This window comes from Oceaniglobus sp. K40-3, assembly GCF_055808395.1.
The window spans coordinates 2,546,468-2,602,488 of record NZ_CM147868.1 but is presented as its reverse complement, the minus strand read 5'-3'; the positions used below and the strand labels follow the sequence as shown (position 1 = coordinate 2,602,488).

53 protein-coding genes and 8 pseudogenes (2 of these 61 running past the window's edge) are annotated in these 56,021 nt (G+C 61.9%); 34 read left to right on the top strand and 27 right to left on the bottom strand.

From position 1 onward, the window contains the following. From AC0L7P_RS13475 to AC0L7P_RS13465, 3 genes and pseudogenes are all read right to left on the bottom strand, one after another. On the bottom strand, positions 1 to 859 hold the 5' portion of the coding sequence (locus tag AC0L7P_RS13475; protein ID WP_473433207.1) for an iron chelate uptake ABC transporter family permease subunit. It extends 83 nt beyond the left edge of the window; the window shows 859 of its 942 coding nt (coding positions 1-859); the start codon lies at positions 857 to 859; its stop codon lies off the left edge, out of view. Further along, on the bottom strand, positions 852 to 1,694 hold the full coding sequence (locus AC0L7P_RS13470) for an iron chelate uptake ABC transporter family permease subunit (RefSeq protein ID WP_473433206.1): 843 nt from the start codon (positions 1,692 to 1,694) through the stop codon (positions 852 to 854). Before AC0L7P_RS13470 ends, AC0L7P_RS13475 begins: the two co-directional genes overlap by 8 nt. Positions 1,695 to 1,806: 112 nt before the next feature. Further along, a pseudogene (locus AC0L7P_RS13465) lies at positions 1,807 to 2,710 on the bottom strand (siderophore ABC transporter substrate-binding protein). Positions 2,711 to 2,808: 98 nt separating this feature from the next. Between AC0L7P_RS13465 and AC0L7P_RS13460 the strand changes: the two are divergent. Further along, positions 2,809 to 3,111: a DUF2218 domain-containing protein gene (locus AC0L7P_RS13460; RefSeq protein WP_473433205.1), complete on the top strand. Its 303-nt coding sequence runs from the start codon at positions 2,809 to 2,811 to the stop codon at positions 3,109 to 3,111. A 27-nt stretch (positions 3,112 to 3,138) separates the two neighbouring features. On the opposite strand, the gene AC0L7P_RS13455 is transcribed toward AC0L7P_RS13460, so the two are convergent. Genes AC0L7P_RS13455 through AC0L7P_RS13435 form a run of 5 tightly spaced genes read right to left on the bottom strand, consistent with a single transcriptional unit; the run spans position 3,139 to position 6,135 of the window. Continuing rightward, positions 3,139 to 4,056, bottom strand: a complete 918-nt coding sequence (locus tag AC0L7P_RS13455; protein WP_473433204.1) for an endonuclease/exonuclease/phosphatase family protein — start codon at positions 4,054 to 4,056, stop codon at positions 3,139 to 3,141. 3 nt (positions 4,057 to 4,059) lie between these two features. After that, positions 4,060 to 4,395 carry a sensor histidine kinase gene (locus tag AC0L7P_RS13450; RefSeq protein ID WP_473433203.1) on the bottom strand — a complete coding sequence of 112 codons (336 nt, stop codon included), beginning with the start codon at positions 4,393 to 4,395 and terminating at the stop codon, positions 4,060 to 4,062. A gap of 5 nt (positions 4,396 to 4,400) precedes the next feature. Next, positions 4,401 to 4,946, bottom strand: a complete 546-nt coding sequence (locus tag AC0L7P_RS13445) for a HAMP domain-containing protein (RefSeq protein WP_473433202.1) — start codon at positions 4,944 to 4,946, stop codon at positions 4,401 to 4,403. Continuing rightward, positions 4,880 to 5,413, bottom strand: a complete 534-nt coding sequence (locus AC0L7P_RS13440) for a hypothetical protein (protein ID WP_473433201.1) — start codon at positions 5,411 to 5,413, stop codon at positions 4,880 to 4,882. Before AC0L7P_RS13440 ends, AC0L7P_RS13445 begins: the two co-directional genes overlap by 67 nt. Beyond that, entirely contained in the window at positions 5,410 to 6,135 is a 726-nt protein-coding gene (locus AC0L7P_RS13435; RefSeq protein WP_473433200.1) for a response regulator, read from the bottom strand. Before AC0L7P_RS13435 ends, AC0L7P_RS13440 begins: the two co-directional genes overlap by 4 nt. A gap of 241 nt (positions 6,136 to 6,376) precedes the next feature. On the opposite strand from AC0L7P_RS13435, the gene AC0L7P_RS13430 reads away from it, so the two are divergent. The 3 genes and pseudogenes from AC0L7P_RS13430 to AC0L7P_RS13420 all read left to right on the top strand — a co-directional run bounded on the left by AC0L7P_RS13430 (position 6,377) and on the right by AC0L7P_RS13420 (position 8,216). Continuing rightward, positions 6,377 to 7,006: an EF-hand domain-containing protein gene (locus tag AC0L7P_RS13430; RefSeq protein ID WP_473433199.1), complete on the top strand. Its 630-nt coding sequence runs from the start codon at positions 6,377 to 6,379 to the stop codon at positions 7,004 to 7,006. Between the two features lie 308 nt (positions 7,007 to 7,314). After that, positions 7,315 to 7,808, top strand: a pseudogene (locus tag AC0L7P_RS13425) (dihydrofolate reductase). A gap of 54 nt (positions 7,809 to 7,862) precedes the next feature. Then, positions 7,863 to 8,216: an arsenate reductase family protein gene (locus AC0L7P_RS13420; RefSeq protein ID WP_473433198.1), complete on the top strand. Its 354-nt coding sequence runs from the start codon at positions 7,863 to 7,865 to the stop codon at positions 8,214 to 8,216. On the opposite strand, the gene AC0L7P_RS13415 is transcribed toward AC0L7P_RS13420, so the two are convergent. Then, positions 8,213 to 9,250 carry a hypothetical protein gene (locus tag AC0L7P_RS13415; RefSeq protein WP_473433197.1) on the bottom strand — a complete coding sequence of 346 codons (1,038 nt, stop codon included), beginning with the start codon at positions 9,248 to 9,250 and terminating at the stop codon, positions 8,213 to 8,215. The genes AC0L7P_RS13420 and AC0L7P_RS13415 overlap by 4 nt on opposite strands. A 116-nt stretch (positions 9,251 to 9,366) precedes the next feature. Between AC0L7P_RS13415 and AC0L7P_RS13410 the strand changes: the two genes are divergently transcribed. The 13 genes and pseudogenes from AC0L7P_RS13410 (at position 9,367) to AC0L7P_RS13350 (ending at position 25,072) form a co-directional block, all read left to right on the top strand. Continuing rightward, a complete protein-coding gene (locus AC0L7P_RS13410; RefSeq protein WP_473433196.1) occupies positions 9,367 to 10,020 on the top strand; it encodes a hypothetical protein in 654 nt (217 codons plus the stop codon). A gap of 67 nt (positions 10,021 to 10,087) precedes the next feature. Beyond that, on the top strand, positions 10,088 to 12,058 hold the full coding sequence (gghA, locus tag AC0L7P_RS13405) for a glucosylglycerol hydrolase (protein WP_473433195.1): 1,971 nt from the start codon (positions 10,088 to 10,090) through the stop codon (positions 12,056 to 12,058). After that, complete coding sequence (gene gghA / locus AC0L7P_RS13400; protein ID WP_473433194.1) at positions 12,051 to 12,458, top strand: glucosylglycerol hydrolase; 408 nt, start codon at positions 12,051 to 12,053, stop codon at positions 12,456 to 12,458. The genes gghA (AC0L7P_RS13405) and gghA (AC0L7P_RS13400) overlap by 8 nt, the downstream gene beginning before the upstream one ends. A 77-nt stretch (positions 12,459 to 12,535) precedes the next feature. Next, a complete protein-coding gene (locus AC0L7P_RS13395; RefSeq protein WP_473433193.1) occupies positions 12,536 to 13,786 on the top strand; it encodes an NAD(P)/FAD-dependent oxidoreductase in 1,251 nt (416 codons plus the stop codon). After that, positions 13,761 to 14,717, top strand: a complete 957-nt coding sequence (locus tag AC0L7P_RS13390) for a hypothetical protein (RefSeq protein ID WP_473433192.1) — start codon at positions 13,761 to 13,763, stop codon at positions 14,715 to 14,717. The genes AC0L7P_RS13395 and AC0L7P_RS13390 overlap by 26 nt, the downstream gene beginning before the upstream one ends. Before the next feature lie 72 nt (positions 14,718 to 14,789). After that, a complete protein-coding gene (locus tag AC0L7P_RS13385) occupies positions 14,790 to 15,851 on the top strand; it encodes a dipeptidase (protein ID WP_473433191.1) in 1,062 nt (353 codons plus the stop codon). A gap of 40 nt (positions 15,852 to 15,891) precedes the next feature. Beyond that, on the top strand, positions 15,892 to 17,490 hold the full coding sequence (locus AC0L7P_RS13380) for an ABC transporter substrate-binding protein (RefSeq protein ID WP_473433190.1): 1,599 nt from the start codon (positions 15,892 to 15,894) through the stop codon (positions 17,488 to 17,490). Continuing rightward, on the top strand, positions 17,491 to 18,549 hold the full coding sequence (locus AC0L7P_RS13375; protein WP_473433189.1) for an ABC transporter permease: 1,059 nt from the start codon (positions 17,491 to 17,493) through the stop codon (positions 18,547 to 18,549). Positions 18,550 to 18,558: 9 nt separating this feature from the next. Then, the gene (locus AC0L7P_RS13370) at positions 18,559 to 19,470 is read left to right on the top strand and encodes an ABC transporter permease (protein WP_473433188.1); all 912 of its coding nucleotides are present in this window, start codon (positions 18,559 to 18,561) and stop codon (positions 19,468 to 19,470) included. Next, positions 19,467 to 20,321 carry an ABC transporter ATP-binding protein gene (locus AC0L7P_RS13365; protein WP_473433187.1) on the top strand — a complete coding sequence of 285 codons (855 nt, stop codon included), beginning with the start codon at positions 19,467 to 19,469 and terminating at the stop codon, positions 20,319 to 20,321. The genes AC0L7P_RS13370 and AC0L7P_RS13365 overlap by 4 nt, the downstream gene beginning before the upstream one ends. Continuing rightward, a pseudogene (locus AC0L7P_RS13360) lies at positions 20,318 to 21,063 on the top strand (ABC transporter ATP-binding protein). Before AC0L7P_RS13365 ends, AC0L7P_RS13360 begins: the two are co-directional and overlap by 4 nt. Before the next feature lie 21 nt (positions 21,064 to 21,084). Beyond that, positions 21,085 to 21,447 carry a VOC family protein gene (locus tag AC0L7P_RS13355; protein WP_473433186.1) on the top strand — a complete coding sequence of 121 codons (363 nt, stop codon included), beginning with the start codon at positions 21,085 to 21,087 and terminating at the stop codon, positions 21,445 to 21,447. A 58-nt stretch (positions 21,448 to 21,505) separates the two neighbouring features. Further along, positions 21,506 to 25,072: pseudogene (locus AC0L7P_RS13350) on the top strand (hydantoinase B/oxoprolinase family protein). 26 nt (positions 25,073 to 25,098) lie between these two features. Here the strand turns inward: AC0L7P_RS13350 and AC0L7P_RS13345 are convergent. From AC0L7P_RS13345 to AC0L7P_RS13315, 7 genes are all read right to left on the bottom strand, one after another. Further along, positions 25,099 to 25,356: a glycine zipper 2TM domain-containing protein gene (locus AC0L7P_RS13345; protein ID WP_473433185.1), complete on the bottom strand. Its 258-nt coding sequence runs from the start codon at positions 25,354 to 25,356 to the stop codon at positions 25,099 to 25,101. A 117-nt stretch (positions 25,357 to 25,473) separates the two neighbouring features. Further along, a complete protein-coding gene (gene fdh3B / locus AC0L7P_RS13340) occupies positions 25,474 to 26,067 on the bottom strand; it encodes a formate dehydrogenase FDH3 subunit beta (protein WP_473433184.1) in 594 nt (197 codons plus the stop codon). Between the two features lie 13 nt (positions 26,068 to 26,080). Then, positions 26,081 to 29,086: a formate dehydrogenase subunit alpha gene (locus AC0L7P_RS13335; protein WP_473433183.1), complete on the bottom strand. Its 3,006-nt coding sequence runs from the start codon at positions 29,084 to 29,086 to the stop codon at positions 26,081 to 26,083. A gap of 64 nt (positions 29,087 to 29,150) precedes the next feature. Beyond that, positions 29,151 to 29,342: a twin-arginine translocation signal domain-containing protein gene (locus AC0L7P_RS13330; protein ID WP_473433182.1), complete on the bottom strand. Its 192-nt coding sequence runs from the start codon at positions 29,340 to 29,342 to the stop codon at positions 29,151 to 29,153. Positions 29,343 to 29,410: 68 nt separating this feature from the next. Continuing rightward, entirely contained in the window at positions 29,411 to 30,013 is a 603-nt protein-coding gene (locus AC0L7P_RS13325) for a TorD/DmsD family molecular chaperone (RefSeq protein WP_473433181.1), read from the bottom strand. Then, on the bottom strand, positions 30,010 to 30,603 hold the full coding sequence (locus tag AC0L7P_RS13320; RefSeq protein WP_473433180.1) for a DUF3306 domain-containing protein: 594 nt from the start codon (positions 30,601 to 30,603) through the stop codon (positions 30,010 to 30,012). Before AC0L7P_RS13320 ends, AC0L7P_RS13325 begins: the two co-directional genes overlap by 4 nt. Further along, on the bottom strand, positions 30,600 to 31,157 hold the full coding sequence (locus AC0L7P_RS13315; RefSeq protein ID WP_473433179.1) for a DUF3305 domain-containing protein: 558 nt from the start codon (positions 31,155 to 31,157) through the stop codon (positions 30,600 to 30,602). Before AC0L7P_RS13315 ends, AC0L7P_RS13320 begins: the two co-directional genes overlap by 4 nt. 219 nt (positions 31,158 to 31,376) lie before the next feature. Between AC0L7P_RS13315 and AC0L7P_RS13310 the strand changes: the two are divergent. Further along, a pseudogene (locus AC0L7P_RS13310) lies at positions 31,377 to 33,327 on the top strand (4Fe-4S binding protein). Between the two features lie 8 nt (positions 33,328 to 33,335). On the opposite strand, the gene AC0L7P_RS13305 reads toward AC0L7P_RS13310, so the two are convergent. Then, entirely contained in the window at positions 33,336 to 34,067 is a 732-nt protein-coding gene (locus tag AC0L7P_RS13305; RefSeq protein WP_473433178.1) for a c-type cytochrome, read from the bottom strand. Positions 34,068 to 34,138: 71 nt separating this feature from the next. Here AC0L7P_RS13305 and AC0L7P_RS13300 point away from each other — a divergent pair, with 71 nt between their 5' ends. From AC0L7P_RS13300 to AC0L7P_RS13285, 4 genes and pseudogenes are all read left to right on the top strand, one after another. Next, positions 34,139 to 34,333 (top strand): DUF6494 family protein, encoded by a 195-nt coding sequence (locus AC0L7P_RS13300; protein ID WP_473433177.1) that lies wholly within the window; start codon positions 34,139 to 34,141, stop codon positions 34,331 to 34,333. Positions 34,334 to 34,335: 2 nt separating this feature from the next. Then, positions 34,336 to 35,397 carry an iron-sulfur cluster carrier protein ApbC gene (gene apbC, locus AC0L7P_RS13295; protein ID WP_473435460.1) on the top strand — a complete coding sequence of 354 codons (1,062 nt, stop codon included), beginning with the start codon at positions 34,336 to 34,338 and terminating at the stop codon, positions 35,395 to 35,397. After that, on the top strand, positions 35,398 to 36,087 hold the full coding sequence (locus AC0L7P_RS13290) for a biotin/lipoate--protein ligase family protein (RefSeq protein ID WP_473433176.1): 690 nt from the start codon (positions 35,398 to 35,400) through the stop codon (positions 36,085 to 36,087). Continuing rightward, positions 36,084 to 36,583, top strand: a pseudogene (locus AC0L7P_RS13285) (DUF6505 family protein). The gene AC0L7P_RS13290 and the pseudogene AC0L7P_RS13285 overlap by 4 nt, the downstream one beginning before the upstream one ends. Positions 36,584 to 36,682: 99 nt before the next feature. Here the strand turns inward: AC0L7P_RS13285 and AC0L7P_RS13280 are convergent. The 3 genes from AC0L7P_RS13280 to AC0L7P_RS13270 are packed head-to-tail and all read right to left on the bottom strand — an operon-like array spanning position 36,683 to position 38,897. Then, on the bottom strand, positions 36,683 to 37,489 hold the full coding sequence (locus AC0L7P_RS13280) for an ABC transporter substrate-binding protein (protein WP_473433175.1): 807 nt from the start codon (positions 37,487 to 37,489) through the stop codon (positions 36,683 to 36,685). Continuing rightward, positions 37,486 to 38,199, bottom strand: coding sequence for an ABC transporter ATP-binding protein (locus tag AC0L7P_RS13275; RefSeq protein WP_473433174.1), 714 nt, complete (start codon positions 38,197 to 38,199; stop codon positions 37,486 to 37,488). Before AC0L7P_RS13275 ends, AC0L7P_RS13280 begins: the two co-directional genes overlap by 4 nt. After that, positions 38,193 to 38,897: an ABC transporter permease gene (locus AC0L7P_RS13270; RefSeq protein ID WP_473433173.1), complete on the bottom strand. Its 705-nt coding sequence runs from the start codon at positions 38,895 to 38,897 to the stop codon at positions 38,193 to 38,195. The genes AC0L7P_RS13275 and AC0L7P_RS13270 overlap by 7 nt, the downstream gene beginning before the upstream one ends. A gap of 158 nt (positions 38,898 to 39,055) precedes the next feature. Here AC0L7P_RS13270 and AC0L7P_RS13265 point away from each other — a divergent pair, with 158 nt between their 5' ends. Then, positions 39,056 to 39,979, top strand: coding sequence for a sugar kinase (locus tag AC0L7P_RS13265; RefSeq protein WP_473433172.1), 924 nt, complete (start codon positions 39,056 to 39,058; stop codon positions 39,977 to 39,979). 18 nt (positions 39,980 to 39,997) lie between these two features. Here AC0L7P_RS13265 and AC0L7P_RS13260 read toward each other — a convergent pair whose 3' ends face one another. Further along, positions 39,998 to 40,852, bottom strand: coding sequence for an EamA family transporter (locus tag AC0L7P_RS13260; RefSeq protein WP_473433171.1), 855 nt, complete (start codon positions 40,850 to 40,852; stop codon positions 39,998 to 40,000). A 280-nt stretch (positions 40,853 to 41,132) separates the two neighbouring features. Between AC0L7P_RS13260 and AC0L7P_RS13255 the strand changes: the two genes are divergently transcribed. Further along, a complete protein-coding gene (locus tag AC0L7P_RS13255; RefSeq protein ID WP_473433170.1) occupies positions 41,133 to 41,429 on the top strand; it encodes a hypothetical protein in 297 nt (98 codons plus the stop codon). A 36-nt stretch (positions 41,430 to 41,465) separates the two neighbouring features. On the opposite strand, the gene thrS is transcribed toward AC0L7P_RS13255, so the two are convergent. After that, complete coding sequence (thrS, locus tag AC0L7P_RS13250) at positions 41,466 to 43,412, bottom strand: threonine--tRNA ligase (protein ID WP_473433169.1); 1,947 nt, start codon at positions 43,410 to 43,412, stop codon at positions 41,466 to 41,468. Between the two features lie 173 nt (positions 43,413 to 43,585). On the opposite strand from thrS, the gene AC0L7P_RS13245 reads away from it, so the two are divergent. The 4 genes from AC0L7P_RS13245 to AC0L7P_RS13230 all read left to right on the top strand — a co-directional run bounded on the left by AC0L7P_RS13245 (position 43,586) and on the right by AC0L7P_RS13230 (position 45,601). Beyond that, positions 43,586 to 44,314 carry an alpha/beta hydrolase gene (locus AC0L7P_RS13245; protein ID WP_473433168.1) on the top strand — a complete coding sequence of 243 codons (729 nt, stop codon included), beginning with the start codon at positions 43,586 to 43,588 and terminating at the stop codon, positions 44,312 to 44,314. A gap of 11 nt (positions 44,315 to 44,325) precedes the next feature. Beyond that, complete coding sequence (locus AC0L7P_RS13240) at positions 44,326 to 44,757, top strand: VOC family protein (protein WP_473435459.1); 432 nt, start codon at positions 44,326 to 44,328, stop codon at positions 44,755 to 44,757. Between the two features lie 125 nt (positions 44,758 to 44,882). After that, entirely contained in the window at positions 44,883 to 45,221 is a 339-nt protein-coding gene (locus AC0L7P_RS13235) for an alpha/beta fold hydrolase (RefSeq protein WP_473433167.1), read from the top strand. Continuing rightward, positions 45,140 to 45,601, top strand: coding sequence for an alpha/beta fold hydrolase (locus AC0L7P_RS13230; RefSeq protein WP_473433166.1), 462 nt, complete (start codon positions 45,140 to 45,142; stop codon positions 45,599 to 45,601). The genes AC0L7P_RS13235 and AC0L7P_RS13230 overlap by 82 nt, the downstream gene beginning before the upstream one ends. Before the next feature lie 100 nt (positions 45,602 to 45,701). Here AC0L7P_RS13230 and phaZ read toward each other — a convergent pair whose 3' ends face one another. Then, positions 45,702 to 46,964 (bottom strand): polyhydroxyalkanoate depolymerase, encoded by a 1,263-nt coding sequence (phaZ, locus tag AC0L7P_RS13225; RefSeq protein ID WP_473433165.1) that lies wholly within the window; start codon positions 46,962 to 46,964, stop codon positions 45,702 to 45,704. A 123-nt stretch (positions 46,965 to 47,087) separates the two neighbouring features. Here phaZ and phaC point away from each other — a divergent pair, with 123 nt between their 5' ends. From phaC to phaR, 3 genes are all read left to right on the top strand, one after another. Continuing rightward, positions 47,088 to 48,893 carry a class I poly(R)-hydroxyalkanoic acid synthase gene (gene phaC / locus AC0L7P_RS13220; RefSeq protein ID WP_473433164.1) on the top strand — a complete coding sequence of 602 codons (1,806 nt, stop codon included), beginning with the start codon at positions 47,088 to 47,090 and terminating at the stop codon, positions 48,891 to 48,893. A 118-nt stretch (positions 48,894 to 49,011) separates the two neighbouring features. Further along, entirely contained in the window at positions 49,012 to 49,458 is a 447-nt protein-coding gene (locus AC0L7P_RS13215) for a Phasin (RefSeq protein WP_473435458.1), read from the top strand. Between the two features lie 124 nt (positions 49,459 to 49,582). Further along, a complete protein-coding gene (gene phaR, locus AC0L7P_RS13210) occupies positions 49,583 to 50,128 on the top strand; it encodes a polyhydroxyalkanoate synthesis repressor PhaR (protein ID WP_473433163.1) in 546 nt (181 codons plus the stop codon). Between the two features lie 6 nt (positions 50,129 to 50,134). Here the strand turns inward: phaR and AC0L7P_RS13205 are convergent, their stop codons facing one another. The 3 genes and pseudogenes from AC0L7P_RS13205 to AC0L7P_RS13195 form a co-directional block, all read right to left on the bottom strand. Continuing rightward, positions 50,135 to 50,371 (bottom strand): hypothetical protein, encoded by a 237-nt coding sequence (locus AC0L7P_RS13205; protein ID WP_473433162.1) that lies wholly within the window; start codon positions 50,369 to 50,371, stop codon positions 50,135 to 50,137. Between the two features lie 18 nt (positions 50,372 to 50,389). Continuing rightward, complete coding sequence (locus tag AC0L7P_RS13200; protein ID WP_473433161.1) at positions 50,390 to 51,754, bottom strand: aminotransferase; 1,365 nt, start codon at positions 51,752 to 51,754, stop codon at positions 50,390 to 50,392. Positions 51,755 to 51,831: 77 nt separating this feature from the next. After that, positions 51,832 to 53,013: pseudogene (locus AC0L7P_RS13195) on the bottom strand (DegT/DnrJ/EryC1/StrS family aminotransferase); the annotation flags it as partial. 184 nt (positions 53,014 to 53,197) lie between these two features. Between AC0L7P_RS13195 and AC0L7P_RS13190 the strand changes: the two are divergent. Beyond that, a pseudogene (locus tag AC0L7P_RS13190) lies at positions 53,198 to 53,889 on the top strand (type 1 glutamine amidotransferase). Next, positions 53,876 to 55,246 carry a glutamine synthetase family protein gene (locus AC0L7P_RS13185; protein WP_473433160.1) on the top strand — a complete coding sequence of 457 codons (1,371 nt, stop codon included), beginning with the start codon at positions 53,876 to 53,878 and terminating at the stop codon, positions 55,244 to 55,246. The pseudogene AC0L7P_RS13190 and the gene AC0L7P_RS13185 overlap by 14 nt, the downstream one beginning before the upstream one ends. 37 nt (positions 55,247 to 55,283) lie before the next feature. On the opposite strand, the gene AC0L7P_RS13180 is transcribed toward AC0L7P_RS13185, so the two are convergent. Further along, positions 55,284 to 55,886: a glutathione S-transferase family protein gene (locus tag AC0L7P_RS13180; RefSeq protein WP_473433159.1), complete on the bottom strand. Its 603-nt coding sequence runs from the start codon at positions 55,884 to 55,886 to the stop codon at positions 55,284 to 55,286. A gap of 80 nt (positions 55,887 to 55,966) precedes the next feature. Here AC0L7P_RS13180 and AC0L7P_RS13175 point away from each other — a divergent pair, with 80 nt between their 5' ends. Next, positions 55,967 to 56,021, top strand: the start of a protein-coding gene (locus AC0L7P_RS13175; protein WP_473433158.1) for a helix-turn-helix transcriptional regulator. Its footprint extends 650 nt past the window's final position; 55 of the gene's 705 nt are visible here — the first part of the coding sequence; it begins with the start codon at positions 55,967 to 55,969; its stop codon lies off the right edge, out of view.

Genomic DNA, 56,021 nt, shown 5'->3' with positions numbered 1-56,021 from the left:
CCAGCAGCCGTTCAAACACGAATTGCCCCGCGACAAGGATTGTCGCCCCGATCAGCGCCGCCGCCGGAATCAGCCGCGAATGGCGCCAGGTCGGCAGGATCGCATGGGCCAGACTGGCCGCAAGCAGCCCAAGAAACGTGATCGGCCCGACCAGCGCGGTCGAAACGGCAACAAGCACCGCCACAAGCCCCAGCGCCGCAAAGATCACCCGGTCATAATCAAGCCCCAGCGGCAGCGCCGTGGCCCGCCCCAAAGCCGCCAGATCGAACAGCCGGGCAAGGCGCAGGGCCACCCCGAGGCACAGGACCAGAACAACAGCGGCGATGGCCAGTTGGGTTTTGTCGACTGCGCCGAAGGTGGCAAAGCTGGCCTGTTGCACGATGGCGAATTCGGATGGGTCCAGCAACCGCTGCACCAACCCCGCAAGGCCGCGCAACAGCACCCCAAGGATCACGCCGGTCAGCACAAGGCGCAGGATGTCATCGGCGCCCCGGCGCAGCAGCGCCCCGAAAAGCGCAAGCGCCGCGCCGACAAGGACAAGGGTTTCAACCCCGAACTGGGCCAGTGCCGGCAAGGTGGCAAACCCGGCGCCGCCCAATGTCAGGACAAGCCCGGTCTGGATAAACACGAACAAGGCGTCAAAACCGACGATGCCGGGGGTCAGCAACCGGTTTGCGGCGACGGTCTGAAACAGCACGGTCGCGCTGCCCACGGCGGCCCCCACCACGCAGAGCGCCGCCAGCTTGGTCAACCGCAGTGACAGGATGAAGCCCACAGGCGCACGCAGATTCCACAACAGGAACAGCGCGGAGACGGCCAGCAACACAATACCAATAAGAATAAGGCGACGGTCAGCCATGGGATTGCCTTGGTGCGGCATGCAACAGCCACAGAAAAAGGGCCGCACCCAGAACGGCAAAAACGGTGCCCGCCGGTATTTCATAGGGGTATCGGATCAGGCGCCCGATGATATCACAGCCCAGAACCATGCAACCGCCCAGCCATGCCACCAAAGGCAGGTTGCGGCGCAGGTTGTCGCTGCGCCAGCGCGACACGACGTTGGGCACGACCAGCCCCACGAACGGGATCGACCCGACGCTGACCACCACAACCGACACGATCACAGCCACAAGGATCAACCCCGTCAACAGGGTTTGCCGGTAATCAAGGCCGAGACTGCGCGCCGCATCCTCGCCCAGCCCCAGCAATGTGATCCGGTCTGCGGCCAGCCACAGCAGCCCGGCAATCCCGGCCACCACCCACAACAATTCGTACCGGCCCCGCAGGACACCGGAAAATTCACCGCTTTGCCAGACGCCGATATATTGCACCAGATCCGTGGTCCAGGCGATCCACAGCACCGCCGCGCCGATGATCCCGCCATAGATCAGCCCGACCAGGGGCAACAGAATGGGGTCGCGGCGCGGAACATGGCGCGCCAGCCAAAGAAACCCCAGCGTGCCGATCAGGGCAGTGCCCGCCGCCACCGACATCTTGACGATCAAGGCCGCGCCCGGCGCGATCAGGGTTACGGCCAGCAGGCCCAGCATCGCCGATTCCGGCGTGCCAACCAGCCCCGGTTCCACCAGCCGGTTCTGCACGCTCATCTGCACAACGACCCCCGCCAGCGCGAGGCCCGCCCCCGCCAGCAGCGCCGCAAAGGTGCGCGGCAGCCTGCTGACGGCCAGCACCATCTGCGCATCAAGATCCCCCGTAAAAAGATCAGCGACACCTATGAGGCAGGCTCGCCGTCACAAGGACGGCGAGCGTCAGGCCCGCAAGAACCGGTAAACGCATGGCGATTGATCAACTGCCGTTTGCGGTCATGGCATCGCTCACTTCGGCGATCGTTCCCATCATCGACTGGATACCGCCGCCGGCAAGATAAAGCCGCGCAGGATCGAGATAGACGATATGCCCGGCCTTGGCCGCTGTCGTGCCGGCCACCAGCGGATTGTCCAGCGTGGCGGCGGCGGCTTCGCCTTCCTGGCCGATGGCGGCGCCGCGATCGATGACGAAAATCCAGTCAGGGTTGACCTTGGCGATGAATTCAAAGGAAACCGCCTCGCCGTGGGTTTCCGGCGTCAGATCGGGATAGGCCTCGGGCAGGCCAAGGGAACTGTGCAGCCAACCAAACCGCGAGATCGTCGCCGTAAGCCGAAACCTTACCGCCGTTGGTCATCAGGATCAGAACGTCGCCCTTGCCCTGTGCGGTGGTTTTGGCGTCGGCGATGGCTGTATCGAGGGTCGACAAAAGCGCCGCCGCGTCATCCTGTCGGCCAAAGATTTCACCATAGGCCGTCACGCGCGCCTCGGCGTTCGCCATGAGGTTATCGCCCGCGATCGTCATGTCGATGGTGGGCGCGATCTGTGACAGCGGCTTGACCTGCGATTGCGACCGTCCGCCCGCGATGATCAGATCGGGGGCCATGACGGCCAGCGCTTCGAAGTCCGGTTCAAACAATGTTCCCACGGTTTTGACCCCGGCCAGTGCTTTAGCCAGATAGGTGGGCGGGGTGATATCGGGGGCACCCGCGACCGTCACGCCAAGGGCGTTCAGATCGTCGATGGCCGCAAGATCGAACGCGACAACGTTTTGCGGCGCGGCAGGGACAGTTGCCACGCCGATGGCGGTTTGAATATCGACCGTCTGGGCGAACGCGATGCCCGGCAGGGCACAGATTGCAACGGTGGCAAGGACGGATTTCATGAATTTCCCTTTCATTTTCCGGTGAGCAATAAAGTCTCGACAAGGCCGACTCATTTTGTCAGGTAAATAGCTGACAAAAATACTCAGGACAATTCGATATGCCGGATAAATTTCACGACGAAGGCCGCTTCACCACATCCCACGCCAGCCGCTACCTGCAACAATTGTGCAAACACTTTGCGCATAAGGTCGAGGTTCGCTTTGACGAACATTCTGGCGCGGTGGTATTACCTGCCGGCCCCGCGACTCTGACCGCGACAGAAACGGATCTGATCGTGGTGCTGCACGCCGACAGCGCAGAGGGTCTGGCGCAGGCGCGCAGCGTTATCGACAAGCATCTGGAACGCTTTGCCTTTCGCGAAAAATTCGAAAGCATGGAGTGGTCGCGACAGACCGCCTGACGCCTCGGGGGCGGTCGATCGCGCCGGTCACTCTGTCGCGAGATCGACAACGACCGGGTAATGATCGCTTGGCCATTCGCCGTCAAACCGGTGCCGGACAACCATGGGTGACCCAAGCAGGCGGGCGTTGCCAGCCCATGCAATATGGTCAATGGCCGCAAAGAGATTCAGCCCGCGGTTAAAGTGATATGTGGCGCCTTCGACCGGTGCAAAGGTGAACCCCGCCTTTTGCAGGATGTCGACGCCGCGATCCCCAAGGCGGGCGTTCAGGTCTCCGGTCAACAGCACTGTTCCGCCCGCCTTGATCCACGGCGCCGATTGTTCGGCAACCAACGTGATAGACCGCAAGCGGTTGGACCGGCTGGCATAATCCGTATGGACATTCACGATCCGAAAGGTCGCCTCCGTGCGCCGGTCGCGGAATTGTGCCCATGAGGCAAAGGCCGGATAAGATCCGTTGAAGGTGCGCGAATAGATCACATCGGGCGTTTCAGAGAAAAAGAACCACCCCTGATCCAGCATCTCAAGCCGGGCCACGCGATACAGAATCGGCTGCGTCGAGGGAAACACAGCCGGATCCCCCACGGCAGCGGCCGCGTAATCGGGGTTGCGCGCCAACAGCCAGTCAAGCGCAAGGTTTACGCGGCTTTCGTCGCCCCGGGTGAAACTTTCCATTTCCTGAAAGGCAATGACATCGGCATCCATCGCCTTGACCGCGAGGTCGAGCGGCCCGCGCCGCCGGTTCCAATCGCCGCGTGACCACGGGCCGCTGGCTTGCCCCATGATGATATAGTGAACATTATAGCTTGCCACCCGCAGGCCCGATTGCGGGGCAGGGCGCAGGGGCGTGTCGGCGGAATTGCGGATGATCTGACAGGCGACGGCAAACAACCCGACGATCAGCACCAGCGCCAGCAGCTTCAGGAGGCGGCGAACAAACGTCATGGTCTATGGCCCTTTCGGCAGGGTCACGCAGGCCCGCAACCCGCCATCCCGCCGGTTTTGCAACGTGATTGTTCCACCATGGCTCTGGGCGATCGTGCGGGCAATGGAAAGCCCAAGACCGGCCCCGCCGGTGGCGGTGTTGCGGCTGTCTTCGCCACGCGAAAACGGCTGGAACATCTCTTCCAGCCGCTCTGCCGGAATGCCGGGGCCGCAATCATCAACGGTGATCACCGCCTTTGTGGGGGTGGCCGTCAGCGTGACATTTGCGGTTGTCCCATAGCGCAGGGCATTGTCCACGAGATTGCCGAACAACCGGCCCAGCCCGACAGGCCGCCCCATGATTGTTACCGGCGCCCCCCGGCAAATGCGGCGCCCCGTTCGCCGCACAGGTGCGTCAGCAGCGCGGCCAGATCGACCGGCGCGGGCTGTTCGACATCACGCCCTTCGCGCGCATAGGTGACAAGACCATCGGCCATGACCGTCATTTCATCAAGGGTGCGGATCATCGGATCGCGCAGATCACTGTCCTCGACCATCTCTGTGCGGATGCGCAGACTGGTCATTGGCGTGCGCAGATCATGCCCGACGGCCGCAAGGGTGCGCAGCCGTTCGGCATCAAAGCGCGCGATTTCGCCCTGCATCGCGTTGAACGCCGCCGCTGCCGTGCGCATCTCGCGCGCACCGGTTTCGGGCACCCGTGCCGTCCGGTCGCCGCGCCCCGCCGCCCCGGCGGCGGTGGCAAGATCGGCCAGGGGTTTCGTCAGACGTCGGGCAAAAAGCAGCGCCACGGCCAGAACGCAGACAAGAGACAGCCCCAGTATCGTCAGGATAACCCCTTCGGGAATTCCACCGTTACGGGGGGCGCGCCGCTGGTCATGACGTTGAGCCATTGGTCGGGCTGCGCTTGTGCCGTGGTCAACGGAATGGTGATGATGATGGCGTCGCGTTTGCGCCAATCGCCCGGAGCAGCCGGTTCTGCCCCCTGGGGAACGATCGCCACTGCCACCACCCGCCCCGCCAGGGCCTGTGAAACCCGCTGGCCCAGATCCTGTGAACGGGCGTCGGCGGCGGTCGCGGTCAGGCGCGGCTGTACGTCAACCTGCACCCGTGCAAAGCGGGTCGAGGCGGCGTTGGCGATCCGTTCCCGTGCCTTGGGGGAAACCGCCTCCATCGCGGGAACAAGCGCGACGATCCTTTCGATTTCGCGGCTTTCGCTGACGCTGCGGTCAAAGTTCCGCTGATCCGCCGCAAGCACGACCAAGGCAATGACATTGGCCGCAATCAGGGCAACCGAAAGCAAAAGCGCAAACCGACCGGCAAGCCCGTCAGGGGTCAGTCGCGCAAGGCCGCGCCTCACGAGGCAGTGCCGTCGGTTACATCCGCCACAAGCCGGTAACCGCCGCCCCATTCGGTTACCAGAAGGCGCGGCGCCTTCGGGTCACGTTCGATCTTGCGGCGCAGGCGGCTGATCTGGTTGTCGATGGCGCGGTCATAAACCTTGGCCTCGCGCCCCGCCGTCATATCGAGCAGGGTCGCGCGGCTTAGCACCACGCGGGGCTGATCCAGAAAGATGCCCAGCAGGCGGTTCTCGGCTGAGGTCAGGTCGACAGTGGTGCCGTTCATATCGCTTAGTCGCAACTGATCTGGGTCATGGGTCCAGCGCCCGAAGGTGCGTTTTCCGTCGGGCGGTGCCACGGGGGCCGGGGGCGCCCGGCGCAGGATCGCGCGAACACGGGCCAACAGTTCGCGGGGGTTGAACGGTTTCACCAGATAATCGTCAGCGCCAAGTTCAAGCCCGACGATCCGGTCGGTTTCATCCGCCATCGCCGTCAGCAACAGGACCGGCGGGCCGCCCTGCGCCACGAACCAGCGGCACAGCGAAAGCCCGTCTTCGCCCGGCATCATGATATCAAGCACCACCAGATGAATTGCGGCCTCGGCCACGATCCCGCGCGCCTCGGCGGCATGGGCGGCAAGCCGGGTGCGATAGCCCTGCTTGCGCAGGTATTGGCCCAGCGGTTCGCGGATGTCGCGCGCATCGTCGACGATCAGGATCTGTGGGGTCACGGGGTCGGTCAACAGGCGGCTCCTTTTGGTATGCAAGTCGCGGTTTCAGTCGTTTTAGGCTGTCGCGTGCCTGCAAAACCAGATGCGCAGCAGCCCATGATCCCTTTCGATTGTCGCAAGTTGTATCAGATCGCGACGTTGCGACAAACGGCGACAATGCAGAGGTGGCGCTGACAAACCTTTCGACCGACGAACCGCTAGATGGAGGTCATCGGGGCCGCAAGCCCCCAACTGACCCATGAAAGGAAATACCATGAAACCGACCAAAACCCTCCCTGTTCTGTTCCTCGCCCTGTTCGGCAGCCTGAGCGCGGCCGCCATCGCGTCCGGGCAAACCGGGCCGGTGACCGGCGTGGATGACGCGGCCACGGTTGTTCAGACGGCCGATCACGGCGATCATGGGCCACGTGGCGAACGCGGCCCCCGTGGTGGTGGCATGATGTTTGGTGCGGCAATGGACCGGGTTGATGCTGACGGAAACGGCAGTGTCAGCCAGGACGAAATTGACCTGTTCCGTGCCTCGCTTGTGGCCGGGGCCGATTCCTCGGGCGATGGCGCCATCACGCTGGACGAATTCCAGTCGATCTTTGTTGAATTGGCAAAAGACCGGATGGTCGACGATTTTCAGGATCTTGATGCCGATGGGGACGGATCGCTGACCCAGGCGGAAATGGACCGGCGGTTCGGCGGTATCGTCGCACAGATGGACCGCAACGGTGACGGCGTTCTGAATGCCGATGATCGAGGCGCACCGGATCACGGCGCGCGGGGCCATGACGGCGGTCACGGCGCGCGGGACCATGACGGTGGACACGGCGCGCGGGACCATGACGGTGGACACGGCGCGCGGGACCATAACGGTGGACACGGCGAGCGGGGCTAACGCCCGGCGTTTTAAGGGGCCATCTGGTCGCCTGTCGGGGCCGGTCGGTGCAAATCCGACCGGCCCCATCGCGTTTGGCGTTCAGACCCTGCGCAAGTCTCGCCGCCCGCGCCATTGCGTCCCCCGAACCTTTGATGCAGTTTCGGATGAAATGTGCCGCTGGCGGGGGATCGGTGTCAAAGATTGGCGCGCCGTTCCATGATGCGGCCTGATCAGGGACCTGAGATCATGAACCGTGCGGCGAACATCGTTGGAATGGCACTATCGGCGGATAAAAGACCGCCCCACACTGCGGCGGAGGTGGGCCGATGATTGCACTGGTTGTGGCCCGGGCGCGCGATGGCGCCATCGGCAAGGATGGCACAATCCCCTGGCGCGCCCCCGAGGATTTGGCGTTTTTTCAACGCGAAACCATGGGCGGCGCGATCATCATGGGCCGCACCACATGGGAAAGCCTGCCGGTGCGCCCGTTGAAAAACCGTCTGAACATTGTGGTGTCTTCGGGGGATGTGGATGCGCCGGTTGTCTGCCGCGATGTGGCGGCGGCGGTGGCCCATGCCTTTGATGCCGGATACCGGCGGGTCTATGGCATTGGCGGGGCAGGGATTTACCGTGAAATGCTGCCCATGGCCGACCGTTTGCTGGTGACCGAGGTGGCGCTGGATGTGCCGGGAGCCGATACGTTCTTTCCGGCGTTCGACACTGCCGATTGGCGAGATGTGGGCGCCACCCCCTGCGCGCCACGGCGCCGGTCTGTGTGGTGCATGAATATCGGCGCGCCGTCCCTGCACAGGATGGGTGACAGCCCCGGATTTATCCGCCATTATCCGCGCGAACCCACCAATTCAGGTCTGACATGACGACACTTACCCTTTACGGAATTCCCACCTGCGACACCTGCAAAAAGGCGATCAAGGCGCTTGAGGGGGCAGGCCACGACGTGGCATTTCATGATGTGCGGGCCGATCCGCTGAGCCCCTCCAAATGGGATGCGCTGTTGCTGGAATTCGGAGACAAGCTGATCAACCGCAGTTCAACCACCTATCGGGGGTTGTCCGACTGGATGAAAGCGTCAGAGCCGGAAGACCAACTGGCCCACCACCCGACCCTGATGAAACGTCCGGTGATCGAAACCGAAGACCGGATGTATCTGGGCTGGGATACTGGCGTGCAGGCCGCCCTGCTGAAACCGGACGACGAGTCGGCCTAACGCAACCAAAGGTTCGCGCGGCGCAGTTGATTGCGGATCGCGCGTTCCTTGCGGGGCAGGTTGGCGCGGTCGAACATCGCGCGGGCCTTGTCCCCACGATTTTGGTACACCATGCGCAGGATCGGCGGATGGCCCTTGAGCAGCTTTTTCACCTTGTTGGGCGCGGCGATGGTTTCCAGCAGGTCAACCACATGATCGGCCTCGCGGGCATAAAGCATCGGCAGCATCCGGTAATGGCACGAATGGGTGCCATCCAGCATCCCACCCGGCAACGTATCGCGCCCGCCGCCCATTGAATGAATCACCAGCGGCAAGACCGCCTGATCCAGCCACGGATCAAGGGATTGGCAGGCCAGCATATCGGGCGGGTCATGGCTCACCGACAGGGCATAGTGCAAGAACCGTTCACCAAACCGGTGGGGGCAGGCCCCAAAGAACCACCCGGCGTTGAAATACAGATACCGCCGCCAGTATTCATCGGGTTGGGACAGGTCCAGCGAGGATGCAAAATCCAGCCCGAACCGATCATACAGCGATTTCCAGATTTCGGTGTATCCGGCGCCGTATAATTGCGGCTCTGGCCATGTGCCTTCGCGGCGCAAGGATGCCGTGGGGCGGGTGAAATCAAACGGGATGTCCGACAGGGGGCCGGTGATCAGCGTGTCGGTGTCGAAAAACACGAAAGGTTCGCCTTCGGGCAGGCAGAACAGGCCCTCGATCTTGTTGCCATAGGGATAGGCCTCGCCAAAGTGGCGTGAGTCAAACGGGACGATCTCGGCGCCGTATTCCTGGGTCAGCAGGGCGCGCAGATCATGGTCCAACAGGCGCGGATCGCGCTTCCACAATGGCCCCGGTTGCGGTTCGCCCAAAATCAGCCGCCCGGCAAAATCGGGGTTGGTGTGGCGCAGGGAGGCGGCGAACAGCACCGCCTCATAGGCCAGCCGCCCGGACTGCACGACGATGAATATGTTGAAACGCGGCGCCGACCCGGGCTTAGTGGGGGCGGGCGCGGCGGTGATCGGGTTTTCTGCCATTGCGGTGGCCTCGCTCGCTGTCTCGGGGTGCGGCCATGGTATCGTGGGCGGTCCCGGGCGGGAAGGCCGGATTGCGCCAGAACGGATTGGCGGCACAGCTATTTGCGGAGAGTGAAATGGATTTGATCCTTGTTTTGATTGCCCTGAGCGCGGGGGTGTTTGCCGCTTTGCCCGAAGGGCGGGCGGGGTATGACCGGCCCGAGGTGGCAGAGGTGCCGGTCGAAGAACCGGAACCGGCACCAGCCCCAGCACCCACGCCCAAGTTTGCACCCTTGCCCGAGGCGGAAACCGCCGAGGCGCCCCCGGCACCCAAGTTCGCGCCTTTGCCTGACGCGGACCCCACACCCAAGTTTGCGCCACTTCCCGAGGCGGAAACACCCACGACCGGATTCATTGCCGAGGATCAAACCCCAAGCGGCAAATTCACCACGGCGGGCGAGGTGCGGATGATCCTTGATGCCACCAAAGGCAGTTGGGTCGCCCTGCGCGATTTCAACGGGCAGGATTTGTTGTATTTCACCCAGATCCTGTCATGGCGCTGTGGGCTGGTTCAGATCGAATATGCGGTGAACGACGGCCCCGCACAGGTGTTTCCCGCCGAGCCGTGTTACATGGACACCGCCCAACCCAACGCGATCAAGGCCGAGGGCCAGCAGCCCTATCTGGCCTTTCCGCCGGGATCGGTGCAATCGGTGACGGTGACGCTGACCTATGATGATCTGGCCACCGCACAGGCGCGGTTTGAACGCTCGGCCATCATGATGCCCTGATCCGCATCGATGGCTGGACACTGACGAGTCCGGCCTTACCTTGGGCATAACGCTCAGGAGGATGACCATGCGCCTTGCCCAACGGATCGCCGCCGATCTGGAAACTGCCCACGCCCTCGCGGCGGACTGCGGCGATCTTTACACCCACAGTGATACGATTTTCGCCGCAGAACAGGCGATTTCGCGCAATATGGGCGCCACGCTGGCGGGGGATGTGGTGCGGTTCAGTTTCTGGACCCCCGAATTGCTGGATAACCGGGTGCCCGAAGGCGACGTGTTTCTGGAGCTGATGGCCCCCGAGGCGCCACTTGATCTGACCCTGGGCCATCGCACGGTACGGTTTGACCGGGTGCTTGTTCCTACGGTGCGCCATGAAACCCGCACCTTTGCCGCCGTGCGCGGCGCGCTGGCCGGGCGGCGCGACCGGGTGGGCGATTTTTACGCCCTCGTGTGGCGCGATGGCGAGGATCGCTGGCACCGCATTCTTGATCCGCTGGCCATGTCCCTGCCGTTCGGGGCCTTTGCCCCGGCCGAGATTTACGATGTGGCGGCGATGCAGGCGGGGCGGGGCGATGCGGGATATTTTGCCGCGCTGAAATGCGACCGGCCCCATAAATTCACCCCGCCGGTGAATATTCTGCAAATCCATGTGCCCACCGCCACCGCCGGTGGCACGCTGGCCAGCCTTACCCGGTACTATCAACGCCTGTCCGATCGCGTGGCCGAGGGGCTGCCGCTGGAGCCGTCGGACGAATTGTTCGTCGGCTATGACGCGGTGCAATTGCTGCCGGTGGAACCGACCACAGTTTATGAAACCGGCCAGGCCTTTTGGCAGGATACCCTGGGCGAGGGCGGCAGTGACGTGACGCTGACCCGGCCTGACACCACCAACTGGGGCTATGATACGGTGATTTCGGGCATGGGAACGGTAAATCCGGTGCTGCTCGAATCCGGGCGGCCCGATGAATTGGTTGATTTTGCCAGTGTTCTGCACAATTTCGCCAGCAAGCCGAAAAAGCTGATCCTGGATGTGGTGTTTGGTCATTCCGACAATCAGGGCCTTGCCGCGCTGAACGCACATTTTTTTGCGGGGCCAAACATGTATGGTCAGAACCTTGCCTATCAAAGCCCCGCCGTGCGCGCGATCCTGCTGGAATTGCAGCGGCGCAAGGTGGATTTCGGCGCCGATGGCGTGCGGGTGGACGGGGCGCAGGATTTCAAGAACTGGAACACAGCGACCCAGTGCATGGAGCATGACGACGATTACCTGCAACAGATGGCCGATGTGGAACAGAACGTGGCAGGCACCTGTTACCGCCCCTGGTTCATTTTCGAGGATGGCCGCCCCTGGCCCGACGAGGATTGGGAGCTGTCCAGCACCTATCGCAGCGTGATCGAGGCGCAGAACGATGACGATGTGTTTCAATGGGGGCCGCTGACCTTTGCCCATAACACGCCGTTTCTTTACACTTTCTGGCTGGGCAAATACTGGCGCATCCGCGAAATGCTTGAGGTGGGCGAAAACTGGATTTCCGGCACCTCGAACCACGACACGCTGCGCCGTGGCACGCAGGTTTCGCTGGATATGAACATCAACACCCGCCTTGGCACCACCCACATGGATATTCTGGACAAGGCCTATGACAACCCGGCGGTGCATGCCCTGACCTATGGCGTGCTGCCCGGGGTGCCGATGGATTTTCTGAATGCCACGGCCCGGGCCAGTTGGGGGTTCATCCGCAATCAGGACGATAAATACGGGGTAAAGGTGGTGGCCGAAGAGGTGATCAGCCTGAAATGGCAGGTCGATGAATATGCCTATTCCATCGGCAGCAACTTTCGCAGGCTCAAGGATCTGGGCTTTGCCACCCGCGATCAACTGGCGCGGTTCTTTGAATTTCTGCCCGCATTGGTTGAGGTGACGGATTACGATCTGGATGAAATCACCAGCCTGCTGAGCAAGGCCGAACCCCCCTTGCCGGGCCACACCCCTGAGCGTGGCAGCCCTGAAACAGATCGCACGGGCGTGGATGGATGACATGCACGAATATTGCAACGTTGCCCATCATTTTGCCACGCTGGTGCCGGAACAGACAGGTTTCACCCTTGCCCTGCGCAATTTCCGCCGCGCCCGGCCATGGCTGCGCAGTGCATTTGGCGCGCAGGATCACTTTGATTACCGCACCCCGATCAACGGGCGCACCCTGTTTCGCGCCCTGCGCCACGGGCCGGACGGGGAACAGGTGTTTGCACTGCTGCATATGGAGGGCAAACCGACCGAACCCTTTGATCCGCTGGACAGCGACATACCGGGGTTGGCGGAGGGCGGATGGGAATTGGCCCTGCGCACCCCCGGTGTCGATCCGGGGTATTGCGGCGGGCCGATTGAATTGCACGATTCCATGGCGCTGATCTTTATCCGCACCCTTGGGGGCTGAACGCGCCCCGGGGGAACGACAGATTACCCTTGGAAATGCCCCATGGCTTCGCCAGTGTGGCGGAAAAGGGGGCTGATATGGATCAGGCAAAACACGTTGCAATCATCGGCGCCGGTATCGTGGGGGTGTCTGCCGCGATCTGGCTGTTGCGCGATGGCCACCGTGTGACCCTGATCGACCGGGCCGGACCGGGCGAGGGGACAAGCCACGGCAACGGCGGGGTTCTGGCCTCTTGCGCGATGGTGCCGGTCACGGGGCCGGGGTTGGTGAAAAAGGCGCCGGGGATGCTGTTTGATTCCGAACAGCCGCTGTTCCTGCGCTGGCCCTATCTGCCGAAACTGTTGCCGTGGCTGGTGAAATACCTGCGCCATGCCAATGCCGATGACACCCGCCGCATTGCGAGCGCCATGGCGCCCATCGTCGGCGATTCACTGGCCGATCACCTTGCGCTGGCCACGGGGACGGGGGCGGAAAAATGGATTGTGCCGTCGGATTATCTTTATATCTATCGCGACCGGGCGCAGTTTCAGGATGATGCGTTCGGGTGGGACATTCGCCGCGCCCACGGGTTTGTCTGGGATGAATTGGAAGGCGCGGCGATGGTCGCCTATGATCCGATGTTCGCGCGGGATCTGGGATTTGCCGCAAAGATGGGCAACCACGGGCGGATTGGCGATCCGGGGCAATATGTAAAGGATCTGGCGGCCCATGCGGTGGCGCAGGGGGGCACGCTGATAAAGGCCGACGTGACGGATGTGGTGCGCGAAAATGGCCGGGTGACGGGGCTGCGCGCGGGGGGCGATACCATCGCCTGTGATGCGGCGCTGATCGCCACGGGCGTCTGGAGCAAGGCCCTGTCCGGCAAACTGGGCATCAACGTGCCGCTGGAATCCGAGCGCGGCTATCATATTGAGCTGTGGGAGCCGAGCGTGATGCCCCGCGCCCCGGTGATGATTGCCTCGGGTAAATTTGTTGTCACCCCGATGGCGGGGCGAATTCGCCTTGCCGGTGTCGTTGAATTTGGCGGGCTAAAGGCGGGGCCGTCACGCCCGCCGTTTGATTTGTTGATGCGCCACGCGAAAAAGGCGATGCCGGGGCTGACGTGGACGCGCGAGGTGGAATGGATGGGCCACCGCCCAGCGCCCAGCGATTCAATTCCGTTGATCGGTGCGGTGCCGGGGGTTTTGGGCGCTTACCTTGGGTTTGGCCACCACCATGTGGGCCTGACCGGCGGGCCGAAAACCGGGCGGCTTTTGGCGCAGATGATCGGCGGACGCAGCCCCAACATCGACATGGCGCCCTATGCCCCGGCCCGGTTTGCCCGCTGATCCGTTGATTTTTGCGGCCCGTCAGGGGCGCTGGGTGTTGGTGGTCGGGGTGATTGCCGGGGTGCTGTTGCCCGGATTGGCGGCGGTGCTGCGGCCATGGGTGCCGCAGATGGTGGCGCTTTTGTTGTTTCTGGCCGCGCTCAGGGTCGGCCCCGGCGTGTTTTCCGGGGCGCTGCGCGGGCTGCCCCTGACGCTGGGGTGCGTCGGGGTGCTGCAATTTCTGGTGCCTCTGGCGGTGATCGGCCTTGCCCGGGCGCTGGGCGTGGCGGACACGCCCACGGCGATCGCGCTGTCGATCATGTGCGCGGCGCCTTCGATCGTCGGATCGCCCAATATGTGCCTGATGCTGGGCGCGCCGCCCGAACTGGCCATGCGGCTGTTGGTGGCGGGAACGGCGCTGTTGCCGGTAACGGTGATCCCGGTGTTCTGGTTCCTGCCGCAACTGGGGGCTGTCACGGATGTTCTGGCCGCGGCCCTGCGCCTGCTGGCGGTTATCGCGCTGGCCTCGGGGGCGGGGTTTGCGGCGCGGCGCCTTGTTTGGCGCACCCCGGGCGCGGCGGCAGTGGCGCGGCTGGATGGTATATCGGCGCTGGTGCTGGCGGTGTTCGTGATCGGGCTGATGCCGGCGGTGGGGGGCGCGCTGCGGGGTGATCCATGGGTGGCTGGTTACTGGCTGGTCATGGTTCTGGCCGTCAACTTTGGGGTGCAAAGCCTGATTCACCGGGCGTTGCGCCGCCGGGGGAGGGCGGTATCGGTGCCGGTGGCGCTGATCGCGGGAAACCGCAACATCGCGCTGTTTCTGGTGGCCCTCCCACCCGAGGTGACGGCGCCGATCATGGTGTTCATCGGCTGTTACCAGATTCCGATGTTTCTGACGCCGCTGGTGATGGCGCCACTTTATCGCGGGGCGGTGAGTGTGGAAAAACCCTGACCGGACCGGGATTTAGGGCTGTTCAAAGCGCCCGGATGTAGTAGCGTCGCCCCACAGCACAGTGAGGATACCATGGGAACACCGCTCGTTCCGGCCATCTTTGATGGTCACAATGATGCATTGTTGAAACTTTATAGCAATGGTGGTCTGGCCAACGCATCACAATTTTCAAACGGTTACGCGGCAGCGCTGGATTTGCCCAAAGCGCGGGCAGGTGGGTTTGGCGGCGGGTTCTTTGCGGTTTATGTGCCGTCCGAAATAGATGGCGACGTCAAGTTCAACGAGATGACCAAGGCGCAGTATGATCTGCCGCTGCCCGATCCCATTCCTGTCGGTCAGGCGCTTGGCGTGGTGATGCATCAGGCCGCGATCCTGTTCGCACTTGAGGCGCAGGGCGCACTGCGGATCTGCCGCAGTGCCGCCGATATTCGCGCAGCACTGGCCGCCGGACAGTTGGCCGCGATTTTCCATATCGAGGGCGCCGAGGCGATCGACGGCGATCTGCACAGCCTTGACGTGCTGTATCAGGCCGGGCTGCGTTCGCTTGGGCCGGTCTGGAGCCGCAGCACTATATTCGGCCACGGGGTGCCGTTCCGTTTTCCCAGCACGGGCGACATTGGCCCCGGCCTGACCGATGCGGGCAAACGGCTGGTGCGGCGGTGCAACGAATTGCGCGTGATGATCGACCTCAGCCATCTGAACGAGGCGGGATTTTGGGATGTCGCGGGCCTGTCGGATGCGCCGCTGGTGGCCACCCATTCCAACGCCCACGCCATTTCCCCCCACGCCCGCAACCTGACCGACCGCCAACTTGACGCGATCCGCGACAGCGACGGCATGGTCGGGCTGAATTTTGCCGTGGCCTTTCTGCGCGCGGATGGCCGGATGCTGAATGATGTGCCACTGGCGCAGATGATGCGCCAGCTTGACCATCTGATGGAGCGGCTGGGCGAAGACCGGGTTGGCCTTGGATCAGATTATGACGGGGCCGTGGTGCCAAAGGGGCTGGACACCGTAGCCGATTTGCCCAACCTTCGGGAAGCGATGGCAGCGCACGGATACGACGCGCCGCTGATCGCCAAGCTTTGCCATGAAAACTGGCTGCGCGTTCTGGAAAAAACCTGGGGCGAATAAACGCCCGACGCGCCACGAACAACAACAGAGAGGACGAACCATGACCGCTTTCAGCAGACTTCTTTCCGGGGCCGCCATCGGGCTGGCCGTTGCCGTTACCGGCGGCACGGCCTTTGCCGAGACCCCGGCAAACATGCTGGTTATCGCCGACCGGATTGATGACATCACGACGCTGGACCCGGCCCAGAGCTTTGAATTTTCCGGCTCGGATGTGCTGCGCAATATCTATGGAAAATTGGTGAATTTTGATCCGCTGCACATGGACGCGGGGTATCAGCCCGACCTTGCCGTAAGCTGGGATGTGAGCGAGGACGGAAAATCCATCACCTTTACCATGCGTGACGGGGTAAAGTTTCAGTCGGGCAACCCGGTTACGGCGAAGGACGCCGAATTTTCCCTGCGCCGTGCGGTTCTTTTGAACAAGACGCCATCGTTTATCCTGACCCAGTTCGGGTTTTCCCCCGACAATGTTGAAGAAACGATTGTCGCTGATGGCAACAAACTGACCATCACCACCGACAAACGCTATGCCACATCCTTTGTTCTGAACTGTCTCACGGCGGTTATCGGGTCCATCGTCGATATGAAAACGGTGATGGAGCACGAGACCGATGGCGATATGGGCAACGCTTGGCTGGCCACCAACAGTGCCGGGTCGGGCGCCTACACGCTGCAAAGCTGGAAGCCGAACGAATCGGTCTCGCTGGTCAGTAATCCTGATTTCTATCTCGGCGCACCGGCGATGGAACGGGTGATCGTGCGTCACGTGCTGGAATCCGCATCCCAGCGCCTGCTGCTTGAGCGTGGCGATATCGACATCGCGCGCCGTCTCAACCCCGAGGATGTTGCCGGTGTCACCGGCGAGGATGGCATCAAGATCGAGGAAGAGCTGAAGGGCAACCTGATGTATGCCTCGCTGAACGGCAAGAACGAAATCCTGTCCAAGCCGAAGGTCAAACAGGCGTTTAAATATCTGGTTGATTACGAAGGGATGCGCGACAGTTTCCTGAAAGGCCAGTGGACAATCCAGCAGAATTTCCTGCCTCAGACCTATCTTGGGGCGGTTGATGAAAACCCCTTTTCGCTGAATATCGAAAAGGCCAAGGCGCTGTTGGAAGAGGCGGGCGTTCCCGAAGGGTTTGAATTCGAGGCCGGCATCCGCGAAGCGCAAGAGCGCATCGAGATCGCCCAGTCGATGCAGAACCAGCTTGCCAAGGTCGGGATCAAGATGAACATCACCGTTGGCACCGCAAAACAGGTTCTGGCACGTTATCGCGCCCGCGAACTTGATTTGTATCTCGGCGAATGGGGGCCGGATTATGCCGATCCGCAGACCAACGCCGGCACCTTCGCCTATAACCCCGACAATTCGGATGCGGCGGGTGCAACCGGGCTGTTGTCGTGGCGCAACGCCTGGGATACCGGCGATCTGACGCCAAAGGTGGAAGCGGCAGTTGTTGAAGGTGACACGGAAAAGCGGGCGCAGATGTATCGCGACATTCAGGCCGAATTCCGCGAAATATCGCCGTTCATCATCATGTTCCAGAAAATCACCCAATCGGCGATGCGCGACAATGTCGAACATTTCTCGACCGGGCAGGCGATCAGCTCGGCTGCGTACTGGCAGGTCACCAAGTAAGTGGCGTTGAGTGATAACACAGGCGAAAGGCGCATCGGTGCGCCCTTCGCCGCCTTTGCCGTAGGTACGCTGCGCACGCTGGGGTCGATCGCGGTCACCATGCTGGGGCTGTTGTTCGTGACCTTCGTGATCGGGCGGGTGATGCCGATCGATCCGGTGCTGGCCATTGTCGGTGAACGGGCGTCGCAATCCATGTATGATGCCGTTTACCAACAGCTTGGCCTGGACAAGCCGCTGATTGTGCAGTTTATTTACTATCTGAACGACGTAATTCACGGCAACTTCGGTGTCTCGACCCTGAACGCGCGGCCCGTTTCCGAAGACATCCTGCGGGTCTTTCCCGCGACCCTGGAACTGGCCACTCTCGGGGTGATCATGGGGGTCGTTCTGGGGGTGCCTTTGGGGGTGATCGCGGCGGTCAAGCGCGGCTCGTGGATTGATCAGGTGGCGCGTGTTGTCGCGCTGGTTGGATATTCCATGCCGATTTTCTGGCTTGGTCTGATCGGGTTGCTGGTGTTTTACGGCATTCTCGGCTGGGTCGGGGGGCCGGGGCGGCTTGATATCTTCTACGAGGATATCGTGCCGCAGGTGACCGGCATGATCCTGATCGATTCCGCCCTCGCCGGGGATTGGACCGTCTTTCGCAACGGGTTTTCCCACCTGATCCTGCCTGCGTCGCTTTTGGGGTATTATTCGCTGGCCTATATCAGCCGGATGACGCGGTCTTTCATGCTGGAACAGCTTAGCGCCGAATATGTCACAACGGCCCGGGTCAAAGGGATGAGCGAATGGGCGGTGGTCTGGCACCACGCCTTCCGCAACATCCGGGTACAGTTGATTACCGTGATCGCGCTGTCATACGCCGGGCTTTTGGAAGGGTCGGTTCTGACCGAGATCGTGTTCTCGTGGCCCGGAATCGGCAGCTATATCACCACGGCCCTTTTGTCGGCGGATATGAATGCGGTTCTGGGCGGCACCGTGGTTGTCGGCCTTGTGTTCATCCTGCTGAACATTTTTTCCGATCTTCTGTACAAGGTGTTCGATCCCCGTGCAAAATAAGGTGTTTTCATGAGCGATCAAACCCTGCGTCACTGGCTGCTGAGCGATACGCCCACCTCGCGTCGTCAGGCCCGGCTGGCCGCGCTTTATAAAGGCTGGCTGTCGTTTCGGGGGAATTCCATGGCCATGGTCGGCCTTGTCATTCTGGTGTTGCTGGTGCTGATGGCGATTTTCGCGCCGCTTCTGGCGCCGCACAACCCGTTTGATCAGGATCTCGCCAACCGGTTGCAACCCCTTGGCGCACCCGGCCATATTCTGGGCACTGACAGTCTGGGGCGCGATATTCTCAGCCGGCTGATCTATGGCTCGCGGATCACTCTTTATATCGTGGCTCTGGTGGCGCTGATTGCGCCCATCGCCGGGCTGCTGATCGGGACGGTTGCGGGGTATGGCGGTGGCTGGGTTGATGCCATCCTGATGCGGATCACCGATATTTTCCTTGCCTTTCCGCGGCTTGTTCTGGCACTGGCCTTTGTCGCGGCGCTGGGGGCGGGGATTGAAAACGCAGTGCTGGCCATCTCCCTGACAGCATGGCCGCCTTATGCACGGATTGCGCGGGCGGAAACCCTGACCATCCGCAGTTCGGATTTCATCAGCGCGATTCAGTTGCAGGGCGCCGGGCCGCTGCGCATCATCACCAAACACATCTGGCCGCTTTGCGTGTCGTCGCTGATTGTACGGGTGACGCTGGATATGGCGGGCATCATTCTGGCCGCGGCGGGCCTTGGGTTTCTTGGCCTTGGCGCGCAACCGCCCAGCCCGGAATGGGGCGCGATGATTTCGGAAGGGCGTCGGTTTATCCTTGATTACTGGTGGGTGGCCACCATGCCAGGGCTGGCGATTTTCACCGTTTCATTGGCGTTCAACCTGTTGGGTGACGGGCTGCGCGATGTGCTTGATCCAAAGGACGGTGGCCAATGACCCTGCTTGATGTTGAAAACCTCTGGGTGAAATTTCCCACGCGGCAGGGTATTTTCGACGCGGTGCGCGGTGTGTCTTTCACCCTTGGCAAGGAACGGTTGGGCATTGTCGGTGAATCGGGCAGTGGCAAATCCATGACCGGGCGCGCGATCCTGCGCCTGATCCGTCCGCCCGGCATTGTCGAGGCCGACCATATCGCCCTTGAGGGGCGCAACCTGATGGAGCTGAGCGAAAAGGAAATGCGCGGCGTGCGGGGGCAACAGATTTCGATGGTCATGCAAGACCCGAAATTCTCGCTCAACCCGGTGATGACCATCGGCGCGCAATTGATCGAGGCATACCGCCTGGCCCATAAATCAGGGCGCAGCGGGGCGCGTCAGGCCTCGCTTGCCGCGCTGGAATCGGTGTCGATCCGTGATCCCGAAAGGGTGATGCGGGCCTATCCCCACGAAATGTCAGGGGGCATGGGACAGCGGATCATGATTGCCATGATGCTGATTCCGGGGCCGCAGATATTGATTGCCGATGAACCCACCAGCGCGCTGGATGTCAGCGTGCAACGGCAGGTTTTATCGATCATGGATGATCTGGTTACGTCGCGGGGGATGGGGCTTATCTTTATTTCCCACGATCTGAACCTTGTGGCCGATTTTTGTGACCGGGTGCTGATTATGTATTCCGGCCGGGTGGTTGAGGTTTGCGATGCCGACAAGCTCCATCAGGCGACGCACCCCTATACGCGCGGCTTGCTCAATTCACTGCCGCGCCTCAATCAGCCACGCGCGCGGCTGGATGTGTTACAGCGCGATCCCGCATGGTCCGAAACATCAAGCGTGAGTGGCCGGGCATGAGCATGTTATCCGTCGAAAACCTGAACGTCTGGTTCGGGCACGGACGCGACCGGGTTGATGCGGTGCAGGGCGCCAGTTTCGCGGTGGAAAAGGGTGAAAGTTTCGGCCTTGTGGGGGAATCCGGGTCGGGCAAATCCACCATCCTCAAGGCGATCACTGGCCTTGCCCGCTCGTGGGATGGCAAGATCACGGTGGATGGTCAGGATTTGACCCAAAACCGGGTCAAGGCGTTCTATAAAACCGTTCAGATGGTGTTTCAGGATCCCTACGCCTCGCTGCATCCGCGCCATTCCGTTGACGGCGTGCTGGGCGAAACCCTGCATCTGCACGGGTTCCGCGATATTGATGCGCGGGTGGTCAAGCTGCTTGATGATGTGGGGTTGGGGCAGAAATTCCGTTTTCGCTATCCCCATCAATTATCGGGGGGCAACGTCAAAGGGTGGCGATTGCCCGCGCATTGGCGGCGGACCCGAGAATTCTCTTGCTGGACGAGCCAACCTCGGCTTTGGATGTCTCGGTTCAGGCGGAAATTCTCAATCTGCTTACCGATTTACGGGCTGAACATGGCCTGACCTATGTCATGGTATCCCATGACCTTGCTGTGGTGGGGCATATGTGTGCGCGTCTGGCCGTGATGAAAGACAGCCGGATCGTGGAAGTGATGGATGTGGACAGCCTGCGCGCAAGTCGGGCGGAACATCCCTATTCGCAGGAGTTGCTGCGCAATTCGATCGGGGGCTGACCCCACGGGGAGGAGACGGACATGCTGATGGGTTTGCACCACGTGCAACTGGCCATGCCGAAAGGCGGAGAGGCGGATGCGCGGGCCTTTTATGGCACGGTCTTGCGGATGGCCGAACAGGCCAAACCCGATGAATTGGCCGCACGGGGCGGGTGCTGGTTTGAATCCGGCTCGGTGCGGGTTCATCTGGGGGTGGAAACGCCCTTTGCGCCGGCGAAAAAGGCTCATCCGGGGTTTCTGGTGGCGTCATTGTCGGTCGTGCGTGACCGGCTTGACGAGGCGGGCGTGGCCTATGAAACCGACGGCGAATATCCGGGGTACAACCGGATTTATGTGACCGATCCCTTTGGCAACCGGATTGAGCTTCTGGAGCGGGCCGACTGACGCTTTTCCTTCGCCAGCGCCCCGGTTAGGGTGCCCCGGCAACAGTGGGAGAAGCATCATGTGGCAGTTCTGGGTCGATCGTGGCGGCACCTTCACCGATATCGTTGCGCGCCGCCCGGGTGGTGACGTGGTGGCCCATAAACTGTTAAGCGAAAACCCCGAATTCTATCGCGATGCCGCCGTGCACGGCATTCGCCACCTGTTGGATCTTGGGGCAGATGACCCGATCCCCGAAGGCACGATTGAAGCGGTCAAGATGGGCACCACCGTGGCCACCAACGCCCTGCTTGAACGCAAGGGCGAAGACACGGTTCTGGCCATTACCGCCGGAATGCGCGATCTGTTGCAGATCGGATATCAGAACCGGCCCCGGCTGTTTGATCTGCACATCCGGTTGCCCGAAATGCTCTATTCCGATGTGATCGAGGTGGCCGAGCGGGTGGCCGCCGATGGCACTGTCCTGACCCCGCTGGATGAAACCGCCCTGCGTGTTCAGTTGCAGGGCGCCTTTGATGATGGCTATCGCGCTGTGGCCATCGCTTTTGCCCATGGGTATCGGTTTTCAGACCATGAACGGATTGCCGGAAAAATCGCCTGCGACATCGGGTTTACCCAGGTGTCCCTGTCCCATGATGTGTCACCGCTGATCAAACTGGTGGGCCGGGGCGATACCACAGTTGTCGATGCCTATCTGTCGCCAATCCTGCGCCGCTATGTGGCGCAGGTCAGCGATGCCCTGGACGGCGAAGGCGCGCTGATGTTCATGCAAAGCAGTGGTGGTCTGACCGACGCCGGCCTGTTTCAGGGCAAGGATTCCATCCTGTCCGGCCCTGCGGGCGGCGTTGTCGGCATGGTGCGCACGGCGCAGGGGGCAGGGTACGACCGGCTGATCGGGTTCGACATGGGCGGGACAAGTACCGATGTCTGCCACTTTGCCGGGGAATATGAACGCAGTTTCGAAACCGAAGTGGCCGGCGTGCGGATGCGCGCCCCGATGATGAGCATCCACACGGTGGCGGCTGGGGGTGGCTCGATCCTCAGTTTCCGGCAAGGGCGGTTGCAGGTCGGCCCCGAAAGTGCCGGCGCCGATCCGGGGCCTGCCGCCTATCGCCGGGGCGGACCGCTTACCGTGACCGATTGCAACGTCCTGCTGGGCAAGATCAACGCCGATATATTTCCCCATGTCTTTGGTCCCGAGGGCGATCAGCCGCTGGATGTGCAGGCGGTGCGCGACGGGTTCGCGGCGCTGGCACGCGACATGGTCAGGGAACTCGGCGATGAGGAACGAAGGCCCGAAGAGCTGGCCGAGGGGTTCTTGCGGATCGCCGTGGAAAACATGGCCAACGCGATCAAGAAAATCAGCGTTCAGCGCGGCTATGACGTGACCGGATACACGATGAATTGTTTCGGTGGTGCGGGCGGGCAACACGCCTGCCTCGTGGCCGATGTTCTGGGAATGAAGCGGATTTATGTGCACCCCTTTGCCGGGGTGCTTTCGGCATTTGGCATGGGGCTGGCCGATGTGCGCGACATCCGCGAACATCAGTTTGCCGGCGATCTGGGTGATGACGCCGCGCGCGATGTGCTGGATCGGATCGGCGGAACGGCCCGCGATGCCGTGGCACAACAGGGCGTTTCCGACGCCCGGATCACCCTGATCGAAACCGCCCATATCCGCACCGAAGGCGGGCATCAGGCCCTGCCGGTGCCGTTTGGGCCAGCCGTTGAAATGCGCGCCGCCTTTGATGCCGCCCACAAGGCGCGGTTCGGGTTTGTGCCGGGCTATGACCGCCTGATCCTCGACGTTCTGACGGTCGAGGCGGTGGGCGAAACCGGCGAGGCGGTGACTCTGCCGCGCGCCACGGGCGGTGCCGAGGATGCCACGACGCAGATGTACAGCGATGGCAAATGGCGCGACGTGCCGCTGATTGACCGCGCATCCCTGACGCCGGGCACCACCGTCAAAGGCCCCGCTGTCATCTATGAACCCACCGGCACAAATATTGTCGAGTCGGGCTGGTCCGCCCATACCCCCGATGGCGCCGACCTGATCCTTGAACGCACCACCGCCCTGAAACGGGCCGAGGCGGTAGGAACACAGGTCGATCCGATCATGCTCGAGGTGTTCAACAACCTGTTCATGTCCGTCGCGGAACAGATGGGCGCAACGCTGGCCAATACGGCCTATTCGGTCAACATCAAGGAAAGATACGATTTTTCCTGCGCGATTTTTGACCCCGCGGGTGATCTGGTGGCCAATGCGCCCCATGTTCCGGTGCATCTGGGGTCGATGAGCCAAAGCGTGCGCACCGTGCTGGCCCAAAACGACGGCACATTGCAACCCGGCGATGTGATCATGATGAACAACCCGTTCAACGGTGGCACCCATTTGCCCGACATCACCGTCATCACCCCAGTGTTTGACGGTGACAAGATCGCCTTTATTGTCGCCTCGCGCGGCCATCACGCCGATATCGGCGGCACCACCCCCGGTTCGGCCCCCCCGACAGCACCCATATCGAACAGGAAGGCGTGGTGATCGACAATTTCAAACTGGTTGATCAGGGCGAATTGCAACGTGACGCCGCCGAGGCCCTGTTGCGCGGCGCAAAATACCCCGCCCGCAACGTGGCCCAGAACATGGCCGATTTGTCGGCACAAATTGCCGCCAATGCCACCGGGGTTGCCGAGTTGCGCCGGATCACCGGGCAGTTCGGGATTGAAACCGTTCACGCCTATATGCGCCATGTGCAGGACAACGCCGAGGAATCCGTGCGCCGGGTGCTGGATGTGCTGAAGGATTGCGCCTTTGCCTATACGCTGGATTCAGGTCAGCAGATCGCGGTGAAGATCACCGTTGATGCCAACAGCTCGCAGTGCGGTGATTGATTTTAACGGCACCTCGCCCCAGGACAGCGGCAATTACAACGCGCCGCTGGCGATCTGCCGGGCGGCGGTTCTGTATGTGTTCCGCTGTTTGGTGGGGGCTGATATTCCGATGAACGAGGGCTGTCTGAAACCCCTTGATTTGCGGGTGCCAGACGGCTGTATGATCAACCCGGCCTTTCCGGCGGCAGTGATTGCGGGCAATACCGAAGTGTCACAGGCGATTACCGAAACCCTGTTCGGCGCGCTGGGGGTTCTGGCGGGCAGTCAGGGAACCATGAATAATTTCGTCTATGGCAATGAGGTGCATCAGAATTACGAAACCATCTGCGGCGGCACCGGCGCGGGCGATGGGTTTGCCGGGGCAAGTGGCGTGCATTCCCACATGACCAACACTCGAATGACCGACCCCGAGGTTCTGGAATCCCGCTTTCCGGTGCGGGTGGACCGGTTTGAAATCCGCAAGGGTTCGGGCGGGGCAGGGCGTTGGCCGGGCGGCGACGGTATCTTGCGTGAACTGCGGTTTCTTGAGGATATGACCGTGACGGTTCTGTCGTCACACCGCGAAACCCGGCCCTTTGGCACCAATGGCGGCGCCCCGGGTAAACCCGGACGCAACGCTGTGCGCCGGGCCGATGGCAGTGTCGAGGAGTTGCGCGGCAACGATGCAACCGAGGTGCGGCCCGGGGATGTATTTATCATGCAAACCCCGGGCGGCGGTGGCTACGGCGCGCCGTAGCACGTTGTAAAGCCGAAACGATTCAATCAGCAGGCCGCGGTGTAACGCTGGCCGTTTGGATATTGATACACACATTGGCCGGGCTGGTTGGCGCGTCCGATGTAATTGCCCGCAGCAGCACCGGCAGCGCCGCCGATCAGTGCGCCCGCGACCTTGTCATCACTGCCCGACACGGCAGCACCAGCAGCGGCGCCAAGAGCGGTGCCGGTCAGGGTGGATTGTGTCGGCGTGTCACAGGCGGCGAGGGCGGCCATAAGGGGCAGGGCGAAAATGATACGTTTCATGGTTCTCTCCGTTGGTGATTTGATACCACAACGCAATGGGGCAGGATGGGTTCCAGCCGCACAAAAAAACGCCCCGGCCAAGACCGGGGCGTTGCATTTTCGTCAGGATAAAGCGGGTTAGCCGCCTTTTTGATTGTAAGCGGTGCCCCAGCCCCACGCGCCCGACCCAAAGCCGCGGGCAACAACGCGTTCGCGGTAAATGCCGCTGACCACGTTGCCATCCCCGGCCAAAAGGGCCTTGGTGGCGCACATTTCGGCGCAGATCGGCAGTTTGCCTTCGGCGATCCGGTTGCGGCCGTATTTCTGGAATTCGGCCTGGCTGTTGTTTTCCTCGGGGCCACCGGCGCAGAAGGTGCATTTGTCCATCTTGCCGCGCGATCCGAAATTGCCCGCCTGGGGATATTGCGGCGCGCCAAAGGGGCAGGCGTAAAAGCAATATCCACAGCCGATGCACAGATCCTTGGAGTGCAGGACCACGCCGTCGTCGGTCTGGTAAAAACAATCGACGGGGCAGACGGCCATGCAGGGCGCATCGCTGCAATGCATGCAGGCGACCGAGACGCTGCGCTCGCCCGGGCTGCCGTCGTTGATTGTCACGACCTTGCGGCGGTTGATGCCCCAAGGGATTTCGTGTTCGTTCTTACAGGCCGTGACACAGGCGTTGCATTCGATGCAGCGTTCGGCGTCGCAGAGAAACTTTGCTCTTGCCATTGGTCTTTCCTCCTTACGCTGTCCAGATTTTGCAGAGAGTGGCTTTTGTCTCCTGCATCTGGGTTACGCTGTCATAGCCATAGGTTTGCGCCGTGTTCGAGCTTTCGCCGAGCACGTATGGGTCGGCGCCTTCGGGGTATTTGTCGCGCAGATCGACCCCCTCAAGGTGGCCACCAAAGTGGAAGGGCATGAAGGCCACGCCGGTTCCCACCCGTTCCGTGACCATCGCCTTGACCTTGACCTTGGCGCCTTCGGGGCCTTCGACCCAGACCATGGCACCGTCGCGCACGCCCAGATTGTTGGCATCCCGGGTGTTGACCTCGACGAACATGTCCTGCTGCAATTCGGCCAGCCATGGGTTGGAGCGCGTTTCGTCGCCGCCGCCCTCATATTCGACCAAACGCCCCGAGGTGAGGATGATCGGGTAATCCTCGGAAAAGTCGTTTTTCTGGATCGAGGCGAACATGGTGGGCAGGCGCCAGAACTTCTTGTCCTCATAGGTCGGGTATTTTTCGACCAGATCGCGCCGGTTGCTGTAAAGCGGCTCGCGGTGCAGGGGAACAGGATCGGGGAACGTCCAGACCACGGCGCGGGCCTTGGCGTTGCCATAGGGGGCACAGCCATGTTTGATCGCCACCCGCTGAATCCCGCCCGACAGGTCGGTTTTCCAGTTCACGCTGCCACTTTTCTGTGCGTAATCGGACGGGATGTCGCCCTGTTGCGAGGTTTCGCCAACCTCTTCGTTGCTGTCACTTGTCGGTTCGCCGGTCATTGGCGCGCCATCAGGGAAGCCCGCCACGCGGTTGATCGAGGCCATTTCATCATCGGTCAGATCACCATCCCAGCCCAGATCGCGCAGCATCTGAAGGGTGAATTCGGGATAGCCATCTTCGATTTCCGATCCGACCGGGTAAACCCCTTCGGCCAACAGGTTGTCACCGTTGCGTTCAACGCCATAGCGGGCGCGGAACCCCATACCCCCCTCGGCCACCGGCACTGTCATGTCATAAAGGTTGGGCGAACCCGGATGGTTGATTTCGGGCGTTCCCCAGCAGGGCCAGGGCATGCCGTAAACATCGCCATCAGCCGGGCCACCCACCGCGCGCAGCGTGGTGCGGTCAAAGGTGTGTTGATTGGCCATGTGCATCTTCATTCGCTCGGGGCTTTGGCCGGTGTAGCCCACCGTCCACATGCCGCGGTTGAATTCGCGGGTGATGTCCTCGACGTTGGGTTCATCGCCGTCCATGGCGATGTTTTTGAACATCCGGTCATGAAAGCCGAACTTTTTGGCAAACATCGACATGATGGTGTGATCGGGCAGGGATTCAAACAGCGGCTCGACCACCCTGTCGCGCCATTGCAGCGACCGGTTCGAGGCGGTCACCGACCCGCGGGTCTCAAACTGGGTGCAGGCGGGCAGCAGGTAAACCCCTTCGTCACGGTCCTGCAACACAGCCGACACCGTGGGATAGGGATCAACCACCACCAGAAGATCCAGCTTTTCCATCGCCGTCTTCATTTCTTTCTGACGGGTCTGCGAATTGGGCGCGTGGCCCCAGAACACCATGGCACGGGTGTTGTCGGGCTGGTCGATGTTTTCCTTGTCCTCAAGAACACCGTCAATCCAGCGCGACACCGGAATCCCGGTTTCGTTCATCATCATCCGGTCGCTGCCGTCCTTGCCGGCGCCCTTCATGACCGAGAACCGCCCCTTGAGCCAGTCGAGGTCTTCCTCCCAGACCCGGGCCCAATGGGCCCATGACCCGTCGGACAATCCGTAATATCCGGGCAATGTATCGGCCAGAACGCCAAGATCGGTTGCGCCCTGCACGTTGTCATGGCCACGGAAAATGTTCGCGCCGCCACCGGCAACGCCGATGTTGCCAAGGGCCAGTTGCAGCACGCAATAGGCGCGGGTGTTGTTGTTGCCGTTACTGTGCTGGGTGCCCCCCATGCACCAGACCAAAGCGCCGGGGCGGTTGTTGGCAAGGGTGCGCGCCACCCGGGCCATTTGCGACCCGGGAACGCCGGTGACACGCTCAACCTCGTCGGGGGTCCATTTGCTCACCTCGTCGCGGATCTGATCCATGCCCCAGACCCGGGTGCGGATGAATTCCTTGTCCTCCCAGCCATTGTCGAAGATGTGCCACAGAACGCCCCAGATCACCGCAACATCACTGCCGGGGCGAAAGCGGACATATTCATCGGCATGGGCGGCGGTGCGGGTAAAGCGCGGATCGCAGACGATCAGCGGCGCGTTGTTCTGCTCTTTCGCCTTGAGCAGATGCACCAATGCCACGGGATGTGCCTCGGCGGGGTTGGAGCCGATCAGAAACATCGCCTTGGAATTGTGCATGTCGTTATAGCTGTTGGTCATGGCGCCGTAGCCCCATGTGTTGGCCACGCCCGCCACCGTGGTGGAATGGCAGATGCGCGCCTGATGGTCGATGTTGTTGCTGCCCCAATAGGCCGCGAATTTGCGGATCAGATAGGATTGTTCGTTGGAATGCTTGGCACTGCCCAGCCAATAGACGGAATCCGGGCCGCTTTCGTCGCGGATCGTGTTCATCTTGTCGCCGATCTCGTTGATCGCCTCTTCCCACGAAATGCGCACCCATTCGCCGCCGGATTTCTTCATCGGGTATTTCAGGCGCCGTTCGCCATGGGCATGTTCGCGCACCGATGCGCCCTTGGCGCAATGGCCGCCCAGACTGAACGGGCTGTCCCATCCCGGTTCCTGCCCGGTCCAGACGCCGTCATTGACCTCGGCGATCACGGTGCAGCCGACCGAACAATGGGTGCAAACCGTCTTGATGGTTTCAACCTTGCCGGTGATCGCCTGTTGCGCGCTGGCCCGGGTGACAGAGCCGCCGGTGGCGGAAATCGCGGCCAGCCCGCCAATGGCAAGGCCCGAACCGCGCAGAAAGGCGCGCCGGTCCACCGAAGCGCCGGCAATGTCGGATGCGATGCCGGTGCGCCCGGTGCGGCGTGGCGCGGCGTTTGTTTTTTTCCTCAGCATGTCTTTCCTCCCTTGGCTGCGTGGTGGCGTCTTGGGCGACACCGTGCAGGGTAAATCTCAGATGTCAGAAACGGGCGCTGGCCAGATAGGCCCGGGTATGGGCCGTGTCCTGCATGGTGGTCGAGGCGGTGTTCACCTCGTCTGCGGCGGCGTCGCCCGGTGTCAACGTGGCGGCTGCCACGGCGGCGGGGGCGGCGGTGCCGGCCAGTTTCAGGAATGCGCGGCGGCTGGTGGTCTTGTCGGTGTCTTTGGTCACGGGATGTCTCCCTTTCTGGTGGTGGCGGGCATCCCCGCCGGGTGTTTGCCCCGATCGGGGAATGGGTATCAGGTGGTCAGGCGGTACGCTTCGCGTTCGATGTCAAGGAAGGCGCGGCCCACATCGCCGACGGTGGCGTAAAAGACAGAATTCTTGGCGCCGGTCAGATCGGTAAAGAAATGCGGCGCCCAGGGGGCGATATGGGTGCTGTAAAAGGTTTTCTGCTGGTCCAGCGTGGCAGGCGCGCCAAAGCGACCAACGATCATGCCCCCCATCATTTCCATCAATGAGGCGATATTGTCTTCGGGTTCGAACACATTGGCGGCGCGGGTGATGCCCAGCCGGGACATGTCACCGCGCAGCCGGGCCAACGGTTTTTCGTTGAGAAACCCGGTGAGATAATAACTGGCATAGGGGAGCAGTTCGCCACGCCCCAGCCCGATGAACAGGGCGTTGAATTCGCTTTGCACGGCGCGCGGTTTGCTGACCCGGGCGGTGCTGGCCAGCCCTTTGATGGCCCGGCCAAGTTCGCTGTCATCGCCGGTAAGACCTGCGGTCTGGTCCAGCAAAAGCGCGTCAGGCGGGCCGGACAGGAGCAGGCCGATGAAATTAAAGAGATCGGCGCGCAGGCGGTCTTCGCTGGCGACCAGGGTTTCAGCAGCGGCGTTCATGCGGCCCCCGTATCATCAAAGTGAAACCGCATCCGCCGGGGCGGGGCGGCGGGAATTTCTTCGGGCGGGGCCTCGGCCAAGGCCTCGGCGGGGGCCGACGCGGCTGGCGCCTTGTCGGCGGTGGCGGGCGGCACGGGTGGTTCTGGTTCATCCACCGTTGCATCGGGCGCTTTGGCCAGGTCTTTCTGACGGGTCATTTCATTCAGGTGGCGCAACATACCCTTGCCCACCTGATAGGATGTGGCGATGGCACCGTTGCCGGTAGAGCCGGTCAGGAAGTCGTCATCGTAATCGTTCAGCCCATCAACGCAGGCCAGCACCGGATTGCTGCGCCACAGCCGCCGCAGGGCGCGGTTGCGCAGGCGCGTGGGCACGCCACGGGCCATGAAGGCGGCGAAATCGCTGCCCATGGACAGGGTGTCGGGGTCGGGCAGGTTCAGCTCGGCCAGAATTTCGGCATCGGGGCGTTGTTCCAGCGCGGCCTGTTCGGCCTTGGCCTGCTGGCGGGCGGTGAGGGCTGCCTCGGTTTCCGCCTCGGTGCGGACGGCGGCGCGGCGCCTGTCCCAGAATGATGCGCGCGGCCCGGTCATTGTGTCACCTTGGTGCGTGGCGCGCGGTAGACATCGCTGGGCTGGGTGATGCGGGCATCGCCGATCCCGTCCTCGACCAGATCGACACGAACATTTTTACGGCGCCGCTTCACGAACACCTCGGTTTCGTGGTGTTCGGCCACGAATTCGGCCACCCAGGCGCGCATGGCGGCGGGCATTGGGACACGTTCCACCATGTCTTCGCCGGAATCGCAGTAATCCTGCCCCTCATAGGGGGATGCGGTGACGATCTGGGGTTCCAGCGGCCATTCACCCGTGGCGGTGCGCAGCACCACATAGACCGACGGCACCGGTGCGGCCAGTTCGTGAACGTATGCTTCGGTGTCGGAGGGATAGAGAGTGAGGGTCAGGGTCGTGGCGTGAAAATAGGTCGTGTCGCCCTCTTGCGCGATCACCTTCCAGGTGGCCGCGCCGGCACCCGGCAGAACATCGGTTGCCGTCCAGGCCCATTTGGCCCAGCGGGTGACGCCCGGTGTACGTTTGAGCACCACGCCAATGGGCGCACTGCGCGATTTGCTGAACAGAAAGGCCAATTGCCATCTCACTGTTTTGGCTACAACGTGATCCTGCAACAGAATCCGCTGTGTTCAAAGAAGAATTTTCCACCATTCCAATGACATTTGAATTGACAGGGGGAAACCTGTGCCTGACCGATGGGGTGGAAAATGCGGGATTTGCGGTTTACGCGCCGGGGCATTCCTGCCCAAATACATGGCAAATACGGCAGGCATCCCTGCCGGAAGGGGGAAATGATGACGGGCAAGATTTTGATCTGCGATTGCCTTGGCACACAAAAGGTGGATGGCACTGCATTGAGCGAGGCCGCCGGTCGCCCCTGTTCGCGGCTGCATAGCGCGCTGTGCACCGATCAGATCGGGCTGGCGGCACAGGCGATGCAAGAGGGGCCCGTGACCATCGCCTGCGCGCAAGAGGCGGCGCGGTTTGGCGATCTGGCCGAGGAACTGGGCCAGGACGCGCCCCTGTGCGTTGACATTCGCGACCGCGCCGGGTGGTCGGATGGCGCTGGTGACGCCACGCCCAAGATGGCCGCGCTTTTGGCTGAGGGGCATCTGGCGCTGCCCACCCGGCGCAGCCTTGATGTGGTGTCCGAGGGCACCTGCCTGATTCTCGGCGCGCCGGATGTGGCCCTGTCCGCCGCCCGTGATCTGGCCGGAATTCTGGCGGTGACGGTGCTGCTTGATGATCCCGGGGCGGTGGAACCCGTCGATGGGTTTGACCTTGTGGTCGGGCGGCTGACCCGGGCAAGTGGCACGTTGGGGCGGTTTTCGGTGCGCATTGACGGGTTGCAACAGGTGGTGCCGGGGGGCGCGGTGCGCCGGTGCTGACCCCGCCGCGTGATGGCGGGCAGTCGGAATGCGATGTCATTCTTGACCTGACCGGCAAGGTGCCGCTGTTTCCGGCACCGGAAAAGCGTGACGGGTATCTGCGCGCCGATCCGGGCCACCCGGCTGCGGTGGCCGCTGCGGTTCTGAATGCGTCTCAGATGGTCGGGACGTTTGAAAAGCCGCTTTATGTCAGGCTTGAACAATCGCTTTGTGCCCATTCCCGGGCCGAACAGGTGGCCTGTACCAACTGTCTTGATATTTGCCCCACGGGGGCGTTTTCGCCTGATGGCGATCATGTGGCGATTGATCCGCTGATCTGTGCGGGCTGCGGGGCGTGCAGCGCGCTGTGTCCTTCTGGGGCGATCACCTTTGACGCGCCGCCGGTCGAGTCCGTGCTGCGCCGGATCACCACATTGGCCGAGGTCTATCGCAAGGCGGGTGGGCAGGCGCCGCGCCTTTTGGTGCATGACCCCGAGCATGGGGGCGAGATGATCGCGCTGGCGGCGCGCTATGGCCGGGGGGTGCCCGCTGATGTGATTCCGCTGGCCGTGGCCACGCTTGAGGGGTTCGGCCATGCCGAAACCCTTGCCGCGCTGGCCGCCGGGTTTGTCGGGGTCGATATTCTGCTGACCCCGAAAACCGAACGTGACGCGCCCGAACGGGAATTGGCCCTGACCCTTGCCATCGCACCGGGGCAGGCGGCCTTGTTGGATATGACCGACCCGGATGCCCTGTCTGACCACCTGTTTGCCGCCACGCCCCCGCAGATCCAATTGCGCCCGTCCTGCCCATGGGCAGCCGCCGACAGGTGACACGCCTTGCCGCCAAGGCGCTGAACCCCGGGGGTGGGGTTCTGGCCCTGCCCAAGGGGGCGCCTTACGGGGCAGTGTTGGTCGATACCGATGCCTGCACCCTGTGCCTGTCCTGTGTGTCGCTGTGCCCCTCGGGGGCCTTGGGCGACAATCCCGATCTGCCGCAACTGCGCTTTCAGGAGGATGCCTGCCTGCAATGCGGGTTGTGCGCCAATATCTGCCCGGAAACCGCGATCACGCTGGAACCCCGGCTGAACCTTGAGGACAGCGCCCTCAGCCAGATCGTGCTGCACGAGGAAGAACCCTTTGCCTGCGTGGAATGCGGCACCCTGTTCGGGGTGAAATCAACGGTCGAGAAAATCACCGAAAAGCTGGCCGGGAAACACGGAATGTTCGCCAACCCGGCGGCGGCGCGGATGATTCAGATGTGCGACAACTGCCGCATTCAGGCGCAATACCACAGCCAGAACAATCCGTTCGCCGGGGCCGACCGGCCAAAGGTGCGCACCACCGATGATTACCTGTCAAAGCGCAAGGATCACTAGGCGCGGGATCAGTGTATCTTGATCGGCGCACCCAGATCGGCGGGGGGAATCGTGGCCACATAGGCGGTGATTGCCGCGATGTCGTCTTGCGTCAGGCGCAGGGGAAAGATCGGCGGTGGGCGCGAAATATCAAAGGGTTGGGTGATGTCCTGCACCTGGGTAAAGCTGGGGTGGGGGTTCAGCACGTAAAAGGTATTGAACCGGTTTTCCCAATCGGGAAAGCTGCGCAGCAGGGCGAAGGACGGGGTGGCGCCCATGCCCTTCATCCGGTTGCTTTCATTCACCACATGGCAGCGCCCGCAATGCAGCAGCGCCAGACGTTCCCCTTGCACCGGATCGCCATCGGGCAGGGCGGGGGCCGTTTTGGGTGCGCTGTTCAGCGCGGCGCTGAAAATTGCCGTGCCATTGGGGGCAAAGCCATCAATCGTGCGCCGCCCGATGTCCGAGCGCAGCCAGCCGAGCAGGGCCTTGCCCGCATCCCCCGTGCCCGGATCGAAATGCCACACCCGCCCCGGCCCGCGAAACACGGCCACGCCATCATCGCCAAAGGTCACATCACCCGGGCCGCTGACCACGGCCGTGCGCAGCCCGTGTTTCAGGGCAAAGCGGGGCAGGATATAGTGCAACAGCCCGCTGTCGATCAGGGCGGGGGCGCGCTGACCCGCAATGGCCCGCTTTGCGCCATGGCCCAATGGGGCAAAAGGGCCAGCATTACGGCGATCAGGTGTTTCATCTGCCAACCCTCCCCTTGACTGTGCCAGCCTAGAAGCCGACACCTTGAGGCGTCAAGAACACCGGGAAGAGGTAAGAGATGAGCGACGATTTCAACATGTCCATGCGCAAGTTCCTGAAACAGGTCGGTGTGACCTCGCAACAGCAGATCGAAGAGGCGATGCGCGCCGCTGGCAACACCGCCGGAGAAACCTATGAGGCAAAGGTGGTGCTGAGCGTCGCGGGCCTGAACCTTGAACATACCGTGACAGGCACGATCAAGGGGCAGGATTGAACGTGGCGGCAACCCGTGACGATGTTCTGACCCTGCTGAAAACCCTGGATGATCCGGTTTCGGGTGGTTCGCTGGTGGATGCAGGGGTGGTCAAGGCGCTGACCGTCGAGGGGGGCGCCGTGCGCTTTGTGCTTGAGGTCAGCCCCGCCCATGCCGATGCCTATGGCAAGCTGAAAGACGAGGCCGAGGCGCAGATCCGCGCGCTGCCCGGAGTGGAAACGGTGTCGGTGGTGATGACCGCCCATTCCACCCCCAAACCGCCCCCCGATCTGGGGGCAAAACCGAAACCCGCCGGCCCGGCGTCCATTCCCGGGGTTGAGCGGATTCTGGCCATCGCCAGCGGCAAGGGCGGGGTGGGGAAATCCACCGTGGCATCAAATCTGGCCTGTGCGCTGGCCGCCGAGGGGCGGCGCGTCGGAATGCTGGACGCTGATGTTTACGGCCCCAGCCAGCCGCGCATGCTGGGCGTGTCGGGCCGCCCCGCCAGCCCCGATGGCAAGACGATCCTGCCCATGCGCAATTTCGGCGTCACCATGATGAGCATCGGGTTGATGACCAACGAAGGGCAGGCGGTGGTCTGGCGCGGACCGATGTTGATGGGCGCGTTGCAACAGATGATGATGCAGGTGCAATGGGGCGCGCTGGATGTGCTGATCGTCGATCTGCCCCCGGGCACCGGTGACGTGCAGATGACGCTGGCGCAAAAGGCCGAAGTCTCGGGCGCGATCATCGTATCCACGCCGCAGGATGTGGCGCTGCTGGATGCGCGCAAGGGGATCGACATGTTCAATCAGTTGAAAGTGCCGATTCTGGGCATGATCGAAAACATGTCCACCCATATCTGTTCCAACTGCGGCCACGAGGAACATGTGTTCGGCCATGGCGGGGTAAAGGCCGAGGCCGAGAAGCTGGGCGTTCCCTTGTTGGCGGAAATTCCGCTGCACCTGTCGATCCGGCAGGCCAGCGACGGCGGCGCGCCCATTGTGGTGTCGGCCCCCGACAGCCCGCAGGCACAGGCGTTTCGCACGGTGGCGCGTGATCTGATCGCGCGGGGGCAGGCCTGAATGGACCTGCCGCCGCTGTTCACCCCGCTGGCCAGTGCGGGCGCCGATCCGTTTGTCGTTGCGGTGAGCGAGGCGCGCCGGGGCTGTGACGCGGGGCTGGTGATCTATGATCTGACGCCGGAACGATTGCGCGCGGCTGTGGTGTTCGCCCCCGAGGTGGCGCTGGCGCAGGCGGCGGTGATGCTGCCGCTTTGCGGTGTCGGGGTGCAGAACGCCCTTGGGGCGCTGGCTCCGCCCGAGGTGCCGGTGCATCTGGGCTGGGACGGCGGTATCTGGCTGAATTCCGGGTTGTGTGGCGGGCTGAGCATGGCGGCGGGGCCGGGTGATACGGTGCCTGACTGGCTGGTGATCGGGTTGGAGCTGGAGCTTTGGTCGCCCATGGCCGATGCGGGCCATACCCCCGATGTCACCACCCTGGCCAATGAGGGGTGCGGCGATATTGCGGGGGATGTTTTGCTTGCGGCATGGCTGCGCCATTCGCTGGTCTGGCTGAACACTTGGGAAAGCGATGGCAACCCGGCGCTGCACCGGGAATGGGTCGGGCTTGTCCATGGCATCGGCGCGGATATTTCTGTGGCGGGGCAGACGGGGGTGTTCCTGGGCGTGGACGAGGATTTCGGCATGATCCTGAAACGTGATGACGCAACCACATCACTGCCGCTGACTGAACTGTTGAAGGATGTGCAATGAAACTGGCCCGGGCGATCCATTTTGATGAAAGCGACACCCGCGTGTTCCACAACCCGGCGCGCACCGGGGAATGGTGCATTCCCGGGGGTTCGAGTTTTCCAACTGGTCCGAGGCCGATCTGAGTGGCAAGGCACGGCAGGCGTTTTCAAACGGCTGGCTGGGGTGCGAAACCTTTGGCCGGGTCAGTTTCGTGGCGGTGACGCGGATCGAACAGGCGGAATATGAGGCGCTGATCGACGGGCTGGCCCGGCATTTCGTTGAAATCTATGGCGCCCCGACCGACGATGCCGCCCGTGAGGTGGCCAAAGGCGAGGTAGAGCATATGGCCGAACTTTGCGCCGATGCCACACCCAACACCCTGTTGACCGTGGCGCGGGATCTGACCGAGGCGGGGGTGCGCGAAAGTTTCCGCCTGATCGAGCCGCAAGAGGCGGGGCTGGAGCAATTCGCCATCCATGGCAGCCTTGATGATGACGACACGCCCCATTCCCACTGAGGGGTGATCCAAAGGCGCGCCTTGCGGCGCACACGACATTGCGCCCTGCGGGCGGTTGGCGCCTGTGGCGGCGGATATGCCCCGCCACAGGCGTTGGGTTTATTCTGCCGTCGCGTTGAAGACGAACAGGGTTTCACCGTTGATCTTGTAATCGTTGATCAGCGATTTCGCCTTGTCCGAGGTCAGCCATGTCTCAAGCGTCTGGGCCAGATCGTTGCGCACATGGGGGTATTTTTCCGGGTTCACGGGCAGAAAGGCATATTGGTTGAACAGGGCCGGATCGCCGGCAAAAAGCAGCGCCAGATCGCCCTTGTTGCCAAAGTTGAGCCAGCTTGCCCGGTCTGCGAGAATATAGGCGTTCAGCCCCGACGCGGTGTTGAGGGCCGCGCCCATGCCTGCGCCCACGGCGTGATACCAATCTGTGAAACTGCTGGCGTCCAGATCGGCGGCCGCCCAGAGTTTCAGCTCGGCCTTGTTGGTGCCGCTGTCATCGCCCCGGCTGACAAAAGGCGCCTTGGCGGTGGCGAGATCGGCCATCGCCTCGGTTGCGGTTTTGGCGCCGGCAATCTGGGCCGGATCGTCCGAAGGGCCGATGAGGACGAAATCGTTATACATGATTTCGCGCCGGTGGGTGCCTGACCCGCCTTCAAGAAATGCCATTTCGGCGGCTTTGGCATGGACGAGGATCGCATCGACATCGCCCGCTTCGCCAAGGCGGATTGCCTGACCGGTGCCCACGACCAGAAGTTGCAGGTTGATGCCGGTGTCGGCCTTGATCGCGGGCAGCAGAACATCGGCCAGCCCCGAGTTTTCAAACGACGTGGTGACGGCCATTTTCATATCTTCGGCCATGGCCGACGTGGCGACAAACCCCGCAAGGGCGAAGGACAGGATGGAACGGATCATTCGACAATGTCTCCTTTGAGAAATGCAGCAAGCTCCGGGGTTTGCGGTGAATTGAAGAAAGCCGGAGCCCTGTTCAATTCATGGACCATTCCGGCGCGCAGGAAAACCCCGTCGTCGGCCAGCCGGCGGGCTTGCCCCATGTCGTGGGTGGCCATGATGACGCGGGTGCCGCTGGCGCGCACCTCTAGCAGCAGGGATTCGATATCGCGGGTGGCGCGGCCATCGAGGTTGGCGCAGGGTTCATCCAGAAACAACACCTGCGGCGCGCGGATCAGGGCGCGGGCCAGGGCCAGTTTCTGCCGCTCGCCCCCCGACAGCCGGGTTGCCGGACGGTCCAGCGCATTGCCAAGGCCGATGCGATTGGCCCAATGGGCGGCCTTTTGATCGGCGTCGGCGCGCGGATGGCGCAGCAGATCAAGCGGATAACGCAGGTTTTGCAACACCGTGCGGCGCAGCATGGTGGGCGATTGAAACACATAGGCTTGTTGTTGCTGCGCCTCAGTGGCGGAAATCGCCCAATCGGCGCTGCCGGAACTGAGCCGTTCAATCCCATGCATGACCCTCAGCAGCGTGGTCTTGCCCGATCCGTTTGGCCCGATAATCACGGTCAACCCACCTGCGCCCAGCGTCAGATCAACCGGGCCGAGCAGGGTTTTGCCACGGCGCTGCACCTTGGCGGCGCTGAGGGTGAGGGGCAAAAGGCTTACCATCTTCCGTCCCTTTCGGTGCGTGATATGGCATGGATGGCGATATTGACCAACAGCGCCAGCGCGATCAGCACAAACCCCAGCCCCAACGCCAGCGCGAAATCGCCCTTGCCGGTTTCCAGCGCGATCGCCGTGGTCAAAACCCGCGTGGCATGGTCGATATTGCCGCCCACGATCATGATCGCGCCGACCTCGCCAATGGCGCGGCCAAACCCGGCCAGCGCGGCAGTCAGAAGATTGCGCCGCCCGTCGACAATCAGGGTGCGGATGCGTTGCCATTTGGTGGTGTTCAGGGAAATCAGCAGGTCGTGATAATCGGCCCAGAGATCGCGCATGGTCTGATGGGTGATCGAGGCAATCAGGGGCGTGATGATAATCACCTGTGCAATGATCATCGCCGTGGGGGTAAACAACAGCCCCAGCACGCCAAAGGGCCCGGCCCGCGACAGCAGGGTATAGACGAACAGCCCGACAACAACCGGCGGCAGGCCCATCAGCGCATTCAGCACCGCAATCACCGTGCGCCGGTGGCGAAACCGCTGCACCGCCAGCCCTGTGCCAAGGGGAAAGGCGATGGCGCTGGCGATCACCAGCGCCGTCAGGCTGACCTGAAGCGAGCGGGCGCTGATCTCGATCAAATCTGGATCAAGGGTGAATATCAGACCCAGAGCGGCGATCAATCCATCAAAAATATCGTTCATATCAACCGTATCGGTGCCAGATTGCGCCGACTGTGGCCAGCGGGCGCGCCCGTGTCAACGCGATGCAACGCAATGGGGCAGGCGGGGTGATGGCGCCTCTTGGCGCGGGGCGACGGGTGCGGTAGGAAACCACACCCCGATTGTTCAAAGGTTTGATCATGCCCCAGTCTTCTGCCCCATCGCTTTCCATTGCCTGTATCGGTGAGGCGATGATTGAATTATCGCAGTCGGATGCACCCGATCAGATGGCGGTCAGGTTTGCCGGCGATACCCTGAACACCGCGATCTATCTGCGGCGCAATCTGGGGGCAGAGCATCGGGTGTCGTTCGTTTCTGCCATCGGGTGTGACGGGTTTTCCGACCGGATGATCGCGTTTGTCGAGGGAGAGGGCGTGGAAACCGGCCATATCCTGCGCCATCCCGAGCGGCTCCCCGGGATTTACGCGATCAGTGTTGATGCGGCGGGGGAACGCTCGTTCGCCTATTGGCGCGAAAGTTCGGCGGCGCGCACCATGTTCGATGCCGAAGGGGGTATGGGGTTTGAGGCGCTGGCCGGGTTCGATGTGATTTACCTCTCGGCGATCACCCTTGCCATCCTGCCCGAAACGGTGCGTGCCGGGTTGCTGGATTGGATTGCGGGCTATCGCCAACGGGGCGGGCGGTTTGCCTTTGACAGCAATTATCGCCCGCGTTTGTGGCAAGACCGCGCCGAGGCGCAGCATTGGGTTGGGCGCGCCTGGGGGCTGTGCGATATTGCGCTGCCTTCGGTGGACGATGAAATGGATCTGTTCGGCGATGCGGATCGCGATGCCGTTATTGCCCGGTTTGCCGGCTATGGGCCTGCTGTCGGGGCGCTGAAATGCGGCGGCGACGGGCCGGTGCCCCTGTCGCCCTGCACCCCGGCGCCGGGGCCGTTCAGGCGGGCCGACAAGGTGGTGGACAGCACAGCGGCGGGCGACAGTTTCGTGGGCGGGTTTCTGGCCAGCCATCTGAGCGGCGGTACATTGGCCGAAGCGATGCAGGCGGGCCACGATCAGGCAGTGGCGGTGATCGGCCATCGCGGCGCCATTCTGCCGCGATAGCGCGCGCTGACCATTCGTTTATGATGATCGCCCGATGCGCAGCAGGACAGCCCCGGCCAGGGTCAGAAACGTTGCAATCACCCGCCGCAGATCCAGTTTTTCGCCCATGACCCCCACGGCGATCAGCAGTGCAAAGACGATGGAGGTTTCGCGCAGGGCACTGACAAGGGCGATGGGGGCGTGGGTAAACGCCCAGACAACAAGGGCATAGGCCACATAGGATGCCCCGCCGCCAATGATAAACGTGCGCCCCATGCGCGGCAGGGTTCGCAGGGCGCCGGGCCGCCAGAATGCCAGCACGGTTGCGAACACAAAGCCGTTGAGCATGGCCGTCCAGCCATAAAACCCAAGGGCGGTGCCGGAAATCCGCGCGCCGGTTCCGTCGTTCAGGGAATAGGCGGCGATGAACACGCCGGTGCTCAGGGCCAGTATGGCGGCCCCTTTGGCCGGAACCGAGGCGGATTTGCCGCCTTTGACAATCACCAGACTGGCCAGCCCGCTGGCGATCAGCAGCACACCCAGCCACTCTGCCCCGCTCAGGACCGCGCCAAGACCAAGGACGGAAACCAGCGCCACCAAAAGCGGCGCCACGCCTCGTGCCAGAGGATAGACCTGACTGAAATCGCCCGCGCGGTAAGCCGCGATAAGAAACAACTGATACCCAAGGTGCAGCGCGACACCGCTTGCGATCCACGGCCAGCTTTCGGGGGCTGGTGTTGGCACGAAGGGCAAACTGGCGGTGCCAAGTGCCGCCTGTCCCAGCACCACCGCCGCCATCGACGAAACCTTGTCGCGCCCGGATTTGACGACGGCGTTCCAGCCTGCATGAAGGATCGCCGCAAACAGAACGATGGTGAACACAAACAGGCTCATGCCCGGGCGTCCTGTGTTGGTATTGCCGTGCGTGCGGCGTCGGGTTTCACCACCATGGTCATCTGGGTCACTTTCCGGGGTTCTGTGCAATCCGGGAACCTCTACTCTGGTCCGGCACCGAACTACAATCTCTGTTCCGGGTGCCATCGCGGGCGCAGGGGCGAGGTTGGCCGTCACTGCCCGATTTTTCGCGGACGAGAAAAATTGACCGGGAACACCGTGGGCGTTACGTTGGGGGAAGGTAGAGTAATTACAATTACATCGGTGACGGGGGAATTCCATGAAACTGAATTTGAAATTTGCGGCAGGTCTGGGGTTTTTCTTGGCGGCTTTGGGGCCGGGGGCGGCCATGGCCGATACGCCGATCTATGCCTATCCCACGGCAAATTATTGCCCTGCCGGGCTTCAGCCGGTGACGATAGGCGGGGTGATCTGTTGTGGCACGCCGACGCGCGCCCAAAGCTATGCCAGCATGATGCAGCACCCGGTCAAACGGGTGCGCAAGGTGCGCCGTGTCCGGCGTGAATATATCCCGACGCAAAAGGGCATCCCCACCGGCAAGGGCCTGGGCGACTGATTTGGTGTGGCCCGCGTTTGTCGCGGGCCGCGTTTCTTATCGCTGGTCGGGGGCCAGCGATTCTTGGGTAAGGTCGCGCAAGACATCTGACAGGGCGACGGTGCGGGTTTGTTTTTCCCCCAACCGGCGCAGGCTGACGGTGTTTTCCTCAACCTCGCGCGCGCCCACGGCCAGAATGACCGGCACCTTGCCCAGCGAGTGTTCGCGCACCTTATAGTTGATCTTTTCGTTGCGGGTGTCCGCCTCGGCCCGCACGCCGGCGGCGCGCAATTGTGCCGCAACATCAAGGGCGTAATCATCCACATCCGACACGATCGAGGCAACGACCACCTGGCGTGGCGCCAGCCAGAACGGCAGTTTCCCGGCCCAGTTTTCGATCAGGATGCCGATAAAGCGTTCAAAACTGCCCAGACAGGCCCGGTGCAGCATAAAGGGCCGGTGTTTGGCCGAATCCTCACCGATATAGGTGGCGTTCAGGCGTTCAGGCAGGTTGGGATCAACCTGAAAGGTGCCGCACTGCCAGACCCGGCCAATGGCATCGGTCAGTTTGAAATCGAGCTTGGGCGCATAGAACGCGCCTTCGCCCGGTTCCAGCGTGAATTTATGGCCGGTCTTGTTGATCGCGGCCTCCAGCGCCGCTTCCATCTTGTCCCAGCTTTCCTCGGTGCCCACGCGTTTTTCCGGGCGGGTGGCGAACATGATCTCGAATTTCTCGAATCCCAGTTCCTTATAGACCGATGACAGGAATTCGATGAACCCGGCGCATTCTTCCTCGATCTGATCTTCGCGGCAGAAGATGTGCGCATCGTCCTGGGTAAACCCACGCACCCGCATGATTCCGTGCAGCGCGCCCGAGGGTTCGTAACGGTTGCACGATCCGAATTCTGCCATGCGCAGGGGCAGGTCGCGATAGGATTTCAAACCCTGATTGAAAATCTGAACATGACAGGGGCAGTTCATCGGTTTCAGTGCATTGACCGTCTTTTCCCGGGCGTGTTCCTCGTCCACTTCGACGATGAACATATGTTCCTGATAATTGTCCCAGTGGCCGGATTTTTCCCACAGCTTGCGGTCCACCACTTGCGGCGTGTTCACCTCCACATAGCCTGCGGCGCGCTGTTTGCGGCGCATGTAATCCTGCAAGGTGGTATAGATGGTCCAGCCGTTGGGGTGCCAGAACACCTGACCCGGCGCTTCTTCCTGCATATGGAACAGGTCCATCTCGCGGCCCAGCTTGCGGTGGTCGCGCAGGGCGGCTTCCTCCAGCATGGTCAGATGCGCCTTGAGGTCATTGCGGTTCTTGAACGCCACCCCGTAAATCCGTTGCAGCATCGGGCGGGTGGAATCGCCCAGCCAATAGGCCCCGGCAACATTCATCAGCTTGAACGCATCGGCGGGCACTTGCCCCGTGTGTTGCAGGTGCGGCCCACGGCACAGATCCTGCCAATCGCCGTGCCAATACATGCGCAGGGGTTCGTCACCCGGAATGCGGTTGATCAGTTCAATCTTGAACGGTTCGCCCGCCGCCTCGTAATGGGCGATGGCGCGGGCGCGGTCCCAGATTTCGGTTTTCACCGGTTCGCGGGCGTTGATGATCTCTTTCATCTTTTTTTCGATCACGGCCAGATCTTCGGGGGTAAATGGCTCTTGCCGGTCGAAATCGTAGAACCACCCCTGATCGCGCACCGGGCCGATGGTGACTTTCACGTCGGGCCAAAGATCCTGCACCGCGCGGGCCATGATATGGGCCAGATCGTGACGGATCAGTTCCAGCGCGGGGGCATCGTCGGCCATGGTGTTGATGGCGATGGCGGCATCATTTTCGATGGGCCAGGCCAGATCCCAATGGGCGCCATCAAGGCTGGCGGAAATCGCCTTTTTGCCCAGCGAGGTGGAAATTGAGGCGGCCACTTCGGCGGCGGTGATGCCTGCGTCGAACGTCTTGGCGTTGCCATCGGGAAAGGTAAGGGAAATCTGAGCCATCTGGCCGGTTCCTCGTCTGTTTGGCGCCTACGAAACGCCCGGTTGCGGGTATGGTGTTCGCGCCTGACATGCCGGGCGTGCCGGGCCATGTCAAGCCTGTCTGCCAGATCGCGATTGCATCCCACCCACACGGCGTTACCCTGCACGAAAACAGGAGCTTGCATGTTTGCCGAATGCGTCACCCCCAAGGCCGCCGGATTGCCCACCATCTTTATTCGGGGAATGGCCCCGGCGTGGTGTTTCTGGGCGGGTTCAAATCCGACATGCAAGGCACCAAGGCGGTGGCGCTGGAACACTGGGCCAGGGCGCGGGGGCGGGCGTTTTTGCGGTTCGATTACTCTGGCCACGGTCAGTCGTCCGAGGCGTTTGAGGATGGCTGCATTGGCGATTGGGCCAAGGATGCCATGGCGGTGATTGGCGCGCTGACCACGGGGCCGCAGATATTGGTCGGATCGTCCATGGGCGGCTGGATCGCCTGTCTGGTGGCCCGGGCCATGCCGGAAAAGGTGGCAGGGTTGGTCGGGATCGCCGCCGCGCCGGATTTCACCGAAGACAGCATGTGGGCCGGGTTCGACGCAACGCAGCGTGCCGCGTTGCTGGAAAATGGCCGGGTCGAACTGCCCTCGGCCTATGCCGACAGCCCCTATGTGATTACCCGGCGGCTGATCGAGGATGGGCGTGACCATCTGGTGCTGCGTGATCCTTTGGCCATCGCCGCGCCCGTGCGCCTGTTGCAGGGAACGGCCGACGAAGATGTGGATGTTTCGGTCGCGCTGCGCCTGTTGAACCATATCAGGGGCGAAGATGTGCGCCTGACCCTTGTGCAGGGGGCGGATCACCGGTTTTCAACCGAGGCCTGCCTGGCGATGATTGAAACCGCCATAGATGAGGTGACAGGATGAATGATGGCGCAATGGAACAACGGATCAGCCTGATTACCCTTGGGGTAAAGGACATGCAAACGGTGGCGGCGTTTTACGGCGCCATGGGCTGGGCCAGGGTGGACAGCCCCGATGGTGTGATCGCCTTTGATCTGCTGGGGCAGGTTCTGGGGCTGTATCCTGCGGCGGATTTACTGGTGGATATAGGGTTGCCCGCTGACGCCCGCGGTGGATTTTCCGGGGTGACGCTGGGGTATAACGTGCGCGAAAAAACCGAGGTGGCGGCGGTTCTGGCCCGGGTCGAACCGGCAGGCGGGCGGGTTTTGAAACCGGCGGCGGATGTGTTCTGGGGCGGGCATCACGGTTACTTCGCCGACCCCGAAGGGCATGTCTGGGAGGTGGCCCACAACCCGTTTTCACCCCTCGGCGCGGATGGTGCGTTTCAGTGGAACGGCGCTGACTAGGCTTGCACGCGGAACCCTGCGCAGGGGCGGTGTTGTCGCTTGCAGCCGGAAAATGCCGGGCCTAGGGTGCCGCCGAGTGTTCGCGCCGACGCGGACAGGTGTGATCAGGGCAGGAGACCGGCAGTTTGAGTGACCCATTGGTTCTGTTGCCAAGTTTCATGGCCGACGCCCGGATCTGGGGCGCGCAGATCGAAGCTCTCTCTGCCAGTCACGCCATCCATCTGGCACACACCGGCATTGGCAACACGATCGAGGATATGGCCGCCGATGCCCTGATGGGCGCGCCTGAAACGTTTTCATTGGTGGGGCACGGGCTGGGTGGGATGGTCGCGGTTGAGATGCTGCGCCGCGCGCCGGAACGGGTGCGCCGGATCGCGCTGATGTGCACCAACTGCCTGTCGGAAACACCCCCGCCGCTGCCGAACGCGAGCTGCGCATTGCGCGCGCCAAGGCCGGACGGCTGACCGAGGCGCTGACCGGCGAATTGCCCGATGGTTGCCTTGCCCCGGGGGAATACCACGACATGGTTGTGGGGTTCATGCGGGAAATGACGTTGGATCAAGGGGTTGACGTGTATCTGCGCCACGCGGCGGCCTTGCAGCGCCGCCCCGATCAGCAGCGCACCCTGCGCCAGGTGAAGGTGCCGACGCTGATCCTGTGTGGTGAGCATGACAGCCTGTATCTGCCGCGCCGTCACGAATTCATGGCGGGCCTTGTGCCGCGCGCCCAGTTGATCACCGTGCCGGGGGCGGGCCATCTGCCCATGGTCGAACGCCCCCGCACGGTGAACGAGGCGCTGACGCGCTGGATGCAGGACGAGCCGCAGGCGCTGTTGCTGGGGTGATCTGATCTGAAGGCGGGGCGCGCGGGCGCCCCACGACAAGCCCCCCAAACCCGGCCTGCGCCGGGCCTGGGGCCCGTTGGCACCCGGTCGCGCAGTTGCGTTATTCTGCGGCGGTGGCCTGTTTTGCGGCAGGGCGGGCGTTGGCATCGATAAAACGCAGCACCAGAGGCCGGATGTTGTTGCGCCAGCTTTTGCCGGCAAAGATGCCGTAATGTCCGGCGCCCGGTTCAAGGTGCGATGCCTTTTTCGACTCGGGCAGGCCGGTCAGCAGATCAAGCGCGGCAAGACATTGGCCGGGGGCGGAAATATCGTCATTTTCGCCCTCGACAATCTTGACGGCCACATCGGTGATCTTGCCGATATCCACCTTGTGGCCGGCGACAGTGAAATCGTTGCGTGCGATGTCGCGGTCTTTGAAGATATGCTGCACCGTGGACAGATAGAATTCTGCCGTCATGTCCATCACGGCGAGATATTCATCGTAGAACTTGTTGTGCTTGTCGTAATCGCCGTCGTGGCCTTGCGCCACTTTCAGGATCTGGTTTTGAAACGCCTTGGCGTGGGTTTCCAGATTCATCGACACGAAAGACGACAGTTGCAGCAGCCCCGGGTACACCATACGCCCCGCGCCGGCATATTTGAACCCGACCCGCTGCACGGCTGTTCCCTCAAGCTGGCCCATGGTTACCCGGCGGCCAAAATCGGTCACGTCGGTATCGGCGGCGTCGGGGTCGATCGGGCCACCGATCAGGGTCAGCGAACTGGGCTGTGCGGCGGGATCCTGTTCCGCCAGAAGGGCAGTGGCGGCAAGCGCCAGCGGCGCGGGCTGACAGACGGCGATGACATGGATATCGGGGCCGAGGTGGCGCATGAAATCAGCAAGATAGAGGGTGTAATCCTCGACGTCGAACTTGCCTTTTGACACCGGAATATCCCGGGCGTTGTGCCAGTCGGTGATCCAGACATCTGAATCGGGCAGCAGGGATTGCACGGTCGAGCGCAACAGCGTGGCATAATGCCCCGACATGGGCGCCACCAGAAGGATGCGGCGCGCTTTGGGGGCGCGGCCTGCAATGTCAAAATGGATCAGATCGCCAAAGGGTTTCCTGACCACCGATTCGACGTTGACCAGGTGATCGCGCCCGTCGCTGCCCACTACGGTGTCGATGCCCCAGTCGGGTTTGACCACCATGCGCGCAAAGCTGCGTTCCGTTACTTCGCCCCAGGCGGCGAGCATTTGAAACATCGGATTGGGAAACAGGCCCGTCGCAGGGTAAGACCCTATGGCCGAGGCGGTGGCACCCAACCATTGGTTGGTGTTGCGCATGGTTTCCATCATATCGTAGGTGGCCATATATCGCATGAGTATTCCTTAATCCGAAGCAGGCCCGGGCGACTCACGCTTTGATCCTATCTGGCGGAATTGCTATGATGGAGGCGTGGCTCGATATGCTGCTGTGCAGCAAACTAGGATGGAAAAGTTAATATGACAACTCATGATTCCGGGAAAGATGCGCGCGATGGCGCGGGGGCTGCGCTGCTTGAGGCCAATCTTGCCAAGGTCGAGGAACTGTCCTCGCGCCTGGTTGCGGCCCTTGCAAACAAACGAACGGTGCCGGGCAGCCTGCAAGGGCCGGGGCAGGATCTGTTTCAAAAGGCCGCCGCCGCTTATGTGGCCGAAATGATGGCCAATCCCAGTAAGATATTGGAACAACAGGTGGGATTCTGGGCGAAAACCATGAAACATTATGTCGAGGCGCAGCAGACGCTGGCCAGTGGCAAGCTGGCCGCGCCGCCCGATACCGGCCCGAGTGACAAGAGATTTGCCAATCCCCTGTGGGATACGCACCCCTATTTCAATTATCTCAAGCAGCAATATTTGTTCTCGTCCGAAGCGATGAGCAATGCCGTGACGTCACTTGACGGGCTCGATGCCTCTGACCGCAAACGTGTGACCTATTTCACGCAGCAGATCGTTGATATGTTCAGCCCGACCAATTTTCTGGGCACCAACCCCGAGGCTCTGGCGCGGGCGGTGGAAACCGACGGACAATCCCTGGTGGACGGGTTGGAAAATCTGGTGCGCGATATTGAGGCATCCGATGGCGAACTTCTGGTCTCTTTGGCCGATAAGAATGCGTTCCGGGTCGGGGAAAACATTGGCACGACCGAAGGGTCGGTGGTGTTTCGCAACCATCTGTTCGAACTGATCCAATATGCGCCCAAGACCGAAAAGGTGCGCAAGACGCCGCTGGTGATCTTTCCGCCCTGGATCAACAAATTCTATATTCTTGATTTGAAACCCAAAAACAGCCTGATCAACTGGATTGTCGAACAGGGATATACCCTGTTTGTGGTCAGTTGGGTGAATCCCGATGCATCCTATGCGGCGACGGGGCTGGGCGATTATATCACCGACGGGTATCTGAGCGCGATCCGCGAAGCGAAAGAGATCAGCGGCGAGGATCAGGTGAATGTTGTCGGGTATTGCATTGCCGGCACCACCCTTTCGCTGACCCTGTCGTTGCTGGAGCAGCGCGGGGATACCTCGGTCAAATCCGCCACCTTCTTTACCACGCTGACCGATTTTTCCGATCAGGGCGAGGTGGGCGTGTTTCTGAACGATGATTTTGTCGATGGACTGGAACAGGAGGTGGGGCGCAAGGGGATATTGGAATCCTTTTATATGTCGCGCACGTTCAGCTATCTGCGCTCCAACGACCTTATCTATCAGCCGGCGATCCGCAGCTATATGATGGGCGATGCGCCGCCAGCGTTTGATCTGTTGTACTGGAATGGCGACGGCACCAATTTGCCTGCCGCCATGGCGATGGAATATTTGCGGGGGCTGTGCCAGAAAAACCAGTTTGCCGATGGCGGGTTCGAGGTTCTGGGTGAAACCGTGAATATCGCTGACGTGAAAGTGCCCCTTTGTGCCATCGCCTGCGAAACCGATCATATCGCCGCATGGCGCAGCAGCTATGACGGCATCCGCCAGATGGGCAGCCGGTCAAAAACGTTCATCCTGTCGGAATCCGGCCATATCGCGGGCATCGTCAATCCGCCCAGTAAAAAGAAATACGGCCATTACACCAACAGCGCCTGGCCCGTGGCGGCGGATGAATGGCGGGGCGCGGCGGAATTTACCGACGGGTCGTGGTGGCCAACATGGGAATCATGGTTGCGCAAGCGGTCGGGCCGGTTGGTTGCAGCCCGCAAACCGGGGGCCGACGGGCGCGACATTTTGGCCCCTGCGCCGGGCACATATGTTTCTGCGGTGCCAAAGGTTTGATTTGCAACTGCAAAAGAAATTTATGCTGCGATGCAGAAAAAACTTGAAATGCCGCGCCGCAGCATGCATATTGGTTTCAGAAATTAACGCGGATATTCCGCAGGACCGGAGAACCGATATGGCTACGAAAGCACAAGACTACACCAAGACCATGCAAGACATGATGGGTGCATTCCCCGTTGATATGACCGCCTTTCAGGACGGTTTCAAATCCTACGCCGCTTTTGGCGAAAAGATGAGCAAGGTCGCTCTGGAAGCTGCCGAGAAATCCACCGAAATCTCGACCGCATGGACAAAAGGCACCATCGCCAAAATGGGCGACGTGACCAAAACCAAAGCCGAAGCCAACGAATATTCCAAGTCGGTAACCGATTTTGCCTCGGCCCAGGCTGAAATGACCAGCGAATCCATGGCCGCTTTTGCCGAAGTTGCGAAAAAAGTGCAGATGGAAACCGTTGAACTGATGCTCGTTGCCGGCAAAACCGCCAGCGAAGACATGACCGCCGCCGCCAAAAAGGCCGGTGACGAAATGACTGCTGCCGCCAAGAAGGCCACCAGCAAGTAAGAGATGTGATTTTCACTGGCACCCTCCCGGTCGGTGATTGTCCTGGGCGAGCCTTGTGCTCGCCGCTTTCTTTTGTGCTGCACTGCCATAGGCTGGTGCTGCACTGCCAAATCGGGAGGCTTTAATGGCCGAATCCACGTCACCGCTGTTGATCAAACGCTATGCCAGCCGCCGTCTGTATAATACTGAAACCAGTGATTATGTGACGCTGGAAGATATCGCCGGTTTTATCCGCGCCGGGCGTGAGGTTCAGATCGTCGATCTGAAATCCGGTGATGATCTCACCCGGCAATATCTGCTTCAGATTGTTGCGGAGCATGAATCCAAGGGTGAATCGGTATTGCCCCTTGGGGTGCTGACCGATCTGGTGCGCAGTTATACCACTCAGGCGCAATCCGTCGTGCCACAGTTTTTGGCGATGAGTTTCGATATGCTGCGCGATGGGCAATCCAAAGCGATGGAAAGCCTTGCCAATCCCCTGTCGGCCATGCCCGGATATGATGCCATGCGCGCCCAGCAACAGGCGTTTCTCAAGGCGATGACCGGCGGAATGGTTGGCACATCCGGTGCGGAAACCGAGCCGGGCGACAGCAACAGCAAGCAGGAGCTGAGCGATATTCGTGCCCAGCTTGCCGATTTGCAGGCCAAGCTGAGCAAGATCGAGAAATAACCGCGCCTACCCGGCACAGGCGGCGCGCAGGGCCGCACGTTCGTCCTCGGGCGATCCGTCAAACGGCACCCGCCCGGCGCGGCGATACCAATAGGCGGCGTTGCCGTCATCGCCCTCAACGCGGTGAAGGTGGGCGTGCAGCCAGGCCCCCATCGCGCCGGGATCGTCCTGCGCGATGGAATGCGCCGCCTCCCAGTCGCCGCTTTCCAGCTTGTCGAGGGCCGCGATCAAATCGTCGTTCATCGGGTGTCCTTTCCTTGCTCAGCCGACCTCGGCAAACACTTGTTTCAACGCGCCTTCCAGGCGTGCAAACATTTCCTCCATCTGCGCCGGGGTCATCACAAAGGCGGGGCACAGCACGATGGCCTGGCCCAGCGGGCGGCAGATCAGCCCGTGATCGGTGCAGGTGTTGGCGATGCGTTCGCTGACGGAAAGCGACCCGTCAAAGGGCGTCTTGCTGGCCTTGTCCTTGACCGCCTCCAAAGCGCCCATCAACCCCTTGCCGCGCGCCTCGCCGATGTTGTCCATCTGCGCCAGATGCGCCATGCCGGCCTCAAACTGCGGGATCAGGGATTGCGCCTGTTCCAACAGCCCGTTTTCGATCAGATCAATCGCCTTGAGCGCAATGGCACAGCCCACCGGATGGCCCGATGCGGTGAACCCGTGGGGGAATTCCTCGATCTCTTCGCTTGCCGCCTGCAACCTGTCCGACAATTCGGGACCAAGGATCACGGCCCCCATGGGGAAATAACCGGCGGTCAGCGCCTTGGACGAAATGATCGCGTCGGGCATGAAATCATAGGTCTGACAGCCCCACATTTCGCCGGTGCGCCCGAAACCGGTGATCACCTCATCCGCCACCAACGGAATGCCGTGTTTTTTCAGGATCGGCTGAATCGCCTGGAAATACCCCTTTGACGGGGGAATGACGCCGCCAGCGCCCATCACAGGTTCGGCCACAAAGGCGGCGATCGTGTCGGCGCCTTCGCGCGCAATCAGATATTCCAGCTCGGTCGCCAAGCGGGCGGTGAATTGGTCTTCGCTTTCGCCCTCGGCGCCAAAACGCCAATAATGGGGGCAGGACAGGTGGTGGAATCCGTCCAGCGGCAGGCCAAACACCGAATTGTAAGGTTTGCCGGTCATGCTGGACGATACCACCGTCACCCCGTGATAGCCGTTGATCCGGGTGAGGATTTTCTTGCGCTGCGGCGCGCCTTCGGCAATCCCGAGAAACCACAGCATTTTCACCAGCGTGTCATTCGCCTCGGAACCAGAGTTGGTGTAAAACACCCGGCCACGGTCGAACGGTGATACTTCGATCAGCTTTTCGCTCAGCATCACCGTCTGATCGGACATGCGCCCGAAAAATGAATGATAGCCGGGAAACCGGTCATATTGCGCCTTGGCGGCGGCGGCCATTTCCGGGTGGTCGAACCCGGCCACCATGTTCCACAGGCCCGCGTTGGCATCAAGGTAGCGCCGCCCGTGTACGTCAATCACATAGGGGCCTTCGCCGTGGGTCAGAACCACGGTGCCGCGTTTGTGGATCGTCGGCAGATCGGTAAACCCGTAAAAGGTGTGGGCCTCGGCCCGGGCTTCCCAGCTGTTGGGGGCGTCGTCATGCATGGTCAGATTCCTTGGGTTGGCCTTCGGGTTGGCTGCTGTGTCGCCCGAACGCTACGCCGGGGCGCGGGAACGTGCAATCAGGTGCCGGTGGCGCGACGGGGCGTCGTGACCTCGGCCAATGCCGCCAAAAGCGCCTGCGCGATGGTGTCAATCTGATCCGGGGTCAGGCGCACCGGCAGGCGCAGATCGCAGGCCCGGTGCAACATGGCGCGGGTTTTGGGCAGATCGGGAATGTCGCCCAGAAATTTCCAGTTCCAGAAGGCGCGCGCATTGTCCGGGGCGCCGAAAATCTGCACGCTGTGCCCAAAGCGGGCGGCGGCGGTGCAAAATTCTGTGACCTGCGACTCGCTCAGATCAACCAGATTGAACTGAATCGAATCCGGCGCGCGGGTTTCGCCGGGTAGGGGGCAGGCACATGGATATGCGGATTGGCGCGCAGGGCATTGGCCAGTTGATCGTGGTTGCGCAGCCCGGCGGCGATTCTGCGCGGGCAATTCGGGCAGTTGCGGGCGCGCCACGGCGGCGCTCAGGTTGGACAGGCGGGTGTTATACAGCGGCAGGCGGTTCTGCCAGCGTGACAGGGCCGCCGTCAGGGCCGGATCGGGGGCGTGTTTGCGCCAGTTGTGTTCATAGGCACCCGACATGATGACGGCCCGGGCAATCAGATCGGGATCGTCAGTAATCAGAACCCCGCCTTCGCCCGCATTTACCATTTTGTAGGATTGGAACGAAAAACACCCCATGCGCCCGATGGTGCCGATTTTTTGCCCGTTCCACAGGGTGCCAAGGGAATGGGCCGCATCCTCGATCACCGGAATATCGGCGGCGTCACACAGGGCCATGATGGCATCCATGTCGGATGTGTGGCCGCGCATGTGGCTGATCAACACGGCGCCCGCGCCGGGCAGTTTTGCGGCGAAATCATCCATGTCGATTCGGTAATCCGCGCCGCATTCCACCAGAACCGGTGTGCATCCCGCATGGATGATCGACGATGGCACAGCGGCAAAGGTGAACGCCGGGGTCAGCACCCGCGCCCCCGCAGGCAGATCAAGGGCGCGCAGGGACAGAAACAGCGCCGCCGAACAGGAGGCAACGGCCAGGGCATAGCGGCTGCCCATCATCCGCGCGAATTCGTGTTCCAGCAGGGTCACGGGGGAATCGCCGGGCGCGGTATAACGAAACAGATCGCCCGAATTCAGCATTTCAAACAGGGCGTCCTGGGCCGCAGCCGGAATCGGATCGGCGTCCTGGGCGGTTTTCGGGGGATTGCTGTCATCTGACTGCGCCTTTGTGGTTCAACGGGTGGCGTGGCCTTTGCGTTTTACAAATGAAAACAGCGAATGACGAGGCTTTTGTGCATCGTGCGGACAGGTCGTCGCGGCAGTTGCAAGGGCGCGGGCCAGGGATTACCCTTGGCCAACTTCCTGAGAATGGTGATCCATGCACATCGGCATTTTGCAAACCGGGCTGGCCCCGGACGCCCTGAAACCGCGAACGGGCGATTATCCGTCCATGTTCGCCCGCCTGCTTGACGGCCACGCAATGACGTTTTCCACCTGGGTCGTCTGCGAGGGCGAAATGCCGCCCGATATCGACGCCGCTGACGGCTGGTTGATCACCGGCAGCAAACATGGCGCCTATGACGATCTGCCGTGGATTCCCCCGCTTGAGGAGTTCATCCGCGCCGTTTACCGGGCCGGGCGGCCCATGGTTGGCATCTGTTTCGGCCATCAGATCATCGCGCAGGCCCTTGGCGGGCGGGTTGAGAAATATGCCGGGGGCTGGGCCGTGGGGCGGACCGCATATGACATGGAGGACGGGCAGGTCGTGCATATGAACGCCTGGCATCAGGATCAGGTGGTCGCAGCCCCCAAGGGCGCGCGGGTGGTGGCGCGCAACGATTTCTGCGCCAATGCCGCGCTGGCCTATGGCGATACGATTCTGACGGTGCAGGCGCACCCCGAATTCGGTGCCGATTTCATTGACGGGCTGATCGAAAGCCGGGGCAGGGGGTGGTGCCGGAGGCGCAGTTGGAGCAGGCCCGCGCGGGCCTGAGCGCGCCGCTGGACAATGGCGCCATCGGTGACATGCTGGCGCAATTCCTGATCGCGGTGTCCCATGTCAAAGTCTGATCCCGCGTGGATGGCGCAGATCCCGCCCGCCGCCCGTGCCTTTCTGGAAGGGCGGCGGCTGGACGAGGTGGAATGTATCATATCGGACACCCCCGGCATCGCCCGGGGCAAGGCGATGCCAGCCAGCAAGTTTTCACGTCAGACACAGTTTTTCCTGCCCAATTCGATCTTCTTCCAGACGATCACCGGTGGCTGGGCCGAGGCGGCAGGCGCCGAAGGGTTCACCGAACCTGACATGATCCTGACCCCCGATTATTCCACCGCCACCGCCGCGCCCTGGACGGCGGATTGGACGCTTCAGGTGATCCACGATGCGGCCCTGCAAACCGGCGAGCCGGTGCCGACCGCGCCGCGCAATGTGCTGAAACGGGTGGTGCAGGCCTATCGTGACAAAGGGTGGAAACCGATTGTGGCGCCCGAGATGGAATTCTATCTGGTGGCGCGCAATATCGACCCGGCCCAAAGCATCGAACCGATGCTGGGGCGCACCGGGCGGCGTGCCGCCGCACGGCAGGCCTATTCCATGTCGGCGGTCGATGAATACGGCCCGGTGATCGACGACATCTATGATTTCGCCGAGGCCCAGGGGTTTGAGATTGATGGCATCACCCAGGAAGGCGGCGCCGGGCAGCTTGAGATCAACCTGCGCCACGGCGACCCGATCAAGCTGGCCGATGAGGTGTTCTATTTCAAACGCCTGATCCGCGAAGCGGCCCTGCGCCACGATTGCTTTGCCACCTTCATGGCCAAACCGATCGAGGATGAACCGGGCAGTGCGATGCACATCCATCATTCGGTCGAGGATCTGAAAACGGGGCGCAATATTTTCACTGCCGAAGACGGCTCTGAAACACCCGCGTTTCACCACTTTATCGGTGGGATGCAGCGCCATCTGCCCTCGGTTATTGCCCTGCTGGCACCCTATGTGAACAGTTACCGGCGCTATGTGAAGGACCACGCCGCGCCGATCAATCTGGAATGGGCGCGCGATAACCGCACCACCGGCATTCGGGTGCCGATTTCCCCGCCCGAAACCCGGCGGGTGGAAAACCGGCTGGCGGGGATGGATTGCAACCCCTACCTTGGCATCGCGGCGTCGCTTGCCTGTGGCTATCTGGGGCTGATCGAGCAGGAAAACCCGACGGCGGAATTCGCCGGTGATGCCTATCGCGCCCAAGAGGCGATTCCGCCGGGTCTGTTTGACGCGATCGATCTGTTCGCCGATGCGACCGGGCTGCATGATCTGCTGGGGCATGAATTCGTGCGGGTTTATTCCATCGTGAAACGGACGGAATACGACGAATTCCTGCACGTCATTTCCCCGTGGGAACGGGAACATCTGTTGTTGAACGTCTAAGCTGGCCGCGCCCCCGGGGGCGGGCGCGGCCAACCGGTCAGGCCGCCGGGTTATCCAGGGTTTTCATCTTTGCATTGGCGGGCCGGTCCTGACAGCGTGCGACCCATTCGCGGATTTTCGGGCTGTCGGGGATCATGTCGGGCATCCACGCGAAGGGCGACGATACCAAAAGATCGGCGGCGGTATATGTATCGCCCATCAGATAGGGGTTGTCCGCAAGTGCGGTTTCCAGGGCGTCCAGCGCCTCGGTCATGCTGCGAAAGGTGGCGTGAAGGGCGGGGTTCTCCATCTCCATCATCTTGAAAACGAACACCGGTTCAAATACGCCGCCGTACCAATCCAGCCATGACAGATAGGCGCCACGGTTCTTGTCGCCGACCATGGGGGCAAGCCCGGCCTCGGGGAACATATCGGTCAGATACAGGATAATCGCGCCGCGTTCGCGGATGCCAACGCCATCATCCACCAGATAGGGCACCTTGCCTTCGGGGTGGGGGTTGGCCGGGTCGCGCCCGCCACTGCCATCGCGGCGCGGAATGGTAACCTGTTGCACGGTGACGCGATCCGTGATGCCCAACTCCTCAAGCAACAGAACAATGGTGGATGAGCGGGTTTGCGGCGAATGATACAGGGTCAGCATGGAAAAACCTTTCGGGGTTTGTGAATCGTTATGCACCCCGTATAGACCCACCATCCTGTCAGTTTCCGTCAGTAGGTGTCATGGCCCGGTCAGATCGTCTTTTGCGCCTGTTACAGGCCTTGCGCAGCCTGCCTG

Coding starts and splice junctions, on each gene's coding strand:
- AC0L7P_RS13345 (WP_473433185.1), bottom strand. CDS start 25,356: ATGAAACGTATCATTTTCGCCCTGCCCCTTATGGCCGCCCTCGCCGCC.
- AC0L7P_RS13450 (WP_473433203.1), bottom strand. CDS start 4,395: ATGGGGCGGCCTGTCGGGCTGGGCCGGTTGTTCGGCAATCTCGTGGAC.
- AC0L7P_RS13265 (WP_473433172.1), top strand. CDS start 39,056: ATGCCCCAGTCTTCTGCCCCATCGCTTTCCATTGCCTGTATCGGTGAG.
- AC0L7P_RS13410 (WP_473433196.1), top strand. CDS start 9,367: ATGGATTTGATCCTTGTTTTGATTGCCCTGAGCGCGGGGGTGTTTGCC.
- AC0L7P_RS13390 (WP_473433192.1), top strand. CDS start 13,761: ATGCCCCGGCCCGGTTTGCCCGCTGATCCGTTGATTTTTGCGGCCCGT.
- AC0L7P_RS13300 (WP_473433177.1), top strand. CDS start 34,139: ATGAGCGACGATTTCAACATGTCCATGCGCAAGTTCCTGAAACAGGTC.
- AC0L7P_RS13280 (WP_473433175.1), bottom strand. CDS start 37,489: ATGATCCGTTCCATCCTGTCCTTCGCCCTTGCGGGGTTTGTCGCCACG.
- fdh3B (WP_473433184.1), bottom strand. CDS start 26,067: ATGGCAAGAGCAAAGTTTCTCTGCGACGCCGAACGCTGCATCGAATGC.
- AC0L7P_RS13395 (WP_473433193.1), top strand. CDS start 12,536: ATGGATCAGGCAAAACACGTTGCAATCATCGGCGCCGGTATCGTGGGG.
- AC0L7P_RS13325 (WP_473433181.1), bottom strand. CDS start 30,013: ATGAACGCCGCTGCTGAAACCCTGGTCGCCAGCGAAGACCGCCTGCGC.
- thrS (WP_473433169.1), bottom strand. CDS start 43,412: ATGGCTCAGATTTCCCTTACCTTTCCCGATGGCAACGCCAAGACGTTC.
- phaZ (WP_473433165.1), bottom strand. CDS start 46,964: ATGCGATATATGGCCACCTACGATATGATGGAAACCATGCGCAACACC.
- AC0L7P_RS13420 (WP_473433198.1), top strand. CDS start 7,863: ATGACGACACTTACCCTTTACGGAATTCCCACCTGCGACACCTGCAAA.
- AC0L7P_RS13355 (WP_473433186.1), top strand. CDS start 21,085: ATGCTGATGGGTTTGCACCACGTGCAACTGGCCATGCCGAAAGGCGGA.
- AC0L7P_RS13380 (WP_473433190.1), top strand. CDS start 15,892: ATGACCGCTTTCAGCAGACTTCTTTCCGGGGCCGCCATCGGGCTGGCC.
- AC0L7P_RS13415 (WP_473433197.1), bottom strand. CDS start 9,250: ATGGCAGAAAACCCGATCACCGCCGCGCCCGCCCCCACTAAGCCCGGG.
- AC0L7P_RS13240 (WP_473435459.1), top strand. CDS start 44,326: ATGGAACAACGGATCAGCCTGATTACCCTTGGGGTAAAGGACATGCAA.
- AC0L7P_RS13260 (WP_473433171.1), bottom strand. CDS start 40,852: ATGAGCCTGTTTGTGTTCACCATCGTTCTGTTTGCGGCGATCCTTCAT.
- AC0L7P_RS13215 (WP_473435458.1), top strand. CDS start 49,012: ATGGCTACGAAAGCACAAGACTACACCAAGACCATGCAAGACATGATG.
- AC0L7P_RS13255 (WP_473433170.1), top strand. CDS start 41,133: ATGAAACTGAATTTGAAATTTGCGGCAGGTCTGGGGTTTTTCTTGGCG.
- AC0L7P_RS13445 (WP_473433202.1), bottom strand. CDS start 4,946: ATGGCTCAACGTCATGACCAGCGGCGCGCCCCCCGTAACGGTGGAATT.
- gghA (WP_473433195.1), top strand. CDS start 10,088: ATGCGCCTTGCCCAACGGATCGCCGCCGATCTGGAAACTGCCCACGCC.
- AC0L7P_RS13320 (WP_473433180.1), bottom strand. CDS start 30,603: ATGACCGGGCCGCGCGCATCATTCTGGGACAGGCGCCGCGCCGCCGTC.
- AC0L7P_RS13275 (WP_473433174.1), bottom strand. CDS start 38,199: ATGGTAAGCCTTTTGCCCCTCACCCTCAGCGCCGCCAAGGTGCAGCGC.
- AC0L7P_RS13205 (WP_473433162.1), bottom strand. CDS start 50,371: ATGAACGACGATTTGATCGCGGCCCTCGACAAGCTGGAAAGCGGCGAC.
- AC0L7P_RS13430 (WP_473433199.1), top strand. CDS start 6,377: ATGAAACCGACCAAAACCCTCCCTGTTCTGTTCCTCGCCCTGTTCGGC.
- phaC (WP_473433164.1), top strand. CDS start 47,088: ATGACAACTCATGATTCCGGGAAAGATGCGCGCGATGGCGCGGGGGCT.
- AC0L7P_RS13290 (WP_473433176.1), top strand. CDS start 35,398: ATGGACCTGCCGCCGCTGTTCACCCCGCTGGCCAGTGCGGGCGCCGAT.
- AC0L7P_RS13470 (WP_473433206.1), bottom strand. CDS start 1,694: ATGGTGCTGGCCGTCAGCAGGCTGCCGCGCACCTTTGCGGCGCTGCTG.
- AC0L7P_RS13200 (WP_473433161.1), bottom strand. CDS start 51,754: ATGCATGACGACGCCCCCAACAGCTGGGAAGCCCGGGCCGAGGCCCAC.
- AC0L7P_RS13385 (WP_473433191.1), top strand. CDS start 14,790: ATGGGAACACCGCTCGTTCCGGCCATCTTTGATGGTCACAATGATGCA.
- AC0L7P_RS13245 (WP_473433168.1), top strand. CDS start 43,586: ATGCGTCACCCCCAAGGCCGCCGGATTGCCCACCATCTTTATTCGGGG.
- AC0L7P_RS13365 (WP_473433187.1), top strand. CDS start 19,467: ATGACCCTGCTTGATGTTGAAAACCTCTGGGTGAAATTTCCCACGCGG.
- AC0L7P_RS13370 (WP_473433188.1), top strand. CDS start 18,559: ATGAGCGATCAAACCCTGCGTCACTGGCTGCTGAGCGATACGCCCACC.
- AC0L7P_RS13460 (WP_473433205.1), top strand. CDS start 2,809: ATGCCGGATAAATTTCACGACGAAGGCCGCTTCACCACATCCCACGCC.
- AC0L7P_RS13180 (WP_473433159.1), bottom strand. CDS start 55,886: ATGCTGACCCTGTATCATTCGCCGCAAACCCGCTCATCCACCATTGTT.
- AC0L7P_RS13455 (WP_473433204.1), bottom strand. CDS start 4,056: ATGACGTTTGTTCGCCGCCTCCTGAAGCTGCTGGCGCTGGTGCTGATC.
- AC0L7P_RS13185 (WP_473433160.1), top strand. CDS start 53,876: ATGTCAAAGTCTGATCCCGCGTGGATGGCGCAGATCCCGCCCGCCGCC.
- phaR (WP_473433163.1), top strand. CDS start 49,583: ATGGCCGAATCCACGTCACCGCTGTTGATCAAACGCTATGCCAGCCGC.
- AC0L7P_RS13335 (WP_473433183.1), bottom strand. CDS start 29,086: ATGCTGAGGAAAAAAACAAACGCCGCGCCACGCCGCACCGGGCGCACC.
- gghA (WP_473433194.1), top strand. CDS start 12,051: ATGGATGACATGCACGAATATTGCAACGTTGCCCATCATTTTGCCACG.
- AC0L7P_RS13270 (WP_473433173.1), bottom strand. CDS start 38,897: ATGAACGATATTTTTGATGGATTGATCGCCGCTCTGGGTCTGATATTC.